Origin of the sequence: Streptomyces niveiscabiei (assembly GCF_033794345.1) — a bacterium.
In the GTDB taxonomy this organism is placed as follows: domain Bacteria; phylum Actinomycetota; class Actinomycetes; order Streptomycetales; family Streptomycetaceae; genus Streptomyces; species Streptomyces niveiscabiei.
In genome coordinates, this window is sequence record NZ_JARAYJ010000010.1 from 169,271 (window position 1) to 226,941 (window position 57,671).

Sequence of the window (57,671 nt, forward strand, 5' to 3'; positions counted from 1 at the left end):
TGCGCAGGGTCATCGTCTGGGCGCGCACGATGCGCCCGATGTACGGCCAGCTGAAGAAGCCGATGACGAAGATCAGGACGCAGATCCGCAGCGGGAGCCCGTTCAGGCCGAAGAAGCCGTCCTGGACGGAGGCCGAGATGGCGATGGCGAAGAGCAGCAGCGGGAAGGCGAGGAAGGTGTCCATCAGCCGGCTGATGACCGAGTCGACCCAGCCGCCGTAGTAGCCGGCGACGACACCGAGGACGGTGCCGATGACGACCGACAGCAGCGTGGCGCCGCCCGCGACGAGCAGGGAGACCCAGGACCCGTCGATGATGCGGGCGAGCATGTCGCGGCCGTACTGCGGGTCGACGCCGAGCGGGTGGTCCCAGCTCATGCCGCCCCAGCCGCCGATGGGCGCCTGCATCGCCGGGTCGATGAGGTCCTGGTTGAACTTGTTCGGGTCGAGGCCGAAGACGGCCTCGATGGGTTTGGCGAGGATCGCCATGAGGACGAGCAGGACGACGACGATGCCGCCGGCCACGGCCAGCTTGTCGCGCTTGAACCGGGTCCAGGCGATCTGGGTGAGTGAACGCCCTTCGATCTGGCTCTGGTTGGCCCCGGCGAGCACGGCTTCCGGCTGTGCTCCGGCCTCCGACCCGGTGGTCTCGATCGGTGCGGTCACAGTGCACTGACCCTTCCCGCCGGTGGTGACCGGCCTTACTCGCGTCTTATGGGAGGCGAGTCTTCAATGCGCTCGCGATCACGCGCCAGATGTGGCGGCGAAAGTATGCACAACCGTGATGCCGACCGAAGGCTTCCGTTATCCGAACAGTGGGTAACGACCCTCGGACGAGGGCAAGTTGATCAATACGGCCATACTGACACGTACCGGTTCGCTCTACGCGCGGAGATGAACACGGGTCGGTGTAACGAGTGGGTTTCCTGAGATGACGGAGCGTCAGGAGACGGCGGGGGCGATCAGTACGCGCCAGGCGTCGCCGGGTAGCCGTAGCCGGCCGCCGGGGACCGCGGGGACTGGGGAGCCGGCGGCTGCTGCGCCGGGGCGTGCGCCTCGCGGTCGTAGAACGGGCGGGCGTTGGCCCGCATCCACAGGACGACCGGGTCGTACTCGTCGGTCATCGCGACCGTGGAGACGGGCAGGCCGTCGGGGACGGCGCCGATCGACTGCTGCATCATCGCGCGCACCGCGTCCACCGACTGCGGCGACGTGTCGTACACGTCCAGGCCGATCGACAGGTACGGCTGGCCCAGGGCCGGCTGGACCCAGGCGCGGCGCAGCGCCCTGATCGCGGGGGTGCGGTGGGCGTTCTGGCCGAGGAGGGCGTAGAAGTGCGGGATCTCCACCGCCGGGTCCGACAGGCGCAGCGGGCCGGGGGGCTGGCGGTCCAGGCCCGTCGCGATGCGGCGCAGGTCGGCCCAGGGGACGCCCACGCCGCCGCCCGGGGCGTGCGGGTTCAGCCACAGGCCGTGGCGGTCCGGGTACAGGGTGCGGGCCGCGTCGAGGCCGTCCACCACCTCGTACGAACGGTTCCAGCCGCTCGCGGACAGCTCCTGGGCGGACGTCACGCAGGGCGCGTACGCGTGGCCGTCCACCTCCATCGAGCCGTACTGGGCGTCCGGGGAGCCGGACTGGCCGTGCCACAGCAGCATCCAGACCTGGCCGGTGGTGGGGGTCGAGAGCGCGCGCAGGAGTGCCTCGTAGGCGTCGTAGCGGCCAGGCGTGACCTGGCGCAGCATGTGCTCGACCTGGCCGGCCGCAGCGGTGCCGCTCACGCTCACGTCTTTACCGACCCTTCGTAAAAGTTGCCCCGTGGATGCCCGTTGCCCTGCGTCGGGGTCAAGCTTAAGCGCCTACGGGGGGTTCGCCGGTTGGGTGTACGACAGGTGAGGGGCGGGTTTCTAGGTGGTGCGGGAGTAGAAGGGCCGGACGTTCAGCTTCAGCCACTCCCCCACCGGGTCCTGCGCCACGTCCAGGAGGATCAGGTTCACGCCCCACCGCACCGGGACCCGGCCCAGCGCCCTGCCCAGCGCGTCCAGCGGCCGTTCGCCGGACTCGCCGTCCCAGTGGGTGAGTTCGACCCCGACGAACATGACCGGTTCCGCGGTCTCGATCGCCGCCAGGCAGCGGCGGGCCGTCAGGACGACGCCCGTCGCCTCGAACTCCTTGGACGCCTCCGCGAGGAAGTCCACCGGGTCGTCCTGCCAGTCCGGCTCGAAGAGGCGGACCCGGGCGCCGGAGGCGGTGCCGTCGAGGGGGGTGCGGCCCGCCCGGCAGAGGTCGGCGACCGCCTGCGGCGGGAGCGGGACGCCTACGACGCCGTCGGGGTTCAGGGCGATGCCGACCTGCGGGGGGAGGCCCTTGGCGAACTCGGCCGCCGGGGCGATCGTGTACGACATGTGCGCGCCGGTGACCTGGCGGAACTGTTCCTCGGAGGTGAAGACGGGGACGTACACCTGGCCGGCGATGTCGATCGTGGGCAGGTCGAGGGGGCCGGTGCGGGGGCCGCCGCCGTTGGGCAGCGGGATCCAGACGAAGCTGCGCGCGAGGACCTCGATGATCCGGCCGCCCGCGGACGGCACCCCCAGGGAGGCGGAGAGCACCTCCTCCAGTTCGTTCCCCGGCCAGCCGCCGTGGGAGTGGGGGTGTGCGGGGACCGGGAAGTCGGTCGGGAAGTCCATCGCTGTCTACCGCCTGCTGGGAACCGCTGTCGAGGAGGAAAAGCTTAAAGGCGTACCGGGGCGGGCCGGTTCAGCCCCGGGTGAACGCGATCCTCCGCAGCGCGTCCGCCGCCTCCCGGTCCAGCAGGATGGCCGCGCCGCAGCCGTCGGGCAGGCCGCCCCGCTCCACCGAGCCGATCAGGCGGGACGCCGCGTGGCGGTGGCGCAGGAACGCGTACCGGGAGACGCCCCGGCCCCGTTCGCGCTGGCCCTCAAGGGCCGTGTCCGGGGTGACGTCCAGCAGGAGGAGGTGGAGGGTGCCGCCGCGGCGGCGGGCGTCGCGGGCGAGCCAGCCCCGCACCCAGGACTGGGTGCCGCAGTCGTGGACCACGACGCCCTCGCCGGAGCGCAGGGCGCGCCACAGGCCCGCGTAGTGGGCGAGGCGGACGAGGGGGCGGTAGGCGGCGTACGGCAGCCAGGAGGGCGTACGGGCGTCCCAGCGGTCCCGGGTGTCCTGGGAGTCGACGCGGGTGCCGTGGACCGCGCGGCGCATCAGCGTGGACTTGCCGCTGCCGGGCAGGCCCGTGACGACGACGAGGTCGCGGGGGCCGAAGAGGAGGGCGTGCGGGCTGTGTCCGGCGCGGTCGCGCAGGTCGCGGACGACCGGCGCGGGGTGCCCGGCGCGGCTCTCCCGCGCGGGGGCCGCCGGCTGGGCGGGCAGCGCCGTCGCGTACGCCGTGGTCCTGTTCACCGTTGATCGTCCTCCCCTTGGAGCAGTCCCGTCAGATACGGGTCTCCCCATAGACAGTAAAGAGAAGGTAATGGAATCTGTCTCGCGATTTGGTGCGCCTCCTGCCACAGCCCGGTTACAGATCTGGCCCTGCCGCACGACCGGGGTGGCGTGCGATGATGGCCGCGCCAACTGCATACCGGCCGTTCGAATCCGCGCGGGAGAGTCCCCGGCTCGCTGTCCCGCTGGGGCGCCGAAGGAGCAAGTCCCTCCCTTGAATCTCTCAGGCACCGTTACCGCGTGGGCGAGGCACATCTGAAAAGCGGGCCGCCCCGGCGGTCCCACCCAAGGTGCAAGCCGTGTTCCCCGCGAGGGTCACGGCGAACCTCTCAGGTTCCGATGACAGATGGGGAGGATCTTCTCGTTCCTGGACGGGAAGCCCTTGCCCCACCCCGTCGCACCTGGGAGACGAACGCCCGATGACCAGCAGTTCCGCCGTACCGCGCCGTACCGCGCTCGATGCCCTGCACCGCTCGCTCGGCGCGACCATGACCGACTTCGCGGGCTGGGACATGCCGCTGCGCTACGGCTCGGAGCGCGAGGAGCACACCGCCGTCCGCACGCGCGCGGGGCTCTTCGACCTCTCGCACATGGGCGAGATCACCGTCACCGGGCCGCAGGCCGCGGCCCTGCTGAACTACGCGCTGGTCGGCGACCTCGCGGCGGTCGGGGTGGGCCGGGCCCGCTACACGATGATCTGCCGGGCCGACGGCGGCATCCTGGACGACCTGATCGTCTACCGGCTCGCCGAGACCGAGTTCATGGTCGTCGCGAACGCCTCGAACGCGCAGGTCGTGCTGGACGCGCTGACCGAGCGGGCCGCCGGGTTCGACGCTCTCGTGCGCGACGACCGGGACGCGTACGCGCTGATCGCCGTGCAGGGGCCCAAGGCCGCGGGGATCGTCGGGGCGCTGACGGACGCCGATCTCGTAGGTCTGAAGTATTACGCCGGGCTGCCCGGGACGGTCGCCGGGGTGCCGGCGCTGATCGCGCGCACCGGGTACACCGGGGAGGACGGGTTCGAGCTGTTCGTGGCGCCGTCGGACGCGGTGGCGCTGTGGGAGGCGCTGGCCGCCTCCGCTGATGTCGTGCCCTGCGGTCTGTCCTGCCGGGACACGCTGCGCCTCGAAGCGGGCATGCCGCTGTACGGGCACGAGCTGTCGACGGCCCTGACGCCCTTCGATGCCGGGCTCGGGCGCGTGGTGAAGTTCGGCAAGGACGGTGACTTCGTGGGGCGCGAGGCCCTCGCCGAGGCCGCCGCGCTCGCCGAGCGCAAGCCGCCCCGGGTCCTGGTCGGGCTGATCGCCGAGGGCCGGCGCGTACCGCGTGCCGGGTACGACGTCGTCGCGGGCGGCGCCGTCATCGGCGAGGTGACCTCCGGCGCCCCCTCCCCGACGCTGGGCAGGCCGATCGCGATGGCGTACGTCGACGCGGCGCACGCGGCGCCGGGGACGGCCGGGGTCGGCGTCGACATCCGGGGGAGCCACGAGGCGTACGAGGTCGTGGCTCTGCCGTTCTACCAGCGCGCGAAGTAACCCTCCCGCAGTCCCCTATTCATCAGCACTCCCCCGCGTACAGGAGAATTCAGGCCATGAGCAACCCCCAGAACCTGCGCTACAGCAAGGAACACGAGTGGATCTCGCCCGCCGAGGACGGCGTCGCGACGGTCGGGATCACCGAGCACGCGGCGAACGCCCTCGGTGACGTCGTCTTCGTCGAGCTCCCGGCGGTCGGCACCGCCGTGACCGCGGGCGAGTCCTGCGGCGAGCTGGAGTCGACGAAGTCGGTGAGCGAGCTGTACGCGCCGGTCGACGGCGAGATCACCGAGGTCAACGAGAGCGTCACGGAGGACCCGTCGCTGGTCAACTCCGAGCCGTTCACGGGCGGTTGGCTCTTCAAGGTGCGCGTCGCCGACGAGCCGGACGACCTGCTGTCCGCCGACGAGTACACCGCCTACACCGCCGGCTGAGGAGTCGTACGCATGTCTGTCCTGAACACGTCCCTGCACGAGTTGGACCCGGAGATCGCCGCCGCCGTCGACGCCGAGCTCGGGCGGCAGCAGTCGACGCTGGAGATGATCGCCTCGGAGAACTTCGCTCCGCTGGCCGTCATGGAGGCGCAGGGGTCCGTCCTGACCAACAAGTACGCCGAGGGGTACCCGGGGCGGCGCTACTACGGCGGGTGCGAGCACGTCGACGTCGCCGAGCAGATCGCCATCGACCGGGTGAAGGAGCTGTTCGGGGCGGAGTACGCGAACGTCCAGCCGCACTCCGGCGCCTCCGCCAACCAGGCCGCTCTCTTCGCGCTGGCCCAGCCCGGGGACACGATCCTCGGGCTCGACCTCGCGCACGGCGGGCACCTCACGCACGGGATGCGGCTCAACTTCTCCGGCAAGCAGTTCGATGTCGTCGCCTACCACGTGTCCCCCGAGACCGGGCTCGTCGACATGGAGGAGCTGGAGCGGCTCGCGCGCGAGCACCGGCCGAAGGTGATCATCGCCGGGTGGTCCGCCTACCCGCGTGAGCTGGACTTCGCGGAGTTCCGGCGGATCGCCGACGAGGTCGGGGCGTACCTGTGGGTCGACATGGCGCACTTCGCCGGGCTCGTCGCGGCGGGGCTGCACGCCAACCCGGTGCCGTACGCGGATGTGGTGACGTCCACGACGCACAAGACGCTGGGCGGGCCGCGCGGGGGGATCATCCTCGCGAAGTCGTCGTTCGCCAAGAAGCTCAACTCCTCGGTGTTCCCCGGGTTCCAGGGGGGTCCGCTGGAGCACGTCATCGCCGCGAAGGCCGTGTCGTTCAAGGTCGCCGCCTCCGAGGAGTTCAAGGAGCGGCAGCGGCGTACGGTGGAGGGGGCGCGGATCCTCGCCTCGCGGCTCACCGCCGAGGACGCCCGTCAGGCCGGGGTGAACGTCCTGTCCGGTGGGACCGACGTCCACCTGATCCTCGTCGACCTGCGGGAGTCCGCGCTCGACGGGCAGCAGGCCGAGGACCGGCTCCACGAGGTCGGCATCACCGTCAACCGCAACGCCGTCCCCAACGACCCGCGTCCGCCGATGGTGACGTCCGGGCTGCGCATCGGGACGCCCGCGCTCGCGACCCGTGGCTTCACGGCCGAGGACTTCACCGAGGTCGCGGACGTCATCGCGCAGGCGCTGAAGCCGGTGTACGACGCGGAGGCGCTGCGGATCCGGGTGAAGGCGCTGGCGGACCGGCGTCCGCTGTATCCGGCGCTGAGCAAGTAGGCCGGTCGGCCGGTCGGGCGGGGGTGGGTCTTCGGGGCCGCTTCCGTCCGGGCGGGGCGGGCCTCGGGGCCGGTCCCGCCGGGGCGGGTGGGTCTTCGGGCCTCCTCCGCCGGGGTGGGGGTGGGTCCTCGGGCCTCCTCCGCCTGGGTGGGGTGGGTCCTTGGGGCCGCCCCGCCCGTGTTCGTAGTCCCCGGCGTGGCATCCGGTGTCGTGTGTCCGCGTCCTTTCTGGTTGGAGTCCCCGTGGCCATCTCCGTGTTCGACCTGTTCTCGGTCGGTATCGGTCCTTCGAGTTCGCACACGGTCGGTCCGATGCGGGCGGCGCGGATGTTCGCGCGGCGGCTGCGGAGCGAGGGGGTGCTCGGGTCGGTCGCGTCCGTGCGGACGGAGCTGTACGGGTCGCTGGGGGCGACCGGGCACGGGCACGGCACGCCGAAGGCCGTACTCCTCGGCCTGGAGGGCAACTCGCCGCGCACGGTCGACGTCGAGGGCGCCGACGAGCGGGTCGAGGCCATCAAGTCCACCGGTTCGCTGCGGCTGCTGGGCGAGCGGGAGATCGCGTTCTCCTTCGACGACGATCTGATCCTGCACCGCCGCAAGGCGCTTCCGTACCACGCGAACGGGATGACCCTCTGGGCGTACGACGCCTCCGGCGCCGAGATCCTCACGCGGACCTACTACTCCGTGGGCGGCGGGTTCGTCGTCGACGAGGAGGCGGTCGGCGCGGACCGCATCAAGCTGGACGACACGGCGCTGAAGTATCCGTTCCGTACCGGCGACGAACTCCTGCGTCTGACGAAGGAGACGGGGCTCTCCATCTCCTCCCTGATGCTGGAGAACGAGCGGGCCTGGCGCACCGAGGACGAGATCCGCGCCGGGCTGCTGGAGATCTGGCGGGTCATGCAGGCGTGCGTATCGCGGGGCATGTCGCGGGAGGGCATCCTCCCCGGGGGCCTGCGCGTCCGCCGCCGCGCCGCCGTGACGGCCCGTCAACTCCGCGCCGAGGGCGATCCGTTGGCCCGCGCCATGGAGTGGATCACGCTGTACGCCATGGCCGTGAACGAGGAGAACGCGGCGGGCGGGCGGGTCGTCACCGCGCCCACGAACGGCGCCGCCGGGATCATCCCCGCCGTCCTGCACTACTACATCGACTTCGTGCCCGGCGCGGACGAGGACGGCGTCGTCCGCTTCCTCCTCGCCGCCGGGGCGATCGGGATGCTGTTCAAGGAGAACGCGTCCATCTCCGGGGCCGAGGTGGGGTGTCAGGGGGAGGTCGGGTCCGCGTGCTCCATGGCCGCGGGGGCGCTGGCCGAGGTCCTCGGCGGGTCTCCTGAGCAGGTCGAGAACGCCGCCGAGATCGGCATGGAGCACAATCTCGGGCTCACCTGCGATCCCGTGGGCGGGCTCGTGCAGATCCCGTGCATCGAGCGGAACGGGATGGCCGCGGTGAAGGCGGTGACCGCGGCGAAGATGGCGATGCGGGGGGACGGGTCGCACAAGGTGTCTCTGGACAAGGTCATCAAGACGATGAAGGAGACGGGGGCGGACATGAGCGTGAAGTACAAGGAGACGGCTCGGGGTGGGCTGGCGGTGAACATCATCGAGTGCTGAGGGGGCTTTGGGCGGCGGGCTGGGGGGCTCGTGCAGGGGTCCGGCGGGGGGTCTCGGGAGGGGCAGGCCGGGGGCTCGCGCAGGGGTCCGGCGGGGGGTGGTCTGGGGGGTGGTCTCGGGAGGGGCGGTTCTATCCCTGTGTGAGTGTGCTGATGGTGTGGTGGAGGAAGGCTGCCGCTGTCGCGCCGTCGCATGTGCGGTGGTCGAAGGTGAGGGAGAGGGGGAGGGTCGTGCGGACGGTGACTTCGCCGTTCACCGCCCAGGGGCGGTCCGTGAGGCGGCCGGCGCCGAGCATCGCCGTCTGGGGGTGGTTGAGGAGGGGGGTCGCGCCGTCGACGCCCAGGGGGCCGTAGTTGTTGAGGGTGAAGGTGCCGCCCGTGAGGTGGTCGGGGGGCAGGGTGTCCGTGCGGGCCAGGGCTGTCAGGCGGGTGAGTTCCGCGGCGAGGTCCTTCAGGGGGAGGGTGCCGGCGTTCCTCGCCACCGGGGCCGCGAGGCCGTTGGGGGTTTGGGCCGCGAACGCCAGGTTGATGTGCGGGAGTTGGATCAGTTCACCCCGGTCGGGGTCGATCCGTGAGTTGAACTCGGGGTATTTCTCCAGGGCCTTGACGGCTGCCTCGGCCAAGAGGGCGAGGAGGCCGACCCCTTCGGACTGCTTACGGGCCAGGATGCGGGTCGCGTCGGTGTCGGCCCAGATGGTGACGGCGGGGGTGTCGCGCTGGGCGCGGAGGAACTTGTCGGCGGTGGCGCGGTTGAGGGGGGTGCGGGAGGGGGTGTTCGGGGTGAGGCGGGGGGTTTCGGGGGCCGGGGTGAAGCTTGGGGTTTCCGACGTCAGGGCAGGGGTGTCCGGGGTGATCCCGGCGTTCTGCGCGGCGACCGCTGTGGTCTTCGGGGTGCGGCCCGTGCCGTAGCCCGTGAGGACCGCGCCCGAACCGGCGTCCGTGGTGGGCCTGTTGGCGGCGGGCGGGGGTGCGGGGGTGCTGTCGGGCCTCGGGGGCTGCTGCGTGGGCGGGGCCTCGGCGACCGACACGAGCGGTGCCCCCACCTCGACCGCCGCGCCGGCGGCGGAGTGCAGCGCGGTCACCACCCCGGCGTACGGACTGGGCAGTGACACGAGGGACTTGGCCGTCTCGACCTCGACGAGAGGCTGGTCGTGGGTGACCCGGTCCCCGACGCGGACCAGCCATTCGACGACCTCGGCCTCGGTGAGCCCCTCCCCCACGTCGGGCAGGCGGAAGGTGCGTTCGGGGCGGCGCACCGGCTCGGGGTGGACGCGCCGGAGCGCCGCCAACACCCGCGCGGCGTCGGGCAGATGGGCGTGTTCGAGCAGCGGCGGCGGATACGGCACGTCCAGCCCGGTGACCCGCAGCACGGGCGCCCGCAACGCGTCGAAGCACCTCTCCTGGACGCGGGCGACGATCTCCGCGCCCACCCCGGCGAACCCCTGCGCCTCGTGGACGACGACGCAACGCCCGGTCCGCCGTACGGAGTTGACGAGCCCGGCGTCATCGAGGGGAACGACCGTCCGCAGGTCGAGCACCTCGACGTCCAGCCCCTCCTCGGCGGCCTCCTCGGCGGCGGCGAGGGCGACGGCGACGGCGGGCCCGTACGCGACGAGCGTGACGTCGCTCCCGGCGCGGCGGACGGCGGCGGTGCCGAACGGCTCGGCGCGCAGCGGGAGTTCGACGTCCTCCTTGGTCCAGTAGTGCCGTTTGGGTTCGAGGAGGACGACGGGGTCGGGGTCGTCGATGGCCTCGCGCAGGAGGGAGTACGCGTCGCCGACGGTGGCCGGGGTGACGACCTTGAGCCCGGCGGTGTGGGCGTAGTACGCCTCGCTGGAGTCGCTGTGATGCTCGACCCCGCCGATGCCGCCCCCGTACGGGACGCGCAGGACGATCGGCAGGGAGAGCGCCCCGCGCGTCCGGTTGCGGAGTTTGGCGACGTGGGAGGCGATCTGCTCGAACGCCGGGTAGGCGAACGCGTCGAACTGCATCTCCACGACCGGCCGGAACCCGGCCATGGCGAGCCCGACGGCGAGCCCGACGATCCCGGACTCGGCAACGGGCGTGTCGAAGCAGCGGTGTTCACCGAAGTCGGCGGTGAGCCCGTCGGTGACGCGGAAGACGCCGCCGAGCCGCCCGACGTCCTCGCCGAACACAAGAACGCGTTCGTCGGCGCGCAGGGCGTCCCGCAGGGCGGTGTTGAGGGCCTTGGCCATGGTCGTGGCGGTCATCTCAGCAGCCCTCCAACACGGCGCGCTGTTCGACGAGTTGAGGGGTGGGCGTACCGAAGACGTGGTCGAGGAGGCCGCGCGGGTCGACCACCGGGTCCTCGGCGAGCCGTACGCGCACGTCGGCCGCGTACGCCTCCGCCTCGGCGGCGATCTCCACCACCTCGTCCGGCGTGAGGAGTTGACGCTCCATCAGCCACGACTCCAGCCGCTCGACAGGGTCCCGGTCCCGCCACGCCTCGGCCTCCTCGGCGGACCGGTAGCGGGAGGGGTCGTCGGCGCTGGTGTGCGCGGCCATGCGGTAGGTGTGCGCCTCGACCAGCCAGGGCCCGCCTCCGGCACGTGCGCTCTCAACGGCCTTGCGCAGTACGGCGATCAGGGCGACGGCGTCGTTCCCGTCGACCTGTTCGGAGCGGACGCCGTAGCCGACTCCCTTGTACGCGAGGGCCGGTGCGGCGCTCTGTGCGGCGAACGGCACCGAGATGGCGTACCCGTTGTTCTGCACGAGGAAGACCACCGGCGCCTTCAACACCCCTGCCAGGCCCAGCGCTTCGTGGAAGTCGCCCTCGCTGGTGGCGCCGTCGCCGAGGAGGGCGAGGGCGATGGTGTCGGTGCCCTTGAGGCGTTCGCCGTGGGCGAGGCCGGTGGCGTGGGCGGTGTGGGTGGCGAGCGGGGTGCACTGGGGGGCGGTGCGGTGCGCGACGGGGTCGTACCCGCAGTGGGCGTCGCCGCGCAGCAGGGTGAGCGCCTCGACGGGGTCGATGCCCCGGCCGACCAGGGCGACGCAGTCGCGGTAGGTGGGGAAGAGCCAGTCGGTGGGGCGCAGGGCGAGGGCGGCGCCGATCTGGCACGCCTCCTGGCCGAGGCTGGAGGGGTGGACCGCGAGGCGGCCCTGCCGGGCGAGGGCGGTGGCCTGCGCGTCGAAGCGGCGGCCGACGACCATTTTCCGGTACGCGGTGCGCAGCGATTCCGGATCGGGCAACGAGTATTCCCCGTTCTCATTCCCCGAAAACCATTGGACCGAGGCCGTTTCTCCGATGCGCGGAAGAAAACGAACCGGGCCCTCGGATGGCAGCCACGGAAGCCGTGACCGTGTCGGCCTGTCGCTCATCTCTCCAGCCGTCCTCTCGTCACGGAACCGTGTCAGGTCTGAGCTAACACACCCTCGGCACCCTGTCTGAGAAGGGGAAATGAAGCGGAACTGAACAATCAGCCGGTCTATACCACTCCTTGACCAAGCACCAGATGTCAACCGACCGTTGGGCCAACCGCAATGCGTGGTCCTCCCGTTATTTGCTGAGTCCCGGATGCAATTGAAAGGCGAAGAACGACCTGCGGAAGGCAAGGCAATGTCCCGAGTACGCCCCTCAGTACACGCGGGAAATCGGCATTACTCGCTCGTCTGCTCCTCCTGCGGGGCGCGGCACGCGGACGATGGGCTGATCCTCGACTGCACCCGCGCGCACGAACCGGCGTTCCTGCGCGCCGAGTACGAGACCCCTTTCGGTGCGGCTTCTTTCGGTGCGGCTTCTTTTGAGGCGCCGCGTACCGGGCTGTTCCGGTTCGCCTCGCTGCTGCCGGTCGTGCGTACCTTCCCCGACGTACCCGGTCCCGTCGTCCTGCGCGCCGAGAAGCTCGGGCGCAGGCTCGGACTCGACCGGCTGTGGACCGCCTTCAACGGGCACTGGCCGGAGCGCGGCGCGCACCTGCCGACCTGCACGTTCAAGGATCTTGAGGCGTACACCGTGCTCGGCAGGCTGCCCGCCGACCCGCCCGTCCTGGTGATTCCCTCGGCGGGCAACACGGCCGCCGCGTTCGCCTGGGCGGCGACCCTCCACCAGGTCCCCTGTCTCATCGTCGTTCCCGCGTCGGCGCTCGACGCCATGCGCTTCCCGGGGCCGCTCGACCCGTGTGTGCGGATCGTCGTCCTCGACGGGCCCGCGACGTACAGCGACGCCATCGCCTGCGCCGATCTGCTCTCCGCGCTTCCCGGGCACCGGGCCGAGGGGGGTTCACGCAACGTGGGGCGGCGGGACGGGCTTGGGGCCGTGCTGCTGGCGGCAGTTGAGGCGATCGGGGGGTTGCCGGAGGTGTACGTCCAGGCGGTCGGCAGCGGTACCGGGGCGCTCGGGGTGCATGAGGCGGCCGGGCGGGTGCGGGCCCGCGGGGAACGCCTGCCTCGACTGATGATGTGTCAGAACGCGCCGTTCGCGCCGCTGTTCGAGGCCTGGCACGGGGGCGGTGCTGCTCCCGCCGACCGTGAGCGTGAACCTCTCGCCCGTGAACTCACCAATCGGCGCCCGCCGTTCGCCGTTCGGGGTGGGGTGCGGGAAGCGCTCGTCGAGAGCGGGGGTGACGTGTTGTGCGTCGACAACTCCGGTGCGCTGGCCGGCATGGCGCTCTTCGAGGAGACCGAGGGGATCGACATCGAGCCGGGTGCGGGGGTCGCGGTCGCCGCGCTGGCGGAGGCCGTTCGGGCGGGGAAAGTCCGGCGCGACGAGGTCGTGCTGCTGAACATCACGGGTGGGGGGCGGGCTCGGCGGGAGCGGGATGTCCGACTGGTGGCCGCTGAGCCGTGGCTGCGGGTGCCTTGGCCTGGGGGTGCGGGTGGGGTGGAGGGGGTTGACGGGGCTCGGGTGGTGGCGGAGTTGGTGGGCAATGCGGGGGTGGGAGTGGGGGGTTCGGGGGTCGGGCGGTCGGAGGCGGCTCGTTCGGGAGTGCCCCGGCCGGAGGAGGCGCGTTCGGGGGCGGGTCATACGGCTGACGTTCATACGGGGGCGGCGCGTTCGGGAGTGGCTCGTTGAGTTTTCCGGCCTCCAACGGACCCCACGCTCAGGAGAGTTCAGCGATGACCGTACGCCTTGTCCCGTCCGCCGCTCAGCGGTCCATGTGGTTCGGAACGCGGCTCGACGGGGGTGACGCCGCGTACAACGTCGGCGAGTTCACCGAGATCCATGGCACCGTCGACCCCGGTCTGCTCCAGGCCGCCGTACGTCAAGTCGTCGCGGCCACCGAGACGTTGCGCTCACGGTTCGTCGAAGACGCCGAGGGCGTGGGGCTGTTGGTCGATCCGGAGGTCTCATGGTCCATGCCGGTCGTGGAGGTCGACGGGATCGAGGCCGCCCGGGAGTGGATGGAGCGGGACTTCGCCGTGCCGTTCCATCTGGAGCAAGGGCCCCTGTTCCGGTACGCGTTGCTGCGGGCGGGGGACGGGCACTGGGTCTGGTACCAGGCGTATCACCACATCGCCGTGGACGGGTTCAGCTGTTCGCTGATCGCGGGGCGGGTGGCCGCGGCGTACACGGCACTGGTGGAGGGCGTCGACGCGGCCGGCGTTCCGGACGCGCCGCTCGGGCCGCTGCTCGCCGCCGATGACGCTTACGACGGTGAGGCGGACCGCGCGTACTGGCACCGCGCCCTCGCCGACCGGCCCGACCCGGTGAGCCTCTCGTCCCGGCCGCCCCGCGTCTCCGGGCGCTTCCTGCGCCGTACGAGCCACGTCACCGGTGAACTCGTCCACGCCGCCGCCGACTTGACCGGCACCCGTTGGTCCCGGGTCGTCCTCGCCGCGACCGCCGCGTACCTGCACGCGATGACCGGCGCCGAGGAGATCGTCCTCGGGCTCGCCGTCACCGCCCGCACGTCCCCGGCCGAACTCGCCACCCCGGGCATGGCGTCCAACGTCCTCCCGCTGCGCATCCCCGTACGCCCCGACGCCCTCGCCGCCGACCTCGTGCGCGAAACCGCCGACGCCACCCGGGAGTTGCTCGCCCACCAGCGGTACCGGGGCGAGGAGCTGCGCCGGGAGTTGGAGTGGCCGGAGGGCGGGCGGCGGTTCTTCGGGCCGGTCGTCAACATCATGGCGTTCGGGCCGGAGTTGAGGTTCGGCCCGTACCCGACGACCCGTCACAACCTGTCCACGGGGCCGGTCGAGGATCTCGCCGTCAACGTCTACGACCGCGCCGACGGCAACGGAGTCCGCGTCGACTTCGACGCCGGCACCGAGCAGTACACGGAACCCGGACTCGCCGCCCACCAGCGGAGGTTCGTCCACTTCCTGGAACGTTTCGCGGAGGCCGTGCGCACACCGGGCGCCCTCGTCGGACGGGTCGTCCCCACCCTGCCCGGCGAGGAGTCGACCCTCATCGGGGCCTCCGCGACGGGCGCCGGGGGCAGCATCCCCGGCCTGTTCGCGGCCCGAGTCGCCGCGACGCCGGACGCCGAGGCCGTCGTACAGGGTGAACGCACCTTCTCCTACGCCGAGTTGGACCGCCGCGCCAACCGGCTCGCCCATCGGCTCCTGCGCCTGGGCGTACAGCGCGAGGAACGCGTCGCCGTCCTCGTACCCCGCTCCCCCGAACTCCTCGTCGCGCTGCTCGCCGTCCTCAAAGCGGGGGGCGCGTACGTCGGGCTCGACACGTCCGCGCCGCCCGCGCGCACCGTCCAGATCCTCGAAGAGACCGGCGCACGGCTCCTGTTGACCGACGGGGGCGAGGCGCCGTACGCCGGGCTGAGCGTCGTGCGGACGGGTGACCCTTCGCTGCTGGACGAGCCGGACGTCCGGCCCGAGGTTGCGGTGATGGACCGTCAACTCGGCTATGTCAGCTACACGTCGGGCTCGACCGGCACGCCGAAAGGGGTCGCCGTCACCCATCACGACGTCGTCTCCCTGGCCCGGGACTCGGCGTTCGCGGGCGGCGGTCACGCCCGGGTCCTCGTGCACTCGCCGACCGCCTTCGACGCCTCCACGTACGAGATGTGGGTGCCGCTCCTCGGGGGCGGGACCGCTGTCGTCGCCGAGGCCGGTGTACCCGTCGACGCCTTCTCCGTACGGGAGTTGACGGAGCGTCATGGTCTGACCGGTGTCTGGCTCACCGCCGGGTTGTTCCGGCTCGCCGCCGAGGAGGACCCCGGGTGTTTCGCGGGGTTGCGGGAGGTGTGGGCCGGGGGTGAGGCGGTGCCCTCGGGGGCCGTGCGGCGGGTGCTGGAGGCGTGCCCCGGGGTGACCGTCACGAACGGGTACGGGCCCACCGAGACGACCACCTTCGCCACGAACCGCCCCTGCTCCGCCGGGAGTTCGGTGCCGGACTCGCTGCCGATCGGACGGCCCTTGGACGGCATGCGCGCCCACGTCCTCGACCCGGCGCTGCGGCCCGTACCCCGGGGCGTCGTCGGGGAGTTGTACCTCTCCGGGGACGGGGTCGCCCGCGGCTACCTCGGCCGGCCCGGCGCGACCGCCGAACGCTTCGTCGCCGACCCCTGCGGACCCGTCGGCGCCCGTATGTACCGCACCGGCGACCGGGTCCGCGTGACCGGCGCCGGCGAACTGGAGTTCCACGGCCGCACCGACTCCCAGCTCAAACTCCGCGGCTTCCGCATCGAACCAGCCGAGGTCGAAGCGGCCCTCGCGGAACATCCCGGGGTGACGCAGGCGGTGGTGCTCGTCCGGGGCGAACGGCTGATCGGATACGCCGTGTCGCAGGCGGACCCGGAGGAGCTGCGCGCCCATCTGGCCGCCCGCCTCCCCGAGTACGCGGTCCCCGCCGCCGTCGTCCCCCTCGCGCGCCTCCCCCTCACCCCCAACGGCAAGCTCGACCTCCGCGCCCTCCCCACGCCGCCGGCCTCCGCCGCCCCGGGCCGCGCGGCCCGCTCCCCTCTGGAGGAAACCCTCTGCGGCCTCTTCGCGGACGTCCTCGACGTCCCGGCGGTGAGCCCCGACACCAGCTTCTTCGCCCTCGGCGGCCACTCCCTCCTCGCGTTGCGCCTGGCGGGGCGGGTGCGGGATGCCCTCGGGGTGTCGCCGGCCCTGCGTGACATCTTCGCCTCCCCCACTCCGGCGGGGCTCGCCGAGCTGCTGAACGGCGCTGCCGCGCACACGGCTCCGCGGCCTCTCCTCCGGCGGGGCGCGGTGGACGCTCCGCTGTCCTCCGCCCAGCGACGGTTGTGGTTCCTCGACCGGCTGGAGGGGGCGGGGGCGGCGTATCACGTGCCGTTGGCTGTGCGGTTGGTGGGGGGCGGGGTTGATGTGGGGGTGCTGGAGGAGGCGTTGGGGGATGTGGTGGGGCGGCATGAGGTGTTGCGGACGGTTTATCCGGCGGGGGGTGGGGTGCCTTGCCAGCGGGTGGTGGGGGTGGGGAGGGTTCGGGTGGGGGTTGAGGTGGTGGGGGTTGAGGTGGCTGGGCGAGTGGATGAGCCACTCGGCCACCGGGCCACTGCGTCCGGGGCCGGGGCGGCGGCCGGTGCTGGTGCCGGTGCAGTGGATGAACCACTCGGCCAGTTGACCACCTCGGTCGGCGCGGCGGCTGGGCAAGTGGATGAGCCACTCGGCCACCAGGCCACCCCGCAGAGCGCTGGCGCAGTGGATCAGCCACTGGGCCAGTCGACCACCCGGGCTGGCGCGGCAGTCGGCGCGGCAGCTGGATCAGTGGCTCAGCCACTCGGCCTCTCCGCCACTCTCTCCGCTCGCCTCTCCGCGCTTGCCGCTCGGGAGTTCCGGCTGGGCGAGGACTTGCCGATCCGGGCCCATCTGATCGTGGTCGGGCCCAAGGAGCACGTTCTGTTGCTCGTGCTGCATCACATCGCGGCCGATGGACAGTCGCTGGAGCCGCTGGCGCGGGATCTCGCGACCGCGTATGCGGCCAGGTCGGCGGGGCGGGCTCCGGGGTGGGCGCCGTTGGCTGTGCAGTACGGGGACTTCGCGGCGTGGCAGGCGGAGTTGCTGGGGGACAGGGAGGTGGTGGGGCCGCAGGTCGAGTACTGGACGCGGGCGTTGGCGGGGGTGCCTGATGAGCTGGCGCTGCCGGTTGATCGGCCCAGGCCGGCTCGGGCGACGCATCGGGGCGGGGATGTGGCCGTGCGGTTGGGCCCTGAACTGCACGGGCGGATACGGACGTTGGCCGGGGAGACGGGGACGACTCCGTTCATGGTCGTCCAGGCCGCGCTCGCCGCGTTGTTGACCCGGCTCGGCGCGGGGAGCGACATCCCGATCGGGACGCCGGTCGCGGGGCGGGCGGACGAGGTGCTCGACGACCTGGTCGGCTGCTTCCTCAACACGCTGGTGCTGCGGACGGACACGTCGGGCGACCCCGGTTTCCGGGAGCTGCTCGGACGCGTGCGGGAGACCGACCTCGCGGCGCACGCGCACCAGGATCTCCCGTTCGAGCAGGTGGTCGAGGCGCTCGCGCCGCCGCGTTCGCTGGCCCGGCATCCGCTGTTCCAGGTGATGCTGGCATTCCGGCCGAGCGAACCGGAGTTGCGGCTCCCGGGTCTCCAGGCGACGCCGATCGCGGTGGAGACCGGTGCCACGAAGGTCGATCTCACGTTCAACCTGGGTGAGTTGAGGGCGTCGGACGGATCCCCGGCCGGTATCGCGGGGTTCCTCCAGTACAGCGCGGACCTGTTCGACCGCCGCACGGCCGAGGACCTCGTCGTACGGCTGGAACGGTTGCTGCGGGCGGCAGTCGACAACCCGGACCACCCCATCGGCGCGCTGGAGATCCTGGGGACGGACGAACGCCGCCGTATCGTCGAGGAGTTCAACGACACCGGGCGGGACGTCCCGGAGACGACGTTCCCGCGCATGTTCGAGGAGCAGGCCGCGCGGCGCCCTGACGCGGCAGCCGTGACGGACGCCGAGCGCGAACTGACGTACCGCCAACTCGCGGCACGCTCGGACGGCTTGGCGCGCGCCCTGATCGCGTCCGGTGCCGGACCGGGACGCGTCGTCGCCTTCTCGCTCCCCCGTTCCGTCGACATCGCCGTGGCCGTCCTGGCCGTACTCAAGTCGGGCGCCGCCTACTTGCCGCTCGACCCGGAGCACCCGGCCGAGCGGACGGCGTACTTGCTGGTGGACGCGGACCCTGTGTGCGTGATCTCTCGGGACCGGATGGACGTCGGCTGCCCGGTCGTGAGCCCCGACGCCACGGGCGGGGAAGGCGAGTTGGCCGATCCGGGTCCGGCCGACGCCGCCTATCTGATCTACACCTCCGGAACCACCGGTCGCCCCAAGGGTGTTGTGGTCGAGCACCGCAACCTCACGAACTACGTGGCCCGTTGTGTCGAGGAGTATCCGAGCCTGAGGGGGGCGTCGCTCCTGCACGCGACGATGTCGTTCGACGCGACGGTGACGACGCTGCACGGCGCGCTCGCGGCGGGCGGCCAGGTGCACATCGCGGCCGTACACGAGGCGGGCGACCGGCGGTTGACGTTCCTCAAGGCCACCCCGAGCCACCTCGCCCTCCTCCCCGTGCTGCCGCACGACATCTCTCCGGCCGAGGAGTTCATGCTGGGCGGCGAGGCCCTGGTGGGTGAGGCGCTGCGGGCGTGGCGCCGGGAGCATCCCGGGGTGCGGCTGATCAACCACTACGGGCCGACGGAGCTCACGGTGGGCTGTACGGACCACCGGATCGAGCCGGGCGACGAACTCCCGTCGGGGCCGGTGCCGGTGGGGCGGCCGATGTGGAACACGCGGGCGTACGTGCTGGATCGGCGCCTGAACCCCGTACCGGCGGGCGTGGAGGGCGAGTTGTACGTGGGGGGCGCCCAGGTGGCGCGGGGCTACCACAACCGGCCCGCTCTCACCGGCGAGCGTTTCGTGGCCGATCCGTACGGTCCGCCGGGCAGCCGGATGTACCGCACCGGCGATCTGGCGGTCCAACGCGCCGACGGGACGCTGGAGTTGCGTGGACGGTCGGACGGTCAGCTGAAGATCCGGGGGCTCAGGATCGAGCCCGGCGAGATCGAGGGCGCGCTCACGTCGTACGACGGGGTCGAGCAGGCAGCGGTCGTCGTGCGCGAAGACCGGCCTGGCGTAAGGCGGTTGGTGGGGTATCTCGTGGGCGCGGCCCTGCTGGACGCGGCGGACGTACGGGCGCACGCGGCGCGGCGGCTGCCCGAGCACATGGTGCCCGAGGCGCTCGTGGTGCTGGACGCCCTGCCGATGACGGCGAACGGCAAGCTGGACCGGGACGCCCTTCCGGCGCCGGTGGTCGAGCGCGGTGGTGAACGTGCGCCGCGCACTGCGGCGGAGAGGGTGCTGCGCGACCTGTTCGCCGGGGTGCTGGGCCGTGAAGTCGGCCTGGACGACGGCTTCTTCGACCTCGGCGGGGACAGCATCGCGTCCATCGACCTCGTCAGCAGGGCGCTCGCCGCGGGGCTGCGGCTGAGCCCGCGTGACGTGTTCGAGCACCGTACGGTCGCGGCCCTCGCCGCAATCGCGGCCTCCCGTCCGGCCGCCTCGCGCGGGCCTGCTCAGGAGTCGGCGACGGGAGCCGTTCCGCTCACTCCGGCGATGCACCGGCTGCGTGAACGCGGCGGCCCCATGGGTCAGTTCAGCCAGTCTGCGGTGCTCGTCACGCCGGTCGGTGCCGACGAGCGGAGTCTCACCGCCGCGCTCCAGGCCGTCGTCGACCACCATGACGTGCTGCGGATGCGGGTCGGCGCCGATTGGTCGGCCGGCATCCCCGCGCCGGGCAGCGTGCGGGTCGCGGTGAAACGGGTCACCAGCCCGGAGGACCTCAAGGCCGACCATCTCGCGCCAGAGCAGGGCGAGTTGGTGCGGGCGGCCTGGTACGACGCCGGGCCCGGACGGCAGGGGCGGCTCCTGCTCACGGTTCACCACCTCGCCGTGGACGGCGTCTCCTGGGGCATCCTCCGCGCCGACCTCGCCGCAGCGTGGCGTGGAGAGCAACTGCCGCCGAAGGGAACGCCGTTCCGGCAGTGGGCGCGTCTGCTGGAGGGCGAGGCGGAGAAGCGGCTCCCTGAACTGGAGGTCTGGCGACGCCTGTTGGACCACCCCGCGTCCGACGACCGCTCCCCCGACCCGGCGCGGGACGTCGTCGGCGCCGTCCGGCACCTCACCCGCGTCATTCCGCCCGAGCCGGCCACCGACCTGCTCACCACGGTCCCGGCCGCCTTCCACGCCGGTCCCGACGACGTTCTGCTCACCGCTCTCGCCCTCGCGTTCACCCGCTGGGACCGGCGTCCGGCGCTGCTGGTGGACGTCGAACGGCACGGCCGGGAGGACCTGTTCGAGGACGTCGACCTGTCGCGCACGGTCGGCTGGTTCACCAGCGTCGCACCGGCCCGACTCGACCTCGCTGACGTCGAACTCTCCGACGCCGCAGGGGTGTTGCGGGCGGTCAAGGAACAGATGCGGGCCGTACCGGATCACGGCATCGGGTACGGCGTGCTGCGGCACCTCCACCCGGAGGCGGGCGCCGCACTCGCCCAACTCCCGGCGTCTCAGGTCGGGTTCAACTACCTGGGCCGTGCGACGCGCGAACTCCCCACGAACGACTGGGCGTCCGTCCCCGACGAACTCCCCGGCGATCTGGCGCTCGGTGCCGCGCACGATCCCCGGCTCCCCGTCGCGCACGGCCTGGAGGTCACCGTCGTCGCCGATGACGACGGACTGCGGGCCGTGTGGTCCTGGGCGCCCGGCATCTGGTCCGAGGCCGAGGTCGAGGCCCTCGCCGACCTGTGGTGCGCGGCGCTCGACGAGTTGAGCCGCACCGGCTCGGCAGGCGGACACACGCCGTCCGACCTGCCCCTGGTGTCCCTGTCCCAAGCAGAGATCGACGAACTCGAAGCCGAGTTCGGCAGCGAGTGGAGGTAACCCCCGGTGACCCGGTCCGGAATCGCGGATGTCCTACCCCTGTCGCCTCTGCAAGAAGGGCTGCTCTTCCACGCCCTGTACGACGACGAGGGCAGTCCCGACGTCTACGCGGCCCAGCAGGTACTGGAGTTGACCGGCAAGGTCGACCCGGCCGCCGTACGCGCCGCCGGTCAGGCGCTCCTCGACCGGCACCCCAACCTGCGCGCCTGCTTCCGGCGCCGGGAGGCGGGAGCGCCGGTACAGATCGTCCCCACGGACGTCGAACTGCCCTGGGCCGAGGCCGACTTGTCCTCGCACGGCGACTCCGAGCGGGACGCCGCCTGGCAGCGCCTCCTCGACGAGGAGCGCGCCCGGCGCTTCGACCTCTCCAGGCCGCCGCTGCTGCGCTACCTGCTCGTCCGGCTCGGCCCTGAGCTGCACCGGCTGATCATCACCAACCACCATATTCTGCTGGACGGTTGGTCCAAGCAGCTCCTCACCCGCGAGCTCGCCGCCCTGTACGCGGGCGAACACCCGACCGCGCTCCCACCCGTGCCGCCGTACCGGGACTACGTGGCGTGGCTGGCCCGCCAGGACCGTCCGGCCGCCGAACAGGCGTGGCACGACGAGCTGTTCGGCCTCGACGCGCCGACCCACCTCGCACCCGGCGTCCCCACGGCCCCTGTGCTGCCGCACGAGTTGATCGTCGAGTTGCCCGAGGATCTCACCAACCAGGCCGAACGCACGGCCCGTTCCCTCGGCGTCACCCTCAACACCCTTGTCCAGGGCGCCTGGGGTGTACTCCTCGGTCGGCTCACGGGGCGGTCCGAGGCGGTGTTCGGGCAGACGGTGTCAGTGCGCCCGCCCGAGCTGCGGAACGTCGCCTCGATGGTCGGGTTCTGCATCAACACTGTGCCGCTGCGGGTGCGTTGGGACGAGCACGCGACCGTCGCCGACCTTCTCACCGGGCTCCAGTCGCGGCAGGCGGGACTCCTGCCCCACCAGTATCTCGGGCTCGCCGACATCCGCCGGGCCGCCGACGTCGGTGACCTCTTCGACACGCTGCTCGCCTTCGAGAACCATCCCGGCGCCCAAAGCGACTCCCCCGTACGTCAGTTGACGGGCCGCGACGCCACCCACTACCCCCTCACCCTCGCCGTCCTCCCCGCCCGTCGCCTCGCCCTGCGCCTCTCCTACCGCCCCGACGCCTACGACGAGCCCGGCGCCCGCCGACTCCTCGACCGCTTCGCCGTGGTCCTCGCGGCGCTGGCCGGTGACGTGTCGCGGCGGGTCGGCGAGATCGAGGCACTGCTGCCCGGCGAACGGGAACGCCTGCTGCCGCCCGCACCGGCCGCCCTCGAATCGCCCGACGCCACGCTCCCCGGCCTCTTCGCCCAGCAGGCGGCCCGCACCCCCGACGCGACGGCCGTCGTCCACAACGACACCCGCCTCACATACTCGGCCCTCGACGCATACTCCACCCGCCTCGCCTCCCTCCTCACCGCTCACGGCGCCGGCCCCGAACGGCTCGTGGCCCTCGCCCTGCCGCGCTCCGCCGAGCTGGTGGTCGCGGTCCTGGCGGTGCTGAAGGCAGGCGCCGGGTACGTGCCGATGGACCCGGCGTATCCGGCGGAACGGCTGGCGTTCATGCTGGCCGACTCGCGGCCGGTACTGCTGCTCGCCGGGGACGGGGTGGAGGTACCGACCGGGTGTGAGGTGCCGGTGGTGCGGGTTGGGGCGGTGGCCGAGTGGCCTGTGGATGAGTGGCTGAGCCAGTCATCCAGCACAGCCACGGCCGATCCCACCCGAGTGGATGAGTGGCTCAGCCACTCGCCCGCCTCCACACCACCCGTGGACCAGTGGCTGAGCCACTCGACCACTCCCCCGCCAGCCACCCCGCCCCAGGCGGTCCAGTGGCTCAGCCACCCATCCACCACCGCCTACGTCATCTACACCTCCGGATCCACCGGCCGCCCCAAGGGCGTAGCGATCCCCCACAGCAACGTCGTGCGGCTGCTCTCCGCCACCCGTCGCTGGTTCGACTTCGGGCCGGGCGACGTGTGGACGCTCTTCCACTCGTACGCCTTCGACTTCTCGGTGTGGGAACTGTGGGGGGCGTTGCTGCATGGCGGGACACTGGTGGTGGTGCCGTTCGAGGTCAGCCGGGACTCGGGGGAGTTCTTGCGGCTGCTCGTGCGCGAGCGGGTGACGGTGGTGAACCAGACGCCGTCGGCGTTCGGGGAGTTGTTGCGGGCGGACGCGGCGGCGCCGGAGCTGCGGGGGCGGTTGGCGTTGCGGTATGTCGTGTTCGGCGGGGAGGCGCTGGATCCGGGCGCGGTGGTCGAGTGGTTCGGCCGGTATCCGCAGGACGCCCCGGTGCTCGTGAACATGTACGGGATCACCGAGACGACCGTCCATGTGACCGGGCTGCCGCTCACAGCGGAGGTGGTCAGGGACGGCAGGGGACGGATCGGGGAGGTGATTCCCGACCTGCGGGCGTATGTGCTGGACGCCGGGTTGCGGGTCGTGCCGCCGGGGGTGGCAGGGGAGTTGTACGTCGCCGGGGCCGGGCTCGCGCGGGGTTATGTGGGGCGGGCGGGGCTGACGGCGGGCCGGTTCGTGGCGGATCCGTTCGGTGGGCCGGGTGAACGGATGTACCGGACGGGGGACTTGGCGCGCTGGTCGGTGAACGGCGAGTTGGAGTACGTGGGTCGGGCGGACGACCAGGTCAAAGTGCGCGGGTTCCGGATCGAACTCGGCGAGGTGGAGGCCGCGTTCGCTCGACAGGAGGGCGTCGAGAAGGCCGTCGTGGTCGTGCGGGACGGCCGGCTGGTCGCGTACGCCGTCGGACAGGGCCTGGACGCGGAGGAGTTGCGTCGGCGCGCGGCTCGTACGTTGCCCGAGCACATGGTCCCGGCGGCGGTAGTGTCCCTGGCGCGGCTGCCGTTGACCGCGAACGGCAAGGTGGACCGGGCCGCGCTGCCGCAGCCCGTGACGGCGGGCGGTCGCACAGGCCGGGCGCCGCGTACGCCGCAGGAGGAGATCCTGTGCGGGGTGTTCGCGGAGTTGCTCGGGGTCGCGGCGCATCAAGTCGGCGTGGACGACGGGTTCTTCGACCTCGGCGGTGATTCCCTGCTGGCGATGCGGCTCACGGACCGGGTCCGGGGTGCGTTCGGTACGGCGTTGCCGGTGCGGGCGGTGTTCGAGGCACCGACGCCGGCGGCCCTCGCCGAGAGGCTGCGGGCCGAGGAGGCGCACGCCGAAGCGCGACCCCAACTTGCCGCGTACGAGAGGGGTTACGCGCCGATTCCGTTGTCGTACGCCCAGCAGCGGCTGTGGTTCCTGAGCCGGCTGGACGCGGGCAACGGGACGTACACCGTGCCGTGGGCGCTGCGCTTGTCGGGCCCGTTGGACCGGGAGGCGTTGCGGGCGGCTCTCGGTGACCTGGTGGCGCGGCACGAGTCGCTGCGGACGCTGTACCCCGACTTCCAGGGCACTCCGTACCAGCGGATCGTGGATGCCCGGGACGTGGAGCTGGCAATCGTTCCGACGACCGCCGGGGAACTCGCCGCGCGCCTGACCGAGGCCGCCCGGCAGCGGTTCGACCTCGCGGCCGAACTCCCGCTTCGCGCGACCCTGTTCGAGCTGGACGCCGAGACGCATGTGCTGTCGCTCGTGGCACATCACATCGCGGTCGACGGCTGGTCGATGGCGCCGCTGATGCGGGACCTGGAGACGGCGTACGCGGCGCGCGTCGCCGACACCGAACCAGGCTTCTCCGAACTGCCGTTCCAGTACGCCGACTTCGCGCAGTGGCAGCGCGAGACGCTGGGGGACGCGTCGGACGCGGACAGCCTGATGGGGCGTGACATCGCTTTCTGGCGCAAGGCATTGGCCGGTGCGCCTGCCGAGTTGCCCCTGCCGCTCGACCGTCCGCGCCCCGCCGAGCCGACCGGGCGCGGAGAGAGGGCCGGGTTCACGATCGACGCGGACCTGCACGCGGGCCTGACCCGGCTTGCCTCCGAGTCGAAGGCGACCCTGTTCATGGTGGTGCAGGCGGGACTTGCCGCGCTGCTCACGCGGTTCGGTTCGGGGACGGACGTGACGATCGGGACGCCCGTCGCCGGGCGGCCGGACAGCAGGCTGGACGAGTTGGTCGGGTTCTTCGTCAACAGCCTCGCGCTGCGCACCGATACGTCGGGCAACCCCACCTTCCGTGAACTGGTCGGCCGGACACGGGAGTTCGATCTCGCGGCGTACGCGCATCAGGACGTGCCGTTCGACGTTCTGGTGGATGCGCTCGGCACGCGGCGGACGCTGGCCCATCACCCCTTGTTCCAGGTGGTGTTGGCGTTCACCGGGCACGGCGAGCAGACGTCGCTGCGGCTGCCCGGGATCGAGGCGGGCCGCGAGATCGTCGAGACCGGTGCCGCTCGCTTCGATCTGTCGCTCTACCTGAGCGAGCGCCGCGCGGACGACGGCACCCCGGCGGGGATCGACGGAATCGCCGAGTACAGCACGGACTTGTTCGACAAGGAGACGGGCGAGCGGCTGGCGCGGGCGTTCGTGCGGCTGCTCGCCGCGGTCGTGGCGGATTCCGGGGTGCGGATCGGGGACGTGGATCTGCACGGGGACGACGTACGGCCCGTACGTCAGGTGCGCCAGGAACCGGCGCCGGTCGCACCCTCGACCGAGGCCGCAGCGAGCGGTTCCCCGGCCGAGCGGGTACTCGCCGGTCTCTACGGCGAGTTGCTGAAGCTGGACGAAGTCCCCCTGGACGAGGACTTCTTCGCGCTCGGCGGTGACAGCATCGCGGCGATCCGGCTGGTGAGCAGGGCCGCCGAGGCGGGTGTGGTGATCACGGCGCGGGAGGTCTTCAAGCACCAGACGGTACGGGAGCTGGCGGCGGTGGCCCGGGGCCCGGTGACCGTGGAGGCGGACGACGGGACCGGTCTGGTTCCCCTCACTCCGATCATGCGGTGGCTTCTCGAACGCGGCGGCCCTGTAGGGAGGTTCAGTCAGTCGGTGTTGCTGACGGTTCCGGCTGAGGCCCAACTCCCGGATCTCACCGGGGCACTTCAGGCTCTGCTCGACCATCACGACATGTTGCGGGCCGAGTTCGTGGCCGAGGGGCTGGTTGTGCCGCAGGCGGGTGCGGTGAACGCCGCCGACAGGATCGTCCGGCGCGACGTCTCCGGCATCGACGACTTCCGGTCCGTCGTCGCCGAGGAGTCCGAGCGGGCCGTCGCCCTGCTCGATCCGGCGGGCGGGACGATGCTTCGCGCGGTGTGGTTCGACGCCGGTCCCGGGCGGGACGGGCGGCTGCTGATCGTCGTGCACCATCTCGTCGTCGACGGCGTGTCCTGGCGGGTGATCCTGCCGGACCTCAAGTCGGCGTGGGAGGCGGTCCGGGCCGGGCGGACGGCTCAACTGCCGGTCGTCGGAACATCGTTCAAGCGGTGGGCCGGGATTCTCCGGACCCAGGCGGCAGCGCGGGGCGACGAGGTCGAGCTGTGGCGAGGGGCGGCGGGGACGCCGTTGGGAGCACGGCCGGTCGATCCCGATCAGGACACCGCCGCCACAACTCGGGCCGTGCGGGTGGACCTTGGGGCGGAGGCGACCAGTCGGCTCATCGGCGGTGGCGGGGTCCAGGACGTGCTGCTCGCCGGGCTGGCGTCGGCTGTCGGTGCCCGGTACGGGTGCCCGGAGGTCGTCGTCGACGTCGAGGGGCACGGGCGGGAGGAAGTGGTTCCCGGCGTCGAACTGTCGCGTACCGTCGGCTGGTTCACCTCGCTCTACCCGGTGCGGATCAGCACGTCAGGTGAGCGGGCGCGTGAACTGCCGGACAACGGACTCGGATACGGGCTGCTGCGTTATCTCAACCCCGACACGGCGGACGAGTTGGCGAAGGTTCCGACGCCCGCGATCGGGTTCAACTACCTGGGCAGGTTCACCACTCCCGGCACGGAGTCGTGGACGTTCGCCCCGGAGTCGTCGTCCCTCGCCAAGGGAACCGATCCCGAACTCGCCGTCGCGCACGCCCTGGAGATCAACGCGGTCGTGCGGGACTCGGCAGAAGGGCCGGTACTGGTGGCGGACTGGTCGTGGCCCGAGGGGGTCCTGACCGAGGCCGAGGTGCGGGCGCTGGCGGAGACCTGGCGCACGGAGGTCACGTCAGCCGTCGCCCGAACCGACACCGAGCAGCACCGGCCCAATGTGCAGGCCCTCACCCCGTTTTCCGACGATCTGCCCTTCTCCGACGACGAACTCGCCGAACTGGCCGACGGATTGGACGACTGACCGGTGACTCCCCCCACCACCCCCAAGCCGGCACCGGCCGACGTCCTCCCTCTCACCCCACTCCAGGAGGGCCTTCTCTTCCACGCCCTGTACGAGCACGAGCGGGGTGAACAGGACGTCTACGTAGTCCAGTTGGTGTTCGAGCTGGAAGGCCCGATGGACGCGGACCGCCTGCACGCCTGCGCGCAGGCCCTCCTGGACCGCCACCCCAATCTCCGCGCGGCGTTCAGGCGCCGCCGGGGCGGCGGTCCCGTCCAGGTCGTCCCGCACCGCGCGACCCTCCCTTGGACGGAAACCGACCTCACCACCGCCCCCGACCAGGAAGAGGCCTGGGCCGAACTCCTCGACAAGGACCGCGAGACCGGCTTCGACCCGGCCCGACCACCCTTGTTGCGGTGCACGTTGGCCCGCCTCTCCGGCCAGCACCACCGCCTGCTGATCACCCACCACCACATCCTCCTGGACGGCTGGTCGGTCGCGGTCCTGGTCCGCGAGCTCCTCGCCCTCCACCAGGGCATCGAGCTGCCGCCCGTCCCGCCGTACCGGACCTTCCTCCAGTGGCTGAACCGCCAGGACCGCACGGCCGCCGAGGAGGCCTGGCGCGAGGCGCTCTCCGGAGTCACCGAACCGACCCGCCTGGCACCCGAGGCACCTCCGGGAGCAGGCCAACTCGCCCAGGTGAGGACCGAGTTGTCCCCGGAGACGGGCGCCGCTCTCACCACGGCGGCCCGCCGCCTCGGCGTCACCCTCAACACCCTTGTCCAGTCGGCCTGGGGACTCCTCCTGGGACGGCTGACCGGCCGGGACGACGTCGTGTTCGGCACGACGGTGTCGGGCCGCCCGCCCGAACTCCCGGGCGTGGAAAGCATGGTGGGCCTGTTCATCAACACGGTCCCGACGAGGGTACGGCTGCGCCCTGCGGACTCCCCGGCCCGCCTCCTGCGCGAGGTGCGTGACACCTACGCGACGCTCCTCGACCACCACCACCTGGGCCTCGCGGACATCCAGCGAGCGGCGGGGATGCCCGAACTCTTCGACACACTCCTCGTGTTCGAGAACTACCCGGCGGACCTGGCGACTTCGGGCGAGGGTCTCCACCTCTCCGGTTCGAGTGGCCGTGACGCCACCCACTACCCGGTGACGCTCGTCGCGCTCCCCGGGCCCCGCCCGCGCTTCCGACTCGCCTACCGCCCCGACCTGTTCACGTCCGAGTGGGCGCAGGCCACGCTGGCCCGGCTGGTGCGGATCCTCACGGCGATGGCTGCGGAACCGGAGCGGCCCCAGGGGCTCATCTCCCTCGAAGACCGGCCGCGCCGGGCGCAGTTGCCGCCGTCGGCGTCGCGGACCCTCACCGATCTCTGGTCGGCGCAGGTGACGGCGGCTCCCGATGCCGTCGCCGTCGTGGATCGCGGAACCTCCCTGTCGTATCGCGAACTGGACGAGCGAGCCGGGCACTTGGCCCGGGCGCTGGTCGAACTCGGGGCGGGGCCCGAGCGGGTGGTGGGGATCGCGCTGCCGCGTACGGCGGAGTTGGTCGTCGCGGTGCTGGCGGTGCTCAAGTCGGGTGCCGCGTATCTGCCGCTGGACCCGGCGTATCCGGCGGAGCGGCTGGCGTACATCGTCGGCGACGCCCAGCCGGTGGTGGTCCTGGCGACAGAAGACGGCACGGCCCGCGCGTTGCCCTGCGGAACGCCGACACTCGATCCGGCCCGGGCGGCCGGGCAGAAAACTCGGGTAACCGTTTCCACAACGCCCGCCGCCCCCGACAACCTCGCCTACATCACCTACACCTCCGGCTCCACCGGCCGCCCCAAGGGCGTCCTCGCCACGCACCGCAACGCGGTCGAGTTCGTGGAGTGGACGCACACGGCGTTCGGCCCGGAGCGGCTGGCGGAGGTCCTGTTCTCCACCTCGCTCAACTTCGACGTGTCGGTGTTCGAGATCTTCTCGCCGCTGACCTGCGGCGGCCGGATCGAGATCGTCGAGAACCTGCTCGCCCTGACCGACGGCACGCCCCGCGAGGCGGGCCTGATCAGCGGCGTTCCCACGGTCATGGCGAGCGTCCTGGCGGATCGGCCCCCTGTCTCGGCCCACACGGTCGCCCTCGGCGGCGAGCCGATCCCGGCCCGGCTGCGGAAAGACGTAGAGAACGCTTTCCCCGGCGTACTGCTCGTCAATTTCTACGGTCCGACGGAGGCGACGGTCTACGCGACGGCGTGGCGGTCGGACGGCAGCCCGACCGGCGCTCTCGACCCGGACCTCTCACCGCATGTCCAAGAGCCGCCCATCGGACGCCCGTTGGCCCGCAACCAGGTCCATCTTCTCGACCACGCCCTTCAGTCGGTCCCGGACGGCGCGATCGGTGAGGTGTACGTCGCGGGCGGCGGCCCCGCACGCGGCTACCTGGGCCGTCCGGCGCTGACGGCCGAGCGCTTCGTCGCCGACCCGTTCGGTGAACCCGGCCAACGCCTGTACCGCACCGGCGACTTGGCGGTACGCGAGCCCGACGGCCAGCTGCGTTTCCTGGGCCGCGCCGATCAGCAGGTCAAAGTCCGGGGTTTCCGGATCGAGTTGGGCGAGGTCGAGGCCGCGCTGACGGCCCATCCGACGGTCTCCGAGGCCGCGGCGACCGTACGGGAGGACGCGCCGGGCGAGAAGCGGCTGGTCGCGTACGTCGTCCCCGGCGGGCCGGTCTCCCCCGACGCCCTGCGCGAGCACCTCGCCCGCACCCTCCCGGCCCACATGGTGCCGACCGCGTACGTCACCGTTCCCGCCATCCCCCGTACGGCGAGCGGGAAGTTGGACCGCCGCTCGCTCCCGGCGCCGGACGCGCCCCTCGCGGCGAGGACCGCTCCGCGCACCCTGCGGGAGGAGCGGGTCCGGGACATCTTCGCCGAGGTGCTGAGTCTGGACGCGGCCCAAGTCGGCGTCCACGACAGCTTTTTCGACCTGGGCGGGCACTCGCTGCTGGCGCCGCGCCTCACCTCCCGCATCCGGGCGGAGCTCGGTGTCGAACCCTCGCTGCGGTCGCTGTTCGACGCGCCGACGGTCGCCGCGCTGGCCCGGGGGCCGGTGGAAGCGGGCGCCGCGCCGCTCGGCCCGCTGCTGCCGCTGCGGGTACGGGGCGAGCGCGAGCCGCTGTTCTGTCTGCCGCCCGCGTCCGGGCTGGCCTGGGGGTTCGCCGGGCTCGCGCGTCATCTCGCCCCGGGGCGACCGCTGTTCGGGCTCCAGTCGCGGGGGCTCGTCCCCGGCGAGGCTCCGGCCGAGACGCTGGCCGAGGCGGTCGCCGAGCACACCGCGCGGATCCGGGAACGCCAGCCCGAGGGGCCGTACCACCTGCTCGGGTATTCGATGGGCGGGCTCGTCGCGTACGAGGTGGCTGTCGCGCTCCAGGCCGCCGGGGAGAAGGTCGCGCTGCTCGCGGTCCTCGACGCCTTCCCCGGCACGTGGATCCGGCAGGCGCCGCCGGCCGACCGGCCCACGCTGCTGCGGAGCATCCTCGCCGTCCTCGGCCGACCGGTTCCCCAAGTCCCGCTCGCCGACGAGGCGTTCAAGGATGCCGTCCGTAGCGTGCCCGACATGGCCGGTGGCCTCACGGACGACGAGCTCGCCGCGCTGGTCGCGGTGACGGCTCAGAACGGGCGCCTGCTCCAGGAGTTCGCGCCCACCGCGTACGACGGCGACCTGCTGGTGTTCACCGCAGCCGAGGACCCGGGCGCCGTGCCCGGCCGGTACGGCGACTGGCGGCCGTACGTCACCGGTCGCGTCGTCGACCACGAAATCCCCTGCGCCCACGGGGAGATGACCCGCCCCGGGGCGCTGCACCGGATCGGCCCCGTACTGGCCGAGCAACTCGCCTAGGAGAAAGCCGACATGACCACCAACCCTTTCGACGACGACTCGATCGAGCACTTCGTGCTGGTGAACGACGAGAACCAGCACTCCCTCTGGCCCGCCTTCGCCGAGGTGCCGGCCGGGTGGACGGTCGTGCACGGCCGGGCGAGCCGGACGTCCTGTCTGGAGTACGTCGAGGAGCACTGGACCGACATGCGTCCGCAGAGCCTGATCGACGCGATGGGACAGTGACCGTGACCAAGCTGATCTGTCTGCCCTACGCCGGTGCCGGCGCCTCCTTCTACCGGCCCTGGACCGGCGGCGAGTTGGAGATCGTCGCGCCTCAGCTCCCGGGTCGTGAGCGGTTGATCGACGACGAGCCGTACCGGGACGTGCACGCGGCAGTGGACGGGCTGCTGGGCCGGCTCGACCTCGACGGCGGCCGGTTCGCGCTCTTCGGGCACAGTCTCGGAGCCGTCCTCGCCTACGAACTGGCCCACCGTCTCGTCGAGTTGCCCGGCGTCGAAGTGGCGCATCTCTTCGTGAGCGGCTCCCCCGAGCCCGATCTCGGGCGCGAGCGGCGGGCGACCGGGCTGTCCGACGCCGAATTCCTGGACCGGGTCGGTGAGTTCGCCGGGTACCGGCATCCCGCGCTGGAGGACCCGGAGATGCGGGAGCTGCTGCTGCCGACGCTGCGGGCCGACGTCGAGATGCACGAGAACTACGTCCGCAGCACGAGCCTTCCGCTGGACGCGCCGATCACCGTGTTCCGGGGCGTGGACGACGAGTTGGTGAGCCGCGAGGAGGCGGCCTCCTGGTCCAAGGCGACCAGCCGTGACTTCGGCCATGTCGAGGTGCCCGGCGGTCACATGTATCTCACGGATTCGGGGCCGGAGTTGGTGCGCGCGATCACCGACCGGCTCATGTCCGTCTCGTAGTCAGGGAGTTCGGTATGCGTCTCGACGGCAAGTCGGTGCTGGTGACCGGCGCGGCCCGGGGGTTGGGGCGGGCGATCGCGGTGGCCTGCGCCCGTGAAGGGGCCGATCTGGCTCTGCTGGACATCTGCGGTGATCTGCCCGGGGTGCCGTATCCGCTGGGTACGCGGGGGCAGTTGGAGCATACGGCCGCCCTGTGCGGGGAGTTGGGCGCGGCCGTGGTGACGGTCGAGGCCGATATCCGGGATCTGCTCGCCGTGCGGGAGGCGGTGACGGTCGCCTGCGACCGGTTCGGGCGGCTCGACGTCGCCGTCAACAACGCGGGGATCGCGGCGCCTTCGGGGAAGCCGGTGCACGAGATCGACGAGGACGAGTGGGCGCTGATGATCGACGTCGACCTGTCCGGGGCCTGGCGGGTGATCCGCGAGGTGGGCAAGGCGATGAGTGCCCGGCGGTCGGGGAGCATCGTCAACGTCGCTTCCACGGCTGGACTGGTGGGGTACCGGCACTTCGCCGGGTACGTCGCCGCCAAGCATGCCGTGATCGGGCTCACCAAGGCCGCCGCGCTGGACTACGCGCCGACGAAGGTGCGGGTGAACGCGGTGTGCCCGGGGTCGGTCCGGGACGAACCGCAGGCCGAGGGGCGGATGTTGGCGGAGATCGCGCGGGCGCTGGAGGTGCCGGTGCATGAGCATGAACGGACGTTCGTGGAGGCGCAGCCGATGAACGCGCTGATCGAGCCGGAGGATGTGGCCGGGGCGGTCGTGTTCCTCGCGTCCGACGAGTCCCGGCAGGTCACCGGGTCCGTACTGACCGTGGACGGCGGGTTCAGCGCCCGCTGAACTGCCGGAGAACATCGAGGAGTTGTTCCGTGTCGTCGTCTCTTGCCGCGCGCTGCTGTGCCCTGCGGACCCCGTCGGCCTCTGCCGAACCAGGGTCCCGGGCCTGGGTCGAGGAGCTGCCCGTACCCGCCGATCATCCGATGGCCGTGCGGCGTCGGGGAGTTGAGATGGCGCGGCCCGGGGAGGTGGTGCGGCGGGTGGTGTTGCGGTACGCGGACGGCGGCAGCGATCTGATCGTTGTCGGGCCGCGCGGAGGCCGAGCCGGGGCGGTGGAGGAGCTGGAGAGCGCGCCCCCGCCGCCCTGGGGTCTCCCCGACGGCACGCCGAGCACTCCGTACGCCCTGCCGATCAGCGAACTCGGCGAACTCGGCGACGAGACCAGCTGGTTGACCGCCCTCGGTGTGACCCTGGCCCGGTACGGGTCGCAGGACGCGCTACTCGGCACCGATCACGGTGCCTATGTCCTCCGCGACGCGAAGCCCGTTCCCGCGAGCGGGCCGGTGCTCGCGGGGCTCCTCTTCGACGACGTCGAGCGGGCCGGGGAGTATGTGCCGTGTCTCGCGCCGCCGTTCCCGTTGACCGTGTCGGTCGTGCGGGACATCGGAGGGCTCCGGCTGCGGTGCGACCATCTCGGGAGCCACTTCTCGGGGGAGATCGCCGCCCAGTTCGTGCGGCATCTCGCGCATGTCCATCGGCAGGTGCTCGATGAAGTGCCTCTCGGCGAGGTGGAGTTGCTCGACGCCGGGGAACGCGAGCGGGTCGTGGCGCTCGGGCGGGCGGGGCGGGTGGCCACTCCGGGGCCGGGAGCCGTCAGTGTTGTGGAAGCGTTTGCACACATCGCCGGGCGGGCGCCGGAGCGTGTCGCTGTGACGGACGGCACGCAGCAGGTGACGTACGGGGAACTCGACGCGCGGGCCGGGGAGTTGGCGCGGGGGCTCGTCCGGCGTGGGGTGGTGCCCGGGGACCGGGTGGGGGTGTGTCTCGACCGTAGCGCCGAGCTTGTCGTCGTGCTGCTGGCCGTGTTGAAGGCCGGGGGGACGTATGTGCCGGTGGACCCCGCGTATCCGGCGGAGCGGATCGCGTACACGGCTCGGGATGCCGGGTTGCGGGTGATGGTGACGCGGTCGGCGGGGTTCGCCGACGCGGTCTCGCCGGATGAACTCGTCGGGCAGGAGGGTGAGTTGCCTGCGCCGGGGGGCGGGGCGGCGTACGTCGTCTATACGTCCGGGTCGACGGGGCGGCCCAAGGGGGTCGTCGTACCGCATCGGAATGTCGTCGCGCTCGTCGAGGCGACGCGGGAGGAGTACGGGCTGGGTGCGGAGGACGTGTGGACGTGGTTCCACTCCGCTGCCTTCGACTTCTCCGTCTGGGAGATCTGGGGGTGCCTGCTCACCGGGGGGCGGCTGGTCGTCGTGCCGTACTTCGTGTCGCGGGAGCCGGACGCCTTCCGGGATCTGCTGGTGTCCGAGCGGGTCAGCGTGCTCAGCCAGACGCCGTCCGCGTTCGGGCAGTTGATGAGTGTCGAACACGGGGCTGTGGGCGTGCGGTTGGTGGTGTTCGGGGGTGAACCCCTCGACGCACGCGGGGTGTTGCCGTGGTTCGATCTGCATCCCGCGTGCCGGCTGGTGAACATGTACGGGATCACCGAGACCACGGTCCATGTCACCGAGCAGACCCTCACCCGGGCGCTGGCTCTCGCCGGGACCCGTTCCGTGGGGCGGGCGTTGCCCGGCTGGCATCTGTATGTCACCGGCCCCGAGGGGGAGTTGCTGCCGCCCGGTGTCGCGGGGGAGATCCGGGTCGGGGGTGCCGGGGTCGCTCTCGGGTACCTCGGGCAGGAGGAGTTGACCGCCGAGCGGTTCGTGCCGGACCCGTACGGCGACGGGCGGCTCTATCGCAGCGGTGACCTCGGGCGGCTGCGTCCCGACGGGCGGCTCGAACACCTCGGCCGTATCGACAGTCAGGTCAAAGTCCGGGGATTCCGGATCGAGTTGGACGAGATCCGCAACGTACTGCTGGAGGACGCCGATGTGCGGACGGCGGCCGTTGTCGTCCACCGCGAGGGGGACGCGGCCGGGGCGCGGATCGATGCGTACGTCGTCCTGAACGGCGGCAGCGCGGGCACCGTCCGCGCACGTGCCGCCGGCCTGCTCCCCGAGTACATGGTGCCGGCGACGGTCACCGTCCTGGACGCCCTGCCGCTGACGGCGAACGGGAAGCTGGACGTGTCGCGGCTCGTCGCGACGCCGGCGCCCACTCCCGCGCCCGCGCAACAACAGGAGCAACCGGTTGCTGACGATCTCACCGCCCGTCTCATCCGGATCTGGAGCGACGTCCTCGGCACGGACGTCGGTCCCGACGACGACTTCTTCGAACTCGGCGGGAACTCCCTCTTCGCCGTACGGATCACCGCCGCACTGCGGGAACAGGGGCTGCCTGCCGTGCGGCTGCGGGAGCTGTACCGGAATCCGACGATCAGAGGGACCGTTGCGGGGCTGGCGCGGAGCGGAGACTAGGATTCCGGCGACCTCCGGTCGGCGGGCCCCGGCACCGCCCGGCTCACGGGGCCGCTGACCGAACGCCGACAACCCCCGTAGAAACCGCGCAGAAACCCGTTACAGAAACGAAGGAGCCCCATGTCCGACGAGCGCTTCGAGGTGACCCGCGAGATAGCCGCGCCCCCGGCCTGCATCTTCGCCCTCCTCACCGACCCCCGCGGCCACGTCTCCATCGACAGCTCCGGCATGCTCCAGTCCGCCGACGGCGAGCGCGTGGCCAAGGCCGGCGACTCCTTCGTCGTACACATGGACCGCGAGGCGCTCAACGACCGCCCGATGGGCCGGTACGACGTGACGGTCGTCATCACCGCGTACGACGAGGACGCGCTGATCGAATGGACGCCGACGTCGCCCCGCTTCAAGCCGGACATCGACCACCGGTACGGCTATGTCCTGCGCGCCATCCCCACCGGCACGCACGTCACCTCGTACTACGACTGGAGCCGGATCCACGAGCGTTACCGCGCGGCCGGCGTCTTCCCCATCCTCCAGGAGTCCGCCCTTCGCGCGACCTTGGGCATCCTCGCGCGCACGGTCGAGAACCCGGCCTGATCCACGCCGCCGCCCGCCCTCCTCACCCGAGCCCGCGACCGGCCCGGCCGCGCCTGGTCCGAACCCCGCGAGCCGAGGTGTCCTTTCTCGCCGGATAGCATCGGATGATCTCCCGTTGAACGGCGGGCGGCGTGCGAGTGGCGAGGGGTGGGCGGGCTGTGGGTGGTGCGGTGGGGTGGCTGCGGGTGCCCTTGGGGGAGGACGCCGGGCGGTGGGTGACGCGGAGTGGGTGCCGGCGGGTGCTGTTCGTCGTGCACAACGTCACTTCCGCGACACGGTTGTTGGATGTGCTGCCGCTGTTCCACAGCGATGTGCGGGTGCAGTTGTTCGCCACGTGTACGGGGTCGTCGCCGTTTCTCGCGGGGGTGCCGGAGTTGTTGGCGGGGGTGGGGGTGCCGGTGGTGCCTTGGGAGCAGGCGAAGGAGGCCGGGTTCGATCTGGCCGTCTCGGCCAGCTACGGGGGTGAAATCGGGGAAATTCGGGGGAAGTTGGCCGTATTGTCACACGGGGTCGGATATAATAAGAGGCTGGCAACGCCTCAACGCCTCAACGCCTCAACGCCTCAACGCCTCAACGCCTCAACGCCTCAACGCCTCAACGCCTCAACGCCTCAACGCCTCAACCACCCACCCCCGCCCCCGTGTTCGGCCTCTCCCCCGACTGGCTGCTCCGCCCCGACGGCACCCCTCTCGCCGCCGCGACCGTCCTGTCCCACCCCGAACAGCTCGCCAGGCTCGGGGAGTCGGTGCCCGCAGCGGCTGAGACGGCGGTTCTCGCGGGGGACCCCTGCTACGACCGCATCCTCGCCGCGCTCCCCCAACGGGAGCGGTTCCGCCGGGCGTTGGGCGTCGCGCGCGGTCAGAAGCTGGTCGTCGTCAGCTCGACCTGGGCCCCGAGGTCCCTCTTCGGCGGCGACGCGCGGGACGAGGACGACCTCCTGCCCTGGCTCCTGTCCCGGCTCCCGGCGGAGCTCCCCGCCGACGAGTACCGCACGACAGCGGTGCTGCACCCCAACATCTGGCACGGTCACGGCCCCGGCCAGGTACGAGCCTGGCTGGACGGCGCCCAGCGGGCCGGCCTGGACACCGTGGACCCCCTCGAAGGCTGGCGGCAGGCCCTGATCGCGGCGGACTGCGTACTGGGCGACCACTCCAGCGTCACCTACTACGCGGCGTCGATCGGCGTCCCCGTACTCCTCGGCGCCTTCCCCCAGCAGGACTTGGCCCCGGACTCCCCGGTGGCCGCCCTCGGCCGAACGGCCCCGCACCTGACCCGGCGGGGCAGCCTCCGCGCCCAGATCGACCGGACGATCAGCACACACGACCCGGCCCGCTACAAGGACCTCGCGGAGCAGACGAGTTCATCGCCGGGCGAGTCGGCGACGCTTCTCCGGCGCCTCTTCTACGACCTGTTGGGCATCCCCGAACCGGAAACCCACCCGGCCCTCCTGACCCCCCTCCCCCTCCCGCCGTACACCCCCGCCCGACTCACCGCCCCGGTACGCGTGTTCACGCGCTGCCGCGACAACTCCACCCCACCCGCGATCGAGGTCACCCGCCACGCCGTCACCGGCGACTCCCCCGACCCGCGCACCGACTCCGACGCCGCCCACACGGTCGTCGACGAGGAGACCCGCGAGACGGGCCGCCTGGCGCTCGCCGACATCGTCGTACGCCGCGCGCCCGGGAACGACCCCCGCGTGGGCCCGCCCGCCGCATGGACGGCGGATGCGCTCGCGAGGTACCCGTACTGCGGCCTGGCGGTGTACGTCGACGGCCCGGACCGGTGTGTCGTGGGGACGCGGGACGGCAGGGTCGTACGGCTGGCCGCCGCACCGGAGCCGGACGGCAGGGCGGACCTGTGCGATCCGGCGGCGTACGCGTCGGCGCTGTACGCCTGGCTGACCGGCGAGGAGCAACCGGAGTCTGTGCCGGACGAGTTGACGGTGTGGACTGGAGCGCAGGCACACCGCGTGCGCGTCACCCCTCAACTCGACGCCTCACACGGTTAGTTCAGCGAGCCGCTCGCGAACTCGCCCGGCCCCGGCCGCGTCCCCGTTCTCTTCGTACCACTCCCGCGCAACCCGCAGATCCGCCGCCTCCTCGGCCTCCCGTCCGGCGCGCCGATACACGTCGGCCCGCAGTTCGACGGCGTCGGCGTGCTGCGGCCGGGCCCCCTCGGACTCCATGATCCGGACGGCCTGGTCGAGGCAGACGAGGGCCTGTTCGAGGTCCCCGGCGTTCCGGTGGAGTTCGCCGAGGCAGGTGTAGACGCGTCCTTCGTTGTGGACGTCGCCGAGTGAACGGAAGCCCACGAGCGCGCCGTTGAGCCGGGCGAGGGCGGCGGAGACGTCGCCCGCGCCGGTCTCGGCCCGCCCGGTGTGCAGGTCGAGGAGGGCGATGGCGCGCTCCTTGTCGTCGGACCCGTCGTCCCCGTCGGCGACACGCGCCCAGACGGCTCGCGCCTCCTGGAAGCGCTGGGCGGCCTCCCGCCAGTTCCACAGCCGGAGTTGGAGCAGCCCGGCGGCCTCGATCGCGCTGGCCTCACCGCGATGGTGCCCGCAGGCCCGGTCGGCGGCGACGGCGTCGGCAAGTTCCCGCGCGGCGTCGTCGGCCCGCCCGACTCCCATGTAGGCGAAGGCGAGTTGGACGCTCATGCGGCCCACCGCGCGGGGGTCCCCGAACTCCTCGGCCTGCCGCCGCGCGGCCTCGACGCCGAGCAGGTGTGTGTCGATCCACTGCGCATGGAACCCGAGCCGCAGGTGCAGACTCCACGTCGCCTCGCACAACTGCCAGACGAGGTCGTCGAATCCATGGTGCGCGGCGGCCCGGATCACGGCCGCGACGTTCTCCCGCTCCCGGCTCAGCTCCTCCAACGCCTTCTTGCCGTCCGGCGATTGGGCGCGGAGCCCGCGATAGGCGGGCCCGAGCCTCCACCGCAGCGGCATCACCCGGTGATCCTGGATCGCGGTCGATTTCAGCAGCGCGACGCCAACGCGCCGTACGGCGGCGGCCGTTCGCCCGAGACCGTCCTCGGTGTGGGCCAACTCCCTCGCGTGGGCCCGGGTGGCGTCGTGGAAGCGGTACCGCTCCTCCTCGATCTCCTCCAACAGGTGCACCTGGGCGAGGTGTTCGAGCTGTTCGCGTGCCCTGTCCTCCGTGACTCCGACGGCAGCGGCGGCGATCCGAAGGGTGATCACCGGCCAGGCTCCGGCGCCGAGCGCGCGGTAGAACGCGGCGGTGTCGGGCGGGAGTTCGCCGTAGGAGACGTCGAGGGCGAGACGTACGGGGTCGTGGGTCATCGGAGAGGTGTCCTCCTGTGTCCGCCGGAGTTCACGGGCCACCCGTTCCCAGCTCAGGTGTGCGCGTTCGGCGAGCCCGGCGCCGGTCGTGCACACCGCGAGCGGGTACCCGCCGGTGGCCTCGGCGACGGCCCGAACCGCCGTCTCCGGGGCGGCTCTTCCCACCGTACGCGCCAGCAGGAGCATGGCGTCCTCGGTCGCGAGGGGGCCGACGGTGCGGGGGCGGGCGCCGTAGTGGGCGGTCAGGCGGGCGAGCCGGTGGCGGCTCGTGACGAGGGTCAGCGATGTGGGCGAGGCCGGGACGAGGGGCATGACCTGGGCGTCGTCGTGCGCGTTGTCGAGGACGACGAGGAGGCGGCGGTCGGCGGTGAGCGTGCGGTAGAGGTCGCGTTGGCGGGCCTCGTCGCCGGGGACCCGGTCGGGTGCCACGCCGAGGGCTTCGAGGAAGCGGGCGAGGACGTCGGAGGGGGTGAGGGCGGTGGCGGCGGAGTCTCCGGCGAGGTCGACGAACAGGTCGCCGTCGGGGAAGCGTTCGCGCAGCCGGATGCCGCCCCGGACGGCCACGGCGGTCTTTCCGATGCCGCCGGGTCCGGTGAGCACTCCCACGAACGGGCCGTCGCCTTCGCCGGGCAGCGTCTCGATCCACTCCACGACGTCCTCGCGGTCCGTGAAGACGGAGGTCGACGGCGGCAGCATCCGTGGGCGGGCCACGACAGTCGGGGTCGTGCGCTGCGCGAACCGGGTCGCCTCGCGCAGCCATGCGCCGACCTCTTCGGCCAACTCCCCCGATCTGCGGGAGAGTTCGTCCAAGTCCCGGGCGGCGTCGGCGCATTCGGCCTCGGTGACGGGAAGGGTGGCGGCCTCCCCGGGGCGGGCGCGGCTCAGCAGCCCGTAGAGCCGCTCGGAGATGCGGCGCCCGGCCTCGCCGCCCGCGCCGGACAAGGCACCCGACGCGACCGTGGTGACGGCCGAGGTCGCCATCCCTATCAACAGTGACACGCAGGTCTCCCCAACTCGCCGTTGCAGAAATCGTATCCACAACTTCCTGACCTGCGGCAGCAAGGCAGAAGATGGCGTTTTCCTCACTGAGTGCCATGATTTACACACACTCCGCTACCGTTTCTCTCGTGACAGGCTTGCAAGCCGCGCTCTGGGGACTGCTGGGAAGCGGTGTCGCGGAAGCGCTGAATCTCTCCGCGTCCATGCGACCGGTCGGCCCGCGCCGGAAGTGGCGGTGGCCGTGGCACAGCAGGGCCGACCGGCCGGTGATGCTGGTGGCGGTCGCGCTGCGGCTGTTCGCGGGTCTTGGGCTCGCGGCGGCGCTCGGGGCGGCGGGGTATCTCACCGACGAGACGGCCGCGTTGATGGCGGGCGTCGCGACACCCCTGGTGGTCGCCCGGCTGTTCCAGGCGATCCCGCTGTACGACGCACCCCCGGCGGCCGACCCCGCCGTACCCGCAGCCCGCGAGAGCGCCGAGAGCGGGAGGTCAAGTGCCGCGCTATGACAGCGAGTCGGGAAGGTGGGTGCGGGCGCTGGCGGCGGACATGTACGGCGGGCCGCGCGCCGAACGTCAACTCGCCGCGCAGGACGGGGGATACGCCGAACATCAACTCGTCGCGCGGGACGAGGGATACGCCGGCCTGCGTCTCGCCCCGTACGGCGCCCGTCGGTCACCCGCGCCCGGCGCGCCCCGCGCCGCCGGTCGTCAACCCGCCCCGTACGCCCGTGACTTCACAGCCCGCCTCGCTCTCGCGCTCGCCCTGCGGCCGATGCCCCCGCGTGTCCCCCCGGTGTCGCGGGCGCATCCTCAGTGGTTCCCCGGTCTCCTCACCACGTTCGCGCTCGTCCTCACCTGTCTGGCCAGTGCCGCCGCGCAGGGTGTGCTGCCCACGCCGTGGCGGGAGGCGGCGCCGCCGGGCGGGACGGTTGCGGATGTGCGGTGGCGGGTGGCCGGTGAGCTGCGTCCCCAAGTCGGCGCGGGAGCCCTGGTGTTCTCGCCGGCGGACAGGAACCGGCTGATGGTGGTCGGGGCGGGCGGGGTCGAGGCGTGGGACGTGGCGGACGCCGGGCGGCCGAGGATGGTGTACCTCTCGCGGATGCCGGACGCCGGACCGGCATCGGCTCTGGGGGTCGACTCGGACCGGCGGACGGTGCTGGCGGCCTCCGACGAGCAGTTGCTCACGTGGGACACCGGGGTGGGTGTGCTGCCCTGGCTCGAATTCACCCCGGACGTACGCGGCGTGAAGGCGCTGCGCAAGCGGACCGAGAGCCTCGACATCGTCGTACGGCGCTCGCGGAACCTGACCGTCCTGCGGGAGGCCGCGACGAACGGCTCCGCCCGTGAGGGGTTCCAGACGACGGCGAGTTTCTCGCAGGCCGCGCACGCCGCGCAGTTCTCCCCGGACGGCAACACCCTGGCTATCGCCGACGACTTGGGGAACGTCCAGCTGTGGGACCTCACCCGCAACTACGAACCCACCCCGAAGGGACGCCAGTTGAACACCGGCGCCCGCCTGCCCCGCGCCCTCGCGTTCAGCGCCGACGCCGCCCTCCTCGCGGTGATCGGCAGGGACGACGTCGTACGCCTGTGGGACATCACCCACCCGGACCGGCCGCGCCACCTCGGCAATCCGGTGCAACTCCCGGCCAGGGCCATCGCGTTCGGCCCGGATCCGCACCTCGTCGCGACGGCGGGCCCGGACGGGGCCGTGTCGTTGTGGCGGCGCTGAACCGGAACGGTTCGAGGGCGAAGCCGCTCAGCCGCAAGGCGGTTCGTACGGCAGGTCCGCCGAGACGTGCTTGCGCCATGTCTCCTCCGTCAGGGCCGAACGCGTCGCCGCGCAGATCTGTGCTCGCGCGCGGGGGACGTCGGTCTGCCAGAGGCGTACGGTGCCGTCGTTGCCGGTGCTGACGAGCGCGCCGCCGGGAAGGAAGCGCAGGCCGGAGACGGAGCCGACGTGGCCGGGGACGGGAGTGCCGTAGAGGGCGGGGCGGGCGGGGTCGGCGGTGTTCCAGAGGCGGATCTCGCCGCCCGCGTCGCCGCTGGCGAGGAGGCGGCCGTCGGGTGAGAAGTCGGCGGAGTTGAGGACCGCCCCGGCGGTGAGGGGGCCGCCGGTCTTGCGCGGGGCGCCGGTTCCGGAGACGTCCCAGAGGTGAAGTCGGCTGTCTCCGCCCGCTGTTGCGAGGAGACTGCCGTCGCGGCTGAGGGTGATCGCGAAGACGATCTGCGCGTTGAGGGCGTATCCGGTCATCACCGGGGCCTTGCCGTGCCCGGTCCGCCAGGAGCGCAGCAGGCCGATCATGTCCCCCGAGTACACCTTGCCGTTGGCCGGGTCGGCCGCCAACGCCCGGACGGGCAAGGTGATTCCACCGATGTTGCCGCCAAGTGCCGTGGGCCGCGCGGGGTCCGTGGTGTTCCAGGCACGCAGGCCGCCCGCGTACCGGTTGCGGACCTCCAGGTAGCCGGCCGTCAGGGTGGTGCCGTCGGAGGCGAAGGCGAGTGCCGACACCGGGTCACCCCCGCCGGTCAGTGCGGGGCCGAGCGGGGTGGGGCGGGCGGGCGAGGTGACGTCCCACAGCCGGACGGCGCCGGTGAACTCCCCGGTGGCGAGGATCTGTTGGGGGCCGGGGCGGAACGCGAGCGCGTTCACCGAGCCGGTCAGCACCGGGAGTTCGCCGAGGCGCGCGAGCCGGCCGGGCGCGGAGACGTCCCAGAGGGTGACGCGGTTGCCCGTGGCGACGGCGATGCGGCGTCCGTCGGGCGTCACGGCGAGCGCCAGCGCCTCGTCGCCGATCACGAGCGCCGGTGGCAGGCGCCAGACGCGGACGAGTCCGTCGGCGCCGCCGCTGACGACCGTACGGCTGTCGGGGCCGAAGGCGAGGGCGCCGGCCATGCCCGAATGGCCGCGCAGGGTGGGGGTGATGACGCGGGCGCGGGCCGGGGCGCGGACGTTCCAGAGGTTGACGCCGCCCGATGTGTCGCCGGTGGCGAGGAGTTGGCCGTCGGGGCTGAACGCCACGGAGTTCACCACCGAGTTGAGCATGAGCTGGTTGACGGTGGTGGGGTGGCGGGGGTCGGCGAGGTTCCAGAGCAGGACGCGATAGTCGCTGGAGGCGGTGGCGAGGGTGTGGCCGTCAGGGCTGATCGCGACCTGGTTGACGACGAAGGAGTGGCCGCCCTTCGGGTCGGGCAGCGGCTGCGGGCGGGTGGGGTCGGAGACGTCCCAGAGCTTCAACAGGGCGGCGCCCTGGCCTCCTTGGGCGGTACCGCCGCCCGCCACGAGGACCTTGCCGTCGGGGGTGAGGGCGACGCTGCCGATGCCCTGGCCGCTCGTGCTCAGGGCGCGGCTCAGTCGGCGCGGGGCGCGCGGGTCGGCGAGGCTCCACAGTTCGACCTCGCCGGTCATCGCGGCGGAGACGCCGGGTGCGGCCGTGCCCGTGGTGGTGACGGCGACGGCGAGGGTGCGGCCGTCGGCGCTGAGCGCGAGGCTGCCGACCGTGCCCAGCCGGGAGACCCGTACGGGTGCGGACAGGGGTTGCGGGCGGGCCGGGTCGGAGACGTCGAGGACGCGGATCAGTCCGTCCGAACTGCCCCATACGATCAGGTTGTTGCGCTTGTCGTAGACGAGGGGCTGGATGCCGCCGGCCGTGGTGCCGGCGCGGATGTCGCCGGTGAGCGGAGTGGGTGCGGTGGTGCGGGGGACGTTCCACAGGCGCAGTCGGCCGAGGGTGTCGGTGGGTGCGGAGGCGGCCGTCATCAGGTGTCCTCCGGGGCCGAAGGCGACCGTGTGGACGAGGCCGAAGCGGGCGGGCAGGGTCTGCGGGAGGATCGCGCCCGACTCGGCGAGGAGGTGGGTGCGGAGGGTGTCGGTGGGCCTCATGTCGTAGGCGGCGAGGTCGAGTTGGGCGGCGAGCGCGCTGTCGGTGCCGCGCAGCCGGTCGGCCTCGGCGGTGACCCGGTTGAAGATCGCCTCGTCGCGCTGTTCGACGGCCTCGCGGCGCCGGTCGAGGGCGTAGACGGCGAGGGCGGAGGCGATGAGGGCGAGCGCGGAGACGACGGCGACGGCACCTCGCCGCAGTCGCCGGGTACGGCGCTCCTGGGCGCCGGAGGCGTGCAGGAACGCGGCGGCGAGCGGGGTGACGTCGGCGGGGTCGGCGACGGCCAGCCAGGACCGGGCGTGGTCGAGCTGTGCGCCCCTGAACAGGGCGTCCTTGTCGCGGTGTTCGCCGTCGTGCCAGCGGACGGCGGCCTCCCAGACCTCCTGGCGGACCAGGCTGGTCCTGCTGTCGGGGGCGATCCACGTGCCGAGTGTCGTCCAGCCCCGCAGCAGTGCCTCGTGCGTGATCTCGACGGTCCCCTCGCGGTGTCGGCCACCGCCCTGGGTGAGGAGCCGGGCCTCGGTGAACGCGTCGACGACGGGCGGGACTTGGGCGGGGTCGCGGGCCTCCTGGAGGAGTTCTCGGCGGGTACGGCGGCGGAAGGTGGTCGCGCCGCGTTCGTCGACCCGGACGAGTCCGGTAAACAGGCCGCGCGCCACGTCTTTCTGAGCATCCGTCAGATTCTCGTACACGCGATCGGCCGCCGCGTTGACGGCGTCGTCGATGCCGCCCGCCGCCCGGTACGCGGCGACGGTCAGCCGGTCGCCGGTGCGCTGCTGCCAAGTGGAGTGCAGGGCTTGGGAGAGGAAGGGGAGGCGGCCGGGCGGGTAGGCGTCGCGCTGGGGCGCGCCCGCGCGCAGGTCGCGGACGATGACGTCGGCGAGCTCCGGATCGATCGAGAGGCCCTTCACCTTGCACACGGGGCCCTCGATGGCCGCGCGGACCTCGTCGTCGCTCATCGCGCCGACGATCACGTCGTTGCGCAGGGCGGCCCGCAGGTGCGGGTAGGGGGCGCAGTCGCCGTAGCGGTCGGCGCGCAGGCCGTAGACGACCAGGGCGAGGGGGGTGAGGGCGGCGAGGGCGTCGACGAAGCGGGTGCGGGCTGATTCGTCGCGGCACTGCGTGAAGAGCTCCTCCAGCTGGTCGACGACGATGACGACCCGTGCTCCGGGCGGGAGTTGGAGGCTCGTGCGGATCAACTCGCGGAACGTGGCGGGTCCGTTGTCCAACGCGGCCCGCACGCGGGCGGGTTCGGTGCCCGTCAGGCGGGCGGCGGCTTCGGCGAGCTGCCCGACGGGGTCCTCCGTCGGTTTCAGCAGGAGTTGGGGCCAGCACTGGGAGCCCGGCAGCAACTTGCCCTTCGTCAGCTTCGGGAGGAGACCGGCCCGCAGCAGGGAGGACTTGCCGGCGCCCGAGGGAGCGACGACCGCGGCGGGCGTCCCCTCATCGAGGCACCGCTTGAGGGTCGCCCCCAACTCCGCGACCAGCTTCGCCCGTCCGAAGAACCAGCACGCCGACTCCCGGTCGAACGCCTTCAGTCCGGGGTAGGGGCACTCGGTCACGGCGGACGGGGAGTCGTCGTAGGCGGTCGTGCCGTCGCCGTAGTGATGGACGACGATGTCGCCCGCGGCCTGGAGGACCCGGCTGTCGCCGGTCGCCCACGCGGTGAGTGTGAGGGCGACCGCTTCTTGACGCTCCGTCATGGCGCGGGTGTCCGGCCGATGTTCAGGTCGCCGGCGGACTGGTAGATGCGGGAGCGGTCGTGGGACTCGGCGTTGAGGACATGGCCTGTCCGCGGGGCCGTGTGCGGGGCCAGTTCGGCGACCAGGTCGAGGAGCGCGCGGGCCGCGTCCGGGTCGTCCTCGACGATTCTTCTGAACCTCAGCCGCCAGGCCGCCGTGAGGTCGGAGCGGTTCGCCTCGTCCGCCGGGTCGGCGAGCAACAGGGCGCGGTCGCGGGCGAGTTCGAGGGGCAGGCGCTCGGTGTCGGGCGTGCGGCGCAGGCGGGCGAGGAGGAGCCGGGCGCGCTCCCAGGTCTCCGTGGTGAGGGCGCCCACGAGCGCGTTCGCGGCGCTCGCCGCGAGAGTGGCCAGTTCGGTGTCCATTGGGTACGCCCCCGTAAACGCGATGCCGATGGGTCCTGTGCGGACTGTTCTCGCACCGGTCCGTGCCGTCCGCGCGCGGTTGAACACATCTGGTGCGCTTCGGACGTGACGTGACCGTTCGGTGTGCGCGGGCCGACCGGACGGAGTCCCCTGATGCCGTTCTCACGGCTCTCCCCCGGCCGGCCCTGGGCGCCGCTCGCGCCCGTTTCCCCTGTACGCGGGCCCCGCATCCGGCTCCCCGGGTCCGCGTCCACACCGTACGGCGGGGTGTTCGCGGTGTCCTCAGGGGTCGCCCCCTGGTTCTGTGTCCGTACCTCCCGAGAAGCGCAGCCCCTGCGGGTCGTCCAGGTGGGCCTCCAGGGCGTCGACCAGGGACACGACGCCGTGGAAGGAGTGTCCCCGGTCCTCGGGACCGGTCTTCACCGTCCCCTCCAGGTGGCCCTCGGGCGACCTGCGCAGTTCGATCAGGATCAGCACGTCGGACTCCTTCGCCGTGGGCGGACTCGCCACGGTAGGACGGGAGTTCGGGCCGCGCGTCGGGAGGAGCCCCCGAGAGACCGGCGGCGCGCCCCTCAGTCGTCCAGCTTCAGCGCCCTGAGTTGCTCCCGGTTCAGGCGCAACTTGTCGTAGGCGTGCTGGAGATGGGTCTCCACGGTCTTCTCCGCGACACCGAGGCGGCGGGCGATGCCCTGGTTGGAGAGGCCGGTGCGCATGAGGCGTACGGCTTCGCGCTCGCGCGGGGTGAGGGCGGCGAGGGCGGAGACGGGGCCGGTGAGGCTCAGGCCCAAGTCGGCTGCCAGGCGCCGGGTCTGGGCCTCGTAGGCGTGGGCGCCGGAGTCGGTGAAGGTGTGCAGGGCCTCGCGCAACGCCGCCTCCGCCGCCAGCCCCCGGCCCAGGGCCGATAATTGACGTGCCGTCACGAGCAGTACGCGGGCGCCCTCCAGGGGCAGGCCCGCTTCCTTCGCCAGGGTGAGAGCCTCCTCGCAGGAGGCGAGGGCGGCGGCCGGTTCGCCCTCGGCCTCGCTGATCTGGGCGCGGACCCGGGCCGTGGCGAGGTGGGCGGAGACTCGGTACACCGCGCGGGTCCGCGCGGCGAACTCGGCGAGTGCGTGGGCGGCTTCGGCCGTGCGGCCCAGTCGGGAGAGGGCGTCCGCGCGGACCGGGCCGAAGAGGTGGGCGCCGGGTTCCCTGGACGAGTAGTGGGTCTCGATCGCCTCGGCCGCGTCCAGGAAACCCTCGTGGTCCTCGGCGGCCTGGGCGATGGCCGCGCGGGCGCCCGCCGCGAACGCGAAGCTCATCGGGCTCGCGAGGAGCTGGGACCAGTCGGTGGCCTCCCTCGCGTGCCCCGCCGCCTCCTCCCAACTGCCCTGTGCGGCAAGGGGGTAACAGGCCAGGGCGTGCAGCAGGGGGTAGTCCCAGACGCGGCCGTTCTCCGCCGCGTCCCCGATCGCCGACGCGGTCAGCCGGACCGCCTCCGCGAGGTTGCCCCTGCGGTACTCGGCCTCCCCGAGGAACCCGAGGCCCTGCCCGATCCGCAGCGCCTCGCCGCGCGTCGCCCGCTCGACCGCGCTGCCGAGGTCCGCGTGGGCGCCGTCCAGGTCGTCCGTCCAGAGCCGGATCATGCCGCGCGCCACCAGCCCGTCCAGACCGGCGGGGGCGCCCGGGAGGTGCACCGCGCCCAGCTCCCTCAACGCCTTCCCGGCGTCCCCCGCGAGGGCGGTGCCCACCGTCTTGGCGAACCAGGCGAACGCCCTCACCCAGGGTTCCCTCGTGGGGGCGGCCACCGCGGCCTCGCCGTAGAACACCATGTCCTGGTAGTCGAGTTGGACCACGCCGATGATGGCCAGTTGGGTGGCGATGCGGGCTTCCAGGTCGGCGGGCGTCGTCGAGGGGGTGACGGGAAGCGTCGAGGGGGTCCCGTGGTCGTGAAGTGGGCTCTTCTCCCCGGGAGTTGTTCCCCTTTCGCGGTCCGCCCGCACCCCTTCCAACGCCCGGCGGAACAACCCCCGCGCCTCCGCGATCCGCCCGCCCAGCAACACCAGGTATCCGGTCACGTAGTCCACCCACGGGCCCGGTGCCAGCGACGTCAACTCCCCTTCGTAGCGCCGCGCGGTGGACGCGTCGCCGCTCACCAGGAGTGCCTCCACGGCGGTGAGGAGGCGGGCGCGGACATGCGGTCCCGGCGGGGTGAGTTCGAGGGCGTGTCCGGCGTACACCGCGGCCAACCTGAGGTTGCCGAGGGAGAGTTGGCGTCGCGCCTCCTGCTCGGCGGCGAGCGCGACGTCCTCGTTCTGGCCCTGGTCCGCGGCGATCCGGTGCCACAGTGCGTCCGGTCCCCCGAACTCGGCGGCGGCACGGTGCAGTCGGCGGCGGCGCCCCGGGCTCATGTCGCTGTAGACGTAGTCGCCGATCACCCCGTTGGGGAACGCGAGCGTACGCCCTCCGGTGCCGGGCACCTCCACCAACAGCCCTGCGCGTACGGCCTCGTCGAGCGCCTCACCCACATCCCCGGCCCCGGCTCGCGCGCCGCCCCCGACCACGCCGGGCACGCCCGCGCCACCGCCACCCGCTCCGACCGACCCGACGCCGCCGCCCACTCCGACCGGCCCCGCGGCGCCCGGCGCTCCGGCCGGCTCCACCCCGCCGGTCACCTCACCCCCGTACCCGTCCCCCGCCCGCAACCCCGCCAACTCCCGTGCCTGTGCCAGCGGAAACCGCCGGCCCAGCACCGCCCCCGCCGCCACAAGGTCCCGCGTCCCGGGCGCGCAGGAGCCCAACCGGGAGATGAGTGTCAGCGGCATCGAGCGGTGCGCGGGGAGTGGGCCCTGTCCGTACGCGAGCGTGTGGGGAGCGACCTGTTGGAGCAACTGCCGTGCGTGCAACGGGTTTCCGCCGGTCAGCTCGTGCAAGTGGGCTGCTCCGGACGGGGACAGCCGAGGCTGCCCCCAGGACGGCGCGAGCCGCAGCAGCGCGTCCGCCGAGAGCCCCTCCAGCCGTACGACGGCCCCCTCGCCGGACTCGATCAACCGCCGCCATCCCTCGTGGAGCCCCTCGTGCGCGCGGCCCCACGAACGGCCCTGCGTCACCGCCGCGTCGACCGGCACGTACGCCAGCAGGAACAGTACGGGTTCGCTGCGCAGGGACCGGGCGGCGAGCCGAAGGGCTGTCATCGACGCCCGGTCCCCCCAGTGCGCGTCGTCGACCACGACGACCACCGGCCGCCCCACCCGCCCCAGGTCCTCCGCGAGCGCCCGGGCGACCAGCGCGGGATCGGCCTCCTCGGTCAACTTCCCGCCCCGCGCGCCCGGCAGTTCCCGCACGATCTGCCGCAGCACCTCCCAGGGCCGCCGCTCCCACGCCTCGTCCCCGTAGGACCGCGCGACGACCGGCGGCGCGGCCTCCTTCAGGAACGCGCCCACGAGCGCCGACTTCCCGATCCCCGGCGCCCCTTCGACGACCACGACGGCGGGCCGCAGCCGCACCGTCCGCCGCCAGGCCTCCCGCAGCACACCGAATTCGACGCCACGGCCGGCGAGCGGAGAGGGATTCGGTACGAAAAGGTCACCACTGGCCGTCACGGAGCCGCCCCTTCCCCGCCGGAGGACGCCCAGTATGGCCGGACAGGAACGCCCGGAACAGACTCGCGACGGGCGGGAGACGGAGGGGGCGGACGGGGAGGGATGCCGAGGCCATACGGGCCACCCCCGAGGCGTACCCGGGTACTACCCCCGTACTACCCCTGCACCACTCCCACCCCCGCTCCCCCTCACTCCCGCCCTACCCCCGAAACTCCTCAGTCCGCTCCGCCGAAGCCTCCCCCAGCGCCTTCCGCACCGCGTCCGCGTCCCCCCGCAGCCCATACACCGGCGTAGCCGGCTGCTGCCGCCACGACTCGTCGATCGTCCCCGCGTCGACCGTGTCGAACCCCAGCTCCTCGACCAGCGCCCGCACCTTCGCCTTGGCGGCCGGGTCGTCCCCGGCGACGGGCACGGCGATCCGCTCGGGGTCCCCCGCAGGCCGGTGCCGGTCCAGGATGTCCTGGGCGTACGTACCGTTGAACACCTTCACCACATCGTGCCCGAGGTGATTCGCCACCCACCGGCTCTCCGTGATCCCGGTGTCCTCGATCTCCCCGATCCGCCCGTCCCGCTCGCGCGGGTAGTAGTTGTTGGTGTCGACGACGACAGCCCCCTCGGCCGCCCCGGCGAGCACATCGTCCGGCAGCCCGGGGATCGCTTTGAGCGGAATGGTCACGACAACGACCTCGGCCCCCTTGGCCGCGTCCCCCACGGCGACGGCCGTCGCCCCGGTCTCGGCGGCGAGATCCCCCAAGGTCTCCGGCCCCCGGGAGTTCGCCACAGACACCTCATGCCCCAACGCGGCGAGCCGCCGCGTGAGGTTCCCACCGATGTTGCCCGCCCCGATGATCCCGACCTTCATGACCGAACCTCCATTGGATGCACACGCATACATCACCCCCCAACCAGACCCCCCACCCCCTTATTCCGGCGCACGCACCCCCCCCACCCGGCCACCCCCGCCCAACCACTCACCCCCCGAACGGATCCCCCAACTCCCCCCGCACAATCTCCGCCGCCCCCGCCCCGTCCCCCGCCCGAACAGCCCGCACCAACGCCTCATGCGCCAGATCCCCCACCCCCGCATCCCCTTCCCGCACCCGGGTCAACGCCAGCAACTCCACCAGCCCCTCCCGCAGAACCGGCACAAAATCACCGAACAACCCCACCAGCACCGGATTGTGCGCAGCGGCCACCACAGCCGCGTGAAACGCGATGTCCGCCTCGACGAACGCCCGGTCGTCCCCGGAGGCGGCGGCCCGCCGAGCGGCAAGCGCCCCCTCGATCACCACCAGGTCACCCTCCGTACGCCGCTCGGCGGCCAGCCGGGCCGCATGCGTCTCGACGGCCATCCGCACCTCGTACACATCCCGGACCGCGGCCTTCCGCAACCGGGAGGCCCACTCCTCCCCCGCCGGCTCGGCGGAGACGACGAACACCCCGGCCCCCTGCCGAGCCCGCACGAACCCTTCCCCCGCGAGCCCCCGAAGGGCCTCGCGCACGGTGGACCGCCCCACCCCCAGCGCGGCGGCGAGGGACGTCTCCCCCGGCAGCCGCGCCCCCACGGCCCACTCCCCGGCGACGATCCGCTCCCGCAACCGCTCGGTCGCCTGCTCGACGAGGGGACTGGGGCGAACGGGACCCAGCGGCATGACCGACTCCACCGACTTGTCTGAGGACCTGAGGAGTGACTAGCGTACCGGCATGTCCGACACCCTCGTCCTGCACGCGGCAGACACCCACGTCGTACGAGACGGCCGGGCGATCCTCCAGGAGATCACGCTCCGGGTCCGTACGGGCGAACACTGGGCGCTCCTGGGAGCCAACGGGGCGGGAAAGTCGACGCTGTTGGGCCTGCTGGGCGCCCGCGTGCACCCGACGAGCGGAACGGTGGACGTCCTGGGAAACCGCCTGGGCCGGGTGGACGTACGGGACTTGAGGTCGTACGTGGGACACGTGGACCCCCGCCACCCCCTGCACCTCCCCCTGACGACCCGGGAGGTCGTCCTGACCGGCGTCACCAACTCGGTCGCCCCGCTCCCGCGTTGGCGGCCGACCCCCGAACAGCGGGACAGGGCGGAGGAGTTGATGGGGACCCTGGGCCTGGGGTCTCTCAAGGAGGCCCGCTGGCCCACACTTTCGCAGGGTCAGCGGGGCCGCACACTGATCGCACGGGCCCTGATGCCGGCGCCCCGCCTCCTGCTGCTGGACGAACCGGCGACGGGCCTGGACCTCCCCGGCAGGGAGCAGTTGATCGGCGCGCTGGGAGAACTCGCGGCGAACCACCCCGAGTTGGCGACGGTCCTGGTCACGCACCACCTGGAGGAGCTCCCGCCCCACACCACGCACGCCCTGCTGCTGCGGGACGGCCGGGCACTGGCCCAGGGCCCGGCCCGGGAGACCCTCACCCCCGACCTGCTCGGCAAGTGCTTCGACCTGCCCCTGAGCCTGGACCGGCACGCCGACGGCCGCTGGAGCGTACGCATCCAACGGCCGGGGCGATGAACCGGCCCTCTCGGAAGGAGGGCACCCAAGGGGGCGACTACTTGCTCAGGTGCGCCCAGAACTCGTCGAACGACAGCTTCTTGTCCCCGTCGAGGTCCCGGCTCTTGATGATGGACTCGGCGACGGCCTCGGTGACGTTCCAGTCGCCACCCTGCGCGAGGGCGGTCTTGAACTCGGCCGCGGTGATCTCGCCGTCACCGTCCGTGTCGATCCGGTCGAATTCCTTGCGCGCTTCTTCGATGTTGGCCACCGATCCGCCCCTTATCCACTGCTTGCGGTGCTGCTGACGCAGGTCAGACTAACTGCCCGCGACCGCCCGCAGCGCCGCGACCACCCACGCGAAGTCCTCCGCGTGCGGCGGCGCGGGCTGCCGCTGCACGACGGCGAGCAGCTCCCGGTACCGGGCGACGCGCTCGTTGAACCCGGCCGTCATCCGGTCCAGCACACCGGAGAGGTCGGCGTCCCCGAACAGGTCCCGCAGCACCGCCCCGGCCTCGGCGGAGTCCGGCGCGACCCCCCGCTCCCGCAGCGGAGCGACCAGCTCGACGAGCCGCTTGGCGAACCACACCGCCTCCCCGGAGGGCGAACTCCCCGTCCGGTCGGCCGCGTTGAACTCGACGGCCCGCCGCATCTGCGCCCGGAACTCCGGATCCTCCAGCATCTCCGCCAACTCGACCCAGGCGTCGACCTGTTCGGGTGTCGGATCGTCGGACAGCTCGACGGCCGTACGCCGCATCCGCTCCTGGATGTCGGGGTCGACCCCCGGCAGCCCGTGCAGCGTCTCCGCCACGAACTCCTCCATGATCCGCTGCCGTTCGGCCGCGGACAGCTTCGCCAGCCGGTGCATGAGCTTCATCTCCTCCGTCGTGGAACCCCGTCGTGCGACGCTCGACAACACGGCCCGGATCACCTTCAGGGACCTGATCTGTACGTCGATGGCGGCGACGTGCGTCGCGGCCACCTCGGCGACGGTCCGCTCCCCGGCCAGCACCTCGCGCACGGCGTCGAGCCCGAGCCCGAGTTCGCGCAGGGTGCGGATCAGCTCCAGCCGGGCGGCGCCCTCGGCGTCGTACAGCCGGTAGCCGCCCGCCGAGCGGCCGACGGGGTCGAGGACGCCCTCGTCGGACCAGTAGCGGACGGTGCGGACGGACAGTCCGCTGGAGCGGGCCAGCTCGCCGATGGTGAACAGCCCCGTACCGTGGTCGATCATGTGTCGGAGTCTGGGCCTTCCAGTGGGTGGAGACTCAAGCGGTTCGTTCAGGAGGTGTGCGGTGGAGACCTTGCGGGACATTCTCGACGGCGCGGCGCGCGGCGTCTTCCCCCCGCCGGACGGCCGTACGACGGTGGTCCCCCAGCTGTCACGACGCGACGCGGGCGTCCTCAACTTCACCGCGCACGCGGTGGTCTTCCTCGACGAAGACCCCGACTGGGTGTACGCCCGACTGGCCCGCACCCACTGCGATCCGTACTCCGCGCCGACCCATCCGGCGTTCCTGCACGCCCTGTTGGAGCACACGGGCCGTACCGCCGAGACGGTGGACGCGATGCTGGTGGCCCAGCCGCGCGGGGGTGAACTCCCGTTGCCGCTGCGGGAGATCACCGACCCCGGGCACCCCCGGGTGACGTACGCGCTCGAACGCCGCGACGACGTACGGGCCTGGCGGGCGGACGGCGGTGTCCTGGTCCTCGGACGCGGGATCGGCGGACGGCTCGAAGTGTCCGTGGAGGTCGACGAAGCCGTACGCGGCCGGGGTCTCGGGCGCCAGCTGGTGTCCGCCGCACGGCACTTGGCCGGGGAACCGGTGTGGGCGCAGGTCGCGCCGGGGAACGCCCGGAGTCTGCGGGCGTTCCAGGCGGCGGGCTATGTGCCGGTGGGGTCAGAGCTGTTGATGCTCAGGGCCCCATGAACTCTCAACGCCCCGTCGTCTTGTTGACGTCGATGCCGCCGGGGGCGTCGATGTAGTAGTTCCAGCCGGACTTGTACCAGGTCTTGTACAGGTCGTGGTCGTAGCTCGTGGAGACGTACGGGGAGGGCTGGTTGACCAGGACGTACTTCTCGACGTCGTACTGGCCGTTCTCGACGTCCTTGGGGAAGAACCCGAAGGGGAAGATCTTGTCGGGGGTGCGGCTGTCGCTGCGGTAGAGGGTGCCGCAGGTGGTGCGCCAGACCGGGTTGGGGGTGATGCGGCCGAGGTGGCGAAGACGGCGGTCAGGCACAGGACGACGGCCGCGGTGCGCCGCCGTACGGAAGTGGTGATCGTGCGGGGCAGCCTGCCGGGCGGGCGGCTGCCGGGCGGGGATCTTCACCCGTACGGCGGCGAGTCAACTGACCGCAAGTCAGCCCGCGTTCAGCGGAAGATGCCGGTGTGGCCCAGCGAGTAGCGGCCCGGCTGGGGGTAGACCGCGAGTCCGTGCGGGCCGGAGCCGACCTTGATCCGGGCGAGCTGCTTGCCGGTGGCGGTGTCGATCGCGTACACCTCCGCGTCGTAACGCCCGGACAGCCAGAGGACTTTGCCGTCCGCCGAGACGCCGCCCATGTCGGGGCTGCCGCCCTGCGGGAGGTGCCACTTCTTGGTCAGCTTGTTCTGCGTGAAGTCGAAGATGGAGATGGTGCCCTCGCCCCGGTTGGAGACGTACATCTCGCGGGAGTCGCGGCTGACGTAGAGGCCGTGGCAGCCCTTGCCGGTGGGCAGGAACTCCGGTTTGCCGAAGGTCTTTCCGTCGACGATCCACATGCCGTCGGCCATCATGTCGGCGATGTAGAAGCGCTTCCCGTCGGGCGAGATCTTCACGTCCTGCGGCATCGCGCCGTCGAACGGGAGCTTCTGCTGGCCGACGACCTCCATCTTCTCCGTGTCGACCTTCAGGAGTTCGCCGCTGAACTCGCAACTCACCACGAAATAGCGGCCGTCGAGCGAGAAGTCGGCGTGGTTGACGCCGTAGCAGGTGACCGGCACGGTCTTGACCCGCTTCATCGTGTGCGGGTCCCGGAACACCAGCTCGCGGTCCAGGGACGCCATCACGACCGCGTACTTCCCGTTCGGCGTGAAGTACAGGTTGTACGGGTCGTGCACCTCGACGGGCTTGCCCGCCTTGCCGGTTCGCGGGTCGATCGGCGTGAGGGTGTGGCCCCGGTTGTTGTTGACCCACAGGGTCTTCAAGTCCCAGGACGGGACGACGTGTTGGGGCTGGCGCCCGACGTGCAGGGTGTCGACGATCTCGTACGTCTTCGGGTCGATGACACTGACCGTGTCCGACTCGGTGTTCGGGACGTACACGCGGGACGGGAAGTCCTTCACGACCGGCGAGAGGCGGTTCGGGCGGTCGGCGGCGTACACGTCCTTCGGGTCGAGCACCGGCGGCATGCCGGGCAGGCCCTGGGGCACCGTCTTCTTCACCGGCGCCGGGACGGCGGCCTTCGTGGCCTCGGTGGTCTTCTGCTCCCCGCTCTGGGTGCCGCAGGCGGCGAGCGCCGCGGCGAGGACGAGGGCGGCGAACGCAGGACGACTCTTCAACTGAGCAGCTCCGTGGTGGTGACCGCGCGCAGCCCGCGGCGGCCGAGTTCTTCGAGGACGACGGGGAGGGCGGCGACCGTGTCGCGGTAGCCGAAGTGCAGGCTCACGACGGAGCCCGCGCGGACCTCGTCGAGGACCGTCCGGGCGACCTGGCCGGCGCCGGGGGAGGTGAAGTCGAGCGAGTCGACGTCGTACGACAGGACGTGCGGGTACCCGGCCTCCCGCGCGAGCCGCACGACCAGCGGCGACGCGCGCGCGGCCCGCGACGGCCGGAACCAGTTCCCGATCCCGCCGGTCAGCCGCTTGATCCGCTCGGCACACGCGCCGATCTCCGCGCGCGCCTCCGCCTCGGACATGTCGTTGATCCCGAGGTGCCGCTGCGTGTGATTCCCCAGGTCATGCCCACCATCAAGCACCCGCCGGGCCATCCCGGGAAACTCGTCCAGCCAGGCCCCCACAGCCAGAACGGTCACCCGGGCCCCGGCCCGCTCGGCCTCCCCGAGCACCGACCTGGCGATCGCCGGATCACCGGCGCCGTGAAAGGTCAGCGCGACCTGTGAGCGGGTACGCGGCCCGGTCGCGATCTGCGCCGGCTCGCGCGGGAACGCGCGGGGCGTGGGTACGTCGGCAAGAGGGCGGGCCGGCGCGCGCGACGGGCTGGCACCGGGCACGGGCCCTGACGGCTCGGCACGGCCCGGATCACCCCGCCCGGAACACGCGGCGACGAACACGCCCCCGGCAACAAGCCCAGCACCCGCCCGCAGCGCGGCACGACGGTCGGTCGTAGTCACCTGGCCCATTTAAGGGGCTGAAGGCGCCAAAAGGGGTGATTCACCCGCCCGGGGGCGAGGAGGCGAGAAGGTCACCGGGCGCGGGGCGCCTCCTCACCGATGGCGCGACGAACACATGGTCATCCTGTCGGGCGATCCCACGAACATCCCTCGACTCACGAGCGCACCTTCAGCAGCAGCACGGTTCGCCCCGGGATCGTCACCTCCGTCCCGGCCTCGTGCACGGCCCCCTCCGACTCCTGCGCGGTGTCCACCACCACCTCGTACCGCTCGGCCCACGGCACCCCGGGCAGGGTGAACCCCACCGCCGTCTCCCCCGCGTGCAGCACGGCGAAGAAGCTGTCGTCGACGACCGGCTCCCCCCGCTCGTCCCGCCCGGGGATGTCCCGGCCGGACAGGTACATCCCGAGCGTGGCGGCCGGCGCGTACCAGTCGCCGTCGATCATCTCCTCCCCCCGTGCGGTGAACCACGCCAAGTCCCGTATCCCGTCGGCGGAATGGGCCCGCCCGGAGAAGAACGCCCGTCGCCGCAGCACGGGATGACGATGTCTCAGTGCGATGAGCCGCGAACTCAGCTCGAACAGCGACCGCCACCCCGGCTCCTCCAGCAGCCCCCAGTCGACCCAACTCGTGGCGTTGTCCTGGCAGTAGGCGTTGTTGTTGCCCCCCTGGGTCCGCCCCATCTCGTCCCCGGCGACGAGCATCGGCACCCCGGTCGACAGCAGCAGGGTCGTCATGAGGTTCCTCAACTGCCGCTGGCGCAGGGCGAGTACACCGGCGTCGCCCGTCTCCCCCTCGACCCCGCAGTTCCAGGACCGGTTGTCGTCGCTCCCGTCCCGGTTCCCCTC

Annotated in this window: 36 protein-coding genes, 1 pseudogene and 2 riboswitches (2 of these 39 running past the window's edge); of the genes and pseudogenes, 18 read left to right on the forward strand and 19 right to left on the reverse strand. The window is 72.2% G+C overall.

The genetic code is table 11. The features are described 5' to 3' along the window. The 4 genes from PV682_RS16810 to PV682_RS16825 all read right to left on the reverse strand — a co-directional run. Positions 1-664, reverse strand: partial view of an ABC transporter permease gene (locus PV682_RS16810; protein WP_055722147.1) — the 5' portion only. Its footprint begins 335 nt before the window's first position; only the first 664 of its 999 coding nucleotides appear in the window; its start codon is at positions 662-664; its stop codon lies off the left edge, out of view. A 296-nt stretch (positions 665-960) separates the two neighbouring features. Continuing rightward, positions 961-1,782: an enhanced serine sensitivity protein SseB C-terminal domain-containing protein gene (locus tag PV682_RS16815; protein WP_319730504.1), complete on the reverse strand. Its 822-nt coding sequence runs from the start codon at positions 1,780-1,782 to the stop codon at positions 961-963. 120 nt (positions 1,783-1,902) lie between these two features. Beyond that, positions 1,903-2,682: an enhanced serine sensitivity protein SseB gene (locus PV682_RS16820; protein ID WP_112471974.1), complete on the reverse strand. Its 780-nt coding sequence runs from the start codon at positions 2,680-2,682 to the stop codon at positions 1,903-1,905. Positions 2,683-2,752: 70 nt separating this feature from the next. Then, complete coding sequence (locus PV682_RS16825) at positions 2,753-3,412, reverse strand: AAA family ATPase (RefSeq protein ID WP_319730508.1); 660 nt, start codon at positions 3,410-3,412, stop codon at positions 2,753-2,755. A gap of 187 nt (positions 3,413-3,599) precedes the next feature. After that, positions 3,600-3,700, forward strand: a riboswitch (glycine riboswitch). Further along, positions 3,701-3,807: riboswitch (glycine riboswitch) on the forward strand. A gap of 63 nt (positions 3,808-3,870) precedes the next feature. On the opposite strand from PV682_RS16825, the gene gcvT reads away from it, so the two are divergent. From gcvT to PV682_RS16845, 4 genes are all read left to right on the forward strand, one after another. Next, a complete protein-coding gene (gene gcvT, locus PV682_RS16830) occupies positions 3,871-4,986 on the forward strand; it encodes a glycine cleavage system aminomethyltransferase GcvT (protein WP_319730510.1) in 1,116 nt (371 codons plus the stop codon). Positions 4,987-5,042: 56 nt separating this feature from the next. Then, on the forward strand, positions 5,043-5,420 hold the full coding sequence (gene gcvH / locus PV682_RS16835; protein ID WP_319730511.1) for a glycine cleavage system protein GcvH: 378 nt from the start codon (positions 5,043-5,045) through the stop codon (positions 5,418-5,420). Between the two features lie 12 nt (positions 5,421-5,432). Then, a complete protein-coding gene (glyA, locus tag PV682_RS16840; protein ID WP_319730512.1) occupies positions 5,433-6,698 on the forward strand; it encodes a serine hydroxymethyltransferase in 1,266 nt (421 codons plus the stop codon). 242 nt (positions 6,699-6,940) lie between these two features. Further along, entirely contained in the window at positions 6,941-8,308 is a 1,368-nt protein-coding gene (locus PV682_RS16845) for an L-serine ammonia-lyase (RefSeq protein WP_319730514.1), read from the forward strand. A gap of 130 nt (positions 8,309-8,438) precedes the next feature. Here PV682_RS16845 and PV682_RS44340 read toward each other — a convergent pair whose 3' ends face one another. Both PV682_RS44340 and PV682_RS16860 read right to left on the reverse strand, forming a co-directional pair. Then, positions 8,439-10,538, reverse strand: a complete 2,100-nt coding sequence (locus PV682_RS44340) for a 2-oxo acid dehydrogenase subunit E2 (protein WP_407705687.1) — start codon at positions 10,536-10,538, stop codon at positions 8,439-8,441. Between the two features lies 1 nt (position 10,539). Further along, complete coding sequence (locus tag PV682_RS16860; RefSeq protein WP_407705688.1) at positions 10,540-11,646, reverse strand: thiamine pyrophosphate-dependent enzyme; 1,107 nt, start codon at positions 11,644-11,646, stop codon at positions 10,540-10,542. A 238-nt stretch (positions 11,647-11,884) separates the two neighbouring features. Between PV682_RS16860 and PV682_RS16865 the strand changes: the two genes are divergently transcribed. The 10 genes from PV682_RS16865 to PV682_RS16910 all read left to right on the forward strand — a co-directional run bounded on the left by PV682_RS16865 (position 11,885) and on the right by PV682_RS16910 (position 38,161). Next, positions 11,885-13,339, forward strand: a complete 1,455-nt coding sequence (locus PV682_RS16865; RefSeq protein WP_319730518.1) for a cysteate synthase — start codon at positions 11,885-11,887, stop codon at positions 13,337-13,339. Positions 13,340-13,383: 44 nt separating this feature from the next. Next, positions 13,384-21,150, forward strand: coding sequence for a non-ribosomal peptide synthetase (locus PV682_RS16870; RefSeq protein ID WP_319730520.1), 7,767 nt, complete (start codon positions 13,384-13,386; stop codon positions 21,148-21,150). Positions 21,151-21,156: 6 nt separating this feature from the next. Next, the gene (locus PV682_RS16875; protein WP_319730522.1) at positions 21,157-27,429 is read left to right on the forward strand and encodes a non-ribosomal peptide synthetase; all 6,273 of its coding nucleotides are present in this window, start codon (positions 21,157-21,159) and stop codon (positions 27,427-27,429) included. 3 nt (positions 27,430-27,432) lie between these two features. After that, the gene (locus tag PV682_RS16880; protein WP_319730524.1) at positions 27,433-31,290 is read left to right on the forward strand and encodes an amino acid adenylation domain-containing protein; all 3,858 of its coding nucleotides are present in this window, start codon (positions 27,433-27,435) and stop codon (positions 31,288-31,290) included. A 12-nt stretch (positions 31,291-31,302) separates the two neighbouring features. Then, positions 31,303-31,515, forward strand: a complete 213-nt coding sequence (locus tag PV682_RS16885; protein ID WP_050369211.1) for an MbtH family protein — start codon at positions 31,303-31,305, stop codon at positions 31,513-31,515. Then, positions 31,512-32,201: a thioesterase II family protein gene (locus PV682_RS16890; RefSeq protein WP_319730528.1), complete on the forward strand. Its 690-nt coding sequence runs from the start codon at positions 31,512-31,514 to the stop codon at positions 32,199-32,201. Before PV682_RS16885 ends, PV682_RS16890 begins: the two co-directional genes overlap by 4 nt. A 14-nt stretch (positions 32,202-32,215) precedes the next feature. Further along, a complete protein-coding gene (locus tag PV682_RS16895; protein ID WP_319730530.1) occupies positions 32,216-33,040 on the forward strand; it encodes an SDR family oxidoreductase in 825 nt (274 codons plus the stop codon). A gap of 167 nt (positions 33,041-33,207) precedes the next feature. Beyond that, positions 33,208-35,556 (forward strand): non-ribosomal peptide synthetase, encoded by a 2,349-nt coding sequence (locus PV682_RS16900; RefSeq protein ID WP_319730532.1) that lies wholly within the window; start codon positions 33,208-33,210, stop codon positions 35,554-35,556. A 120-nt stretch (positions 35,557-35,676) separates the two neighbouring features. After that, complete coding sequence (locus PV682_RS16905) at positions 35,677-36,150, forward strand: SRPBCC family protein (RefSeq protein ID WP_319730535.1); 474 nt, start codon at positions 35,677-35,679, stop codon at positions 36,148-36,150. A gap of 640 nt (positions 36,151-36,790) precedes the next feature. Then, positions 36,791-38,161 carry a hypothetical protein gene (locus PV682_RS16910; RefSeq protein ID WP_319730537.1) on the forward strand — a complete coding sequence of 457 codons (1,371 nt, stop codon included), beginning with the start codon at positions 36,791-36,793 and terminating at the stop codon, positions 38,159-38,161. Here the strand turns inward: PV682_RS16910 and PV682_RS16915 are convergent. Continuing rightward, positions 38,150-40,450: an NB-ARC domain-containing protein gene (locus tag PV682_RS16915; protein WP_319730539.1), complete on the reverse strand. Its 2,301-nt coding sequence runs from the start codon at positions 40,448-40,450 to the stop codon at positions 38,150-38,152. The genes PV682_RS16910 and PV682_RS16915 overlap by 12 nt on opposite strands. A 128-nt stretch (positions 40,451-40,578) precedes the next feature. On the opposite strand from PV682_RS16915, the gene PV682_RS16920 reads away from it, so the two are divergent. Beyond that, positions 40,579-40,956, forward strand: a complete 378-nt coding sequence (locus tag PV682_RS16920) for a hypothetical protein (protein ID WP_133258282.1) — start codon at positions 40,579-40,581, stop codon at positions 40,954-40,956. Beyond that, positions 40,943-42,181, forward strand: a complete 1,239-nt coding sequence (locus PV682_RS16925; RefSeq protein ID WP_319730542.1) for a WD40 repeat domain-containing protein — start codon at positions 40,943-40,945, stop codon at positions 42,179-42,181. The genes PV682_RS16920 and PV682_RS16925 overlap by 14 nt, the downstream gene beginning before the upstream one ends. Before the next feature lie 27 nt (positions 42,182-42,208). Here PV682_RS16925 and PV682_RS16930 read toward each other — a convergent pair whose 3' ends face one another. The 6 genes from PV682_RS16930 to PV682_RS16955 all read right to left on the reverse strand — a co-directional run bounded on the left by PV682_RS16930 (position 42,209) and on the right by PV682_RS16955 (position 51,664). Next, a complete protein-coding gene (locus PV682_RS16930; RefSeq protein WP_319730544.1) occupies positions 42,209-46,033 on the reverse strand; it encodes an nSTAND1 domain-containing NTPase in 3,825 nt (1,274 codons plus the stop codon). Continuing rightward, entirely contained in the window at positions 46,030-46,434 is a 405-nt protein-coding gene (locus PV682_RS16935; RefSeq protein WP_319730546.1) for a hypothetical protein, read from the reverse strand. Before PV682_RS16935 ends, PV682_RS16930 begins: the two co-directional genes overlap by 4 nt. Positions 46,435-46,716: 282 nt before the next feature. After that, positions 46,717-46,944, reverse strand: a complete 228-nt coding sequence (locus PV682_RS16940; RefSeq protein WP_319730548.1) for a hypothetical protein — start codon at positions 46,942-46,944, stop codon at positions 46,717-46,719. Positions 46,945-47,006: 62 nt separating this feature from the next. Further along, positions 47,007-50,012: an AAA family ATPase gene (locus PV682_RS16945; protein ID WP_319730550.1), complete on the reverse strand. Its 3,006-nt coding sequence runs from the start codon at positions 50,010-50,012 to the stop codon at positions 47,007-47,009. Positions 50,013-50,211: 199 nt separating this feature from the next. Further along, a complete protein-coding gene (locus tag PV682_RS16950; RefSeq protein ID WP_319730552.1) occupies positions 50,212-50,874 on the reverse strand; it encodes an NADPH-dependent F420 reductase in 663 nt (220 codons plus the stop codon). Between the two features lie 109 nt (positions 50,875-50,983). Beyond that, positions 50,984-51,664, reverse strand: coding sequence for a FadR/GntR family transcriptional regulator (locus tag PV682_RS16955; RefSeq protein ID WP_319730554.1), 681 nt, complete (start codon positions 51,662-51,664; stop codon positions 50,984-50,986). 52 nt (positions 51,665-51,716) lie between these two features. On the opposite strand from PV682_RS16955, the gene PV682_RS16960 reads away from it, so the two are divergent. Beyond that, the gene (locus PV682_RS16960) at positions 51,717-52,517 is read left to right on the forward strand and encodes an ABC transporter ATP-binding protein (protein WP_319730556.1); all 801 of its coding nucleotides are present in this window, start codon (positions 51,717-51,719) and stop codon (positions 52,515-52,517) included. Between the two features lie 37 nt (positions 52,518-52,554). Here the strand turns inward: PV682_RS16960 and PV682_RS16965 are convergent, their stop codons facing one another. Both PV682_RS16965 and PV682_RS16970 read right to left on the reverse strand, forming a co-directional pair. Next, positions 52,555-52,767, reverse strand: coding sequence for an EF-hand domain-containing protein (locus PV682_RS16965; RefSeq protein WP_010350019.1), 213 nt, complete (start codon positions 52,765-52,767; stop codon positions 52,555-52,557). Between the two features lie 48 nt (positions 52,768-52,815). Further along, complete coding sequence (locus PV682_RS16970; protein WP_319730560.1) at positions 52,816-53,727, reverse strand: helix-turn-helix domain-containing protein; 912 nt, start codon at positions 53,725-53,727, stop codon at positions 52,816-52,818. 61 nt (positions 53,728-53,788) lie between these two features. On the opposite strand from PV682_RS16970, the gene PV682_RS16975 reads away from it, so the two are divergent. Continuing rightward, the gene (locus PV682_RS16975; protein ID WP_319730562.1) at positions 53,789-54,424 is read left to right on the forward strand and encodes a GNAT family N-acetyltransferase; all 636 of its coding nucleotides are present in this window, start codon (positions 53,789-53,791) and stop codon (positions 54,422-54,424) included. Positions 54,425-54,434: 10 nt separating this feature from the next. Here PV682_RS16975 and PV682_RS16980 read toward each other — a convergent pair. The 4 genes and pseudogenes from PV682_RS16980 to glgX form a co-directional block, all read right to left on the reverse strand. Continuing rightward, positions 54,435-54,824: pseudogene (locus PV682_RS16980) on the reverse strand (scabin-related ADP-ribosyltransferase); the annotation flags it as partial. A 41-nt stretch (positions 54,825-54,865) separates the two neighbouring features. Next, positions 54,866-56,032, reverse strand: coding sequence for a YncE family protein (locus PV682_RS16985; RefSeq protein ID WP_319730567.1), 1,167 nt, complete (start codon positions 56,030-56,032; stop codon positions 54,866-54,868). Beyond that, on the reverse strand, positions 56,029-56,832 hold the full coding sequence (locus tag PV682_RS16990) for a polysaccharide deacetylase family protein (RefSeq protein WP_319730568.1): 804 nt from the start codon (positions 56,830-56,832) through the stop codon (positions 56,029-56,031). Before PV682_RS16990 ends, PV682_RS16985 begins: the two co-directional genes overlap by 4 nt. 146 nt (positions 56,833-56,978) lie before the next feature. After that, positions 56,979-57,671: the 3' end of a glycogen debranching protein GlgX gene (gene glgX / locus PV682_RS16995; RefSeq protein ID WP_407705690.1), read on the reverse strand. The gene runs 1,509 nt beyond the window's last position; 693 of the gene's 2,202 nt are visible here — the last part of the coding sequence; its start codon lies beyond the right edge, outside the window; its stop codon occupies positions 56,979-56,981.

Excerpts from the sequence above, each read along its gene's own strand:
- PV682_RS16820 (WP_112471974.1), bottom strand. The coding sequence starts at position 2,682 with ATGGACTTCCCGACCGACTTCCCGGTCCCCGCACACCCCCACTCCCAC.
- gcvT (WP_319730510.1), top strand. The coding sequence starts at position 3,871 with ATGACCAGCAGTTCCGCCGTACCGCGCCGTACCGCGCTCGATGCCCTG.
- gcvH (WP_319730511.1), top strand. The coding sequence starts at position 5,043 with ATGAGCAACCCCCAGAACCTGCGCTACAGCAAGGAACACGAGTGGATC.
- glyA (WP_319730512.1), top strand. The coding sequence starts at position 5,433 with ATGTCTGTCCTGAACACGTCCCTGCACGAGTTGGACCCGGAGATCGCC.
- PV682_RS44340 (WP_407705687.1), bottom strand. The coding sequence starts at position 10,538 with ATGACCGCCACGACCATGGCCAAGGCCCTCAACACCGCCCTGCGGGAC.
- PV682_RS16860 (WP_407705688.1), bottom strand. The coding sequence starts at position 11,646 with ATGAGCGACAGGCCGACACGGTCACGGCTTCCGTGGCTGCCATCCGAG.
- PV682_RS16865 (WP_319730518.1), top strand. The coding sequence starts at position 11,885 with ATGTCCCGAGTACGCCCCTCAGTACACGCGGGAAATCGGCATTACTCG.
- PV682_RS16870 (WP_319730520.1), top strand. The coding sequence starts at position 13,384 with ATGACCGTACGCCTTGTCCCGTCCGCCGCTCAGCGGTCCATGTGGTTC.
- PV682_RS16885 (WP_050369211.1), top strand. The coding sequence starts at position 31,303 with ATGACCACCAACCCTTTCGACGACGACTCGATCGAGCACTTCGTGCTG.
- PV682_RS16895 (WP_319730530.1), top strand. The coding sequence starts at position 32,216 with ATGCGTCTCGACGGCAAGTCGGTGCTGGTGACCGGCGCGGCCCGGGGG.
- PV682_RS16900 (WP_319730532.1), top strand. The coding sequence starts at position 33,208 with ATGGCGCGGCCCGGGGAGGTGGTGCGGCGGGTGGTGTTGCGGTACGCG.
- PV682_RS16905 (WP_319730535.1), top strand. The coding sequence starts at position 35,677 with ATGTCCGACGAGCGCTTCGAGGTGACCCGCGAGATAGCCGCGCCCCCG.
- PV682_RS16930 (WP_319730544.1), bottom strand. The coding sequence starts at position 46,033 with ATGACGGAGCGTCAAGAAGCGGTCGCCCTCACACTCACCGCGTGGGCG.
- PV682_RS16935 (WP_319730546.1), bottom strand. The coding sequence starts at position 46,434 with ATGGACACCGAACTGGCCACTCTCGCGGCGAGCGCCGCGAACGCGCTC.
- PV682_RS16950 (WP_319730552.1), bottom strand. The coding sequence starts at position 50,874 with ATGAAGGTCGGGATCATCGGGGCGGGCAACATCGGTGGGAACCTCACG.
- PV682_RS16955 (WP_319730554.1), bottom strand. The coding sequence starts at position 51,664 with ATGCCGCTGGGTCCCGTTCGCCCCAGTCCCCTCGTCGAGCAGGCGACC.
- PV682_RS16960 (WP_319730556.1), top strand. The coding sequence starts at position 51,717 with ATGTCCGACACCCTCGTCCTGCACGCGGCAGACACCCACGTCGTACGA.
- PV682_RS16970 (WP_319730560.1), bottom strand. The coding sequence starts at position 53,727 with ATGATCGACCACGGTACGGGGCTGTTCACCATCGGCGAGCTGGCCCGC.
- PV682_RS16990 (WP_319730568.1), bottom strand. The coding sequence starts at position 56,832 with ATGGGCCAGGTGACTACGACCGACCGTCGTGCCGCGCTGCGGGCGGGT.